37 protein-coding genes and 6 pseudogenes (1 of these 43 cut by a window edge) are annotated in these 41,454 nt (G+C 58.7%); 24 read left to right on the top strand and 19 right to left on the bottom strand.

Annotated features, from left to right (window positions below):
• Positions 1-207: 207 nt before the first annotated feature.
• The 9 genes and pseudogenes from AC1DNW_RS25605 to AC1DNW_RS25565 form a co-directional block, all read left to right on the top strand.
• Positions 208-399, top strand: a pseudogene (locus tag AC1DNW_RS25605) (LysR family transcriptional regulator); the annotation flags it as partial.
• A 195-nt stretch (positions 400-594) separates the two neighbouring features.
• Positions 595-1,824 carry a metallophosphoesterase family protein gene (locus AC1DNW_RS25600; protein ID WP_477854761.1) on the top strand — a complete coding sequence of 410 codons (1,230 nt, stop codon included), beginning with the start codon at positions 595-597 and terminating at the stop codon, positions 1,822-1,824.
• Between the two features lie 3 nt (positions 1,825-1,827).
• Positions 1,828-5,298, top strand: coding sequence for an ATP-binding protein (locus AC1DNW_RS25595; RefSeq protein WP_477854760.1), 3,471 nt, complete (start codon positions 1,828-1,830; stop codon positions 5,296-5,298).
• Between the two features lie 553 nt (positions 5,299-5,851).
• On the top strand, positions 5,852-6,919 hold the full coding sequence (locus AC1DNW_RS25590) for an ABC transporter substrate-binding protein (RefSeq protein ID WP_477854759.1): 1,068 nt from the start codon (positions 5,852-5,854) through the stop codon (positions 6,917-6,919).
• Positions 6,900-8,003, top strand: coding sequence for a FecCD family ABC transporter permease (locus AC1DNW_RS25585; RefSeq protein ID WP_477854758.1), 1,104 nt, complete (start codon positions 6,900-6,902; stop codon positions 8,001-8,003). Before AC1DNW_RS25590 ends, AC1DNW_RS25585 begins: the two co-directional genes overlap by 20 nt.
• Positions 7,996-8,754: an ABC transporter ATP-binding protein gene (locus AC1DNW_RS25580; RefSeq protein WP_477854757.1), complete on the top strand. Its 759-nt coding sequence runs from the start codon at positions 7,996-7,998 to the stop codon at positions 8,752-8,754. The genes AC1DNW_RS25585 and AC1DNW_RS25580 overlap by 8 nt, the downstream gene beginning before the upstream one ends.
• Positions 8,747-10,048 (top strand): hypothetical protein, encoded by a 1,302-nt coding sequence (locus AC1DNW_RS25575; protein WP_477854756.1) that lies wholly within the window; start codon positions 8,747-8,749, stop codon positions 10,046-10,048. The genes AC1DNW_RS25580 and AC1DNW_RS25575 overlap by 8 nt, the downstream gene beginning before the upstream one ends.
• A gap of 5 nt (positions 10,049-10,053) precedes the next feature.
• Positions 10,054-10,434: pseudogene (locus AC1DNW_RS25570) on the top strand (ABC transporter ATP-binding protein); the annotation flags it as partial.
• A 154-nt stretch (positions 10,435-10,588) separates the two neighbouring features.
• Entirely contained in the window at positions 10,589-13,300 is a 2,712-nt protein-coding gene (locus tag AC1DNW_RS25565) for an ATP-binding protein (protein ID WP_477854755.1), read from the top strand.
• 36 nt (positions 13,301-13,336) lie between these two features.
• Here the strand turns inward: AC1DNW_RS25565 and AC1DNW_RS25560 are convergent.
• From AC1DNW_RS25560 to AC1DNW_RS25535, 6 genes and pseudogenes are all read right to left on the bottom strand, one after another.
• Positions 13,337-13,953 (bottom strand): annotated as a pseudogene (locus AC1DNW_RS25560) (pyridoxamine 5'-phosphate oxidase family protein).
• A 53-nt stretch (positions 13,954-14,006) separates the two neighbouring features.
• Positions 14,007-14,684, bottom strand: a complete 678-nt coding sequence (locus AC1DNW_RS25555) for an isochorismatase family protein (RefSeq protein ID WP_477854754.1) — start codon at positions 14,682-14,684, stop codon at positions 14,007-14,009.
• 26 nt (positions 14,685-14,710) lie between these two features.
• A complete protein-coding gene (locus AC1DNW_RS25550) occupies positions 14,711-15,583 on the bottom strand; it encodes an alpha/beta fold hydrolase (RefSeq protein WP_477854753.1) in 873 nt (290 codons plus the stop codon).
• Positions 15,580-16,326 (bottom strand): alpha/beta hydrolase, encoded by a 747-nt coding sequence (locus AC1DNW_RS25545; RefSeq protein ID WP_477854752.1) that lies wholly within the window; start codon positions 16,324-16,326, stop codon positions 15,580-15,582. Before AC1DNW_RS25545 ends, AC1DNW_RS25550 begins: the two co-directional genes overlap by 4 nt.
• A 64-nt stretch (positions 16,327-16,390) precedes the next feature.
• On the bottom strand, positions 16,391-17,362 hold the full coding sequence (locus tag AC1DNW_RS25540) for an alpha/beta fold hydrolase (protein ID WP_477854751.1): 972 nt from the start codon (positions 17,360-17,362) through the stop codon (positions 16,391-16,393).
• 201 nt (positions 17,363-17,563) lie between these two features.
• Positions 17,564-18,493: a LysR family transcriptional regulator gene (locus AC1DNW_RS25535; protein ID WP_477854750.1), complete on the bottom strand. Its 930-nt coding sequence runs from the start codon at positions 18,491-18,493 to the stop codon at positions 17,564-17,566.
• Between the two features lie 79 nt (positions 18,494-18,572).
• Between AC1DNW_RS25535 and AC1DNW_RS25530 the strand changes: the two genes are divergently transcribed.
• Positions 18,573-19,466 (top strand): DMT family transporter, encoded by an 894-nt coding sequence (locus AC1DNW_RS25530; protein ID WP_477854749.1) that lies wholly within the window; start codon positions 18,573-18,575, stop codon positions 19,464-19,466.
• A 451-nt stretch (positions 19,467-19,917) separates the two neighbouring features.
• Here AC1DNW_RS25530 and AC1DNW_RS25525 read toward each other — a convergent pair whose 3' ends face one another.
• The 5 genes and pseudogenes from AC1DNW_RS25525 to AC1DNW_RS25505 all read right to left on the bottom strand — a co-directional run.
• Entirely contained in the window at positions 19,918-21,417 is a 1,500-nt protein-coding gene (locus tag AC1DNW_RS25525) for an ABC transporter permease (protein WP_477854748.1), read from the bottom strand.
• Positions 21,414-22,262, bottom strand: a complete 849-nt coding sequence (locus AC1DNW_RS25520) for an ATP-binding cassette domain-containing protein (protein WP_477854747.1) — start codon at positions 22,260-22,262, stop codon at positions 21,414-21,416. The genes AC1DNW_RS25525 and AC1DNW_RS25520 overlap by 4 nt, the downstream gene beginning before the upstream one ends.
• Before the next feature lie 3 nt (positions 22,263-22,265).
• Positions 22,266-23,234 carry an ABC transporter substrate-binding protein gene (locus AC1DNW_RS25515; protein WP_477854746.1) on the bottom strand — a complete coding sequence of 323 codons (969 nt, stop codon included), beginning with the start codon at positions 23,232-23,234 and terminating at the stop codon, positions 22,266-22,268.
• Positions 23,235-23,269: 35 nt separating this feature from the next.
• Complete coding sequence (locus AC1DNW_RS25510) at positions 23,270-24,619, bottom strand: NtaA/DmoA family FMN-dependent monooxygenase (protein ID WP_477854745.1); 1,350 nt, start codon at positions 24,617-24,619, stop codon at positions 23,270-23,272.
• Between the two features lie 231 nt (positions 24,620-24,850).
• A pseudogene (locus tag AC1DNW_RS25505) lies at positions 24,851-25,288 on the bottom strand (IS5 family transposase); the annotation flags it as partial.
• Positions 25,289-25,531: 243 nt separating this feature from the next.
• Here AC1DNW_RS25505 and AC1DNW_RS25500 point away from each other — a divergent pair.
• The 5 genes from AC1DNW_RS25500 (at position 25,532) to AC1DNW_RS25480 (ending at position 29,788) form a co-directional block, all read left to right on the top strand.
• Positions 25,532-26,089: a VOC family protein gene (locus AC1DNW_RS25500; protein WP_477854744.1), complete on the top strand. Its 558-nt coding sequence runs from the start codon at positions 25,532-25,534 to the stop codon at positions 26,087-26,089.
• A 318-nt stretch (positions 26,090-26,407) separates the two neighbouring features.
• Complete coding sequence (locus tag AC1DNW_RS25495; protein WP_477854743.1) at positions 26,408-27,373, top strand: LysR family transcriptional regulator; 966 nt, start codon at positions 26,408-26,410, stop codon at positions 27,371-27,373.
• Positions 27,374-27,478: 105 nt separating this feature from the next.
• Complete coding sequence (locus tag AC1DNW_RS25490; RefSeq protein WP_477854742.1) at positions 27,479-28,192, top strand: SDR family NAD(P)-dependent oxidoreductase; 714 nt, start codon at positions 27,479-27,481, stop codon at positions 28,190-28,192.
• Positions 28,193-28,262: 70 nt separating this feature from the next.
• On the top strand, positions 28,263-28,895 hold the full coding sequence (locus AC1DNW_RS25485; RefSeq protein ID WP_477854741.1) for a DsbA family protein: 633 nt from the start codon (positions 28,263-28,265) through the stop codon (positions 28,893-28,895).
• Positions 28,896-29,110: 215 nt separating this feature from the next.
• Positions 29,111-29,788, top strand: a complete 678-nt coding sequence (locus tag AC1DNW_RS25480; protein ID WP_477854740.1) for a type 1 glutamine amidotransferase domain-containing protein — start codon at positions 29,111-29,113, stop codon at positions 29,786-29,788.
• A 25-nt stretch (positions 29,789-29,813) separates the two neighbouring features.
• Here the strand turns inward: AC1DNW_RS25480 and AC1DNW_RS25475 are convergent.
• A pseudogene (locus AC1DNW_RS25475) lies at positions 29,814-30,296 on the bottom strand (isocitrate/isopropylmalate family dehydrogenase); the annotation flags it as partial.
• A 262-nt stretch (positions 30,297-30,558) separates the two neighbouring features.
• Here AC1DNW_RS25475 and AC1DNW_RS25470 point away from each other — a divergent pair.
• The gene (locus tag AC1DNW_RS25470) at positions 30,559-30,972 is read left to right on the top strand and encodes a response regulator (RefSeq protein ID WP_477854739.1); all 414 of its coding nucleotides are present in this window, start codon (positions 30,559-30,561) and stop codon (positions 30,970-30,972) included.
• A 23-nt stretch (positions 30,973-30,995) separates the two neighbouring features.
• Here AC1DNW_RS25470 and AC1DNW_RS25465 read toward each other — a convergent pair whose 3' ends face one another.
• The 6 genes from AC1DNW_RS25465 to AC1DNW_RS25440 form a co-directional block, all read right to left on the bottom strand.
• On the bottom strand, positions 30,996-31,526 hold the full coding sequence (locus AC1DNW_RS25465; RefSeq protein WP_477854738.1) for a sensor histidine kinase: 531 nt from the start codon (positions 31,524-31,526) through the stop codon (positions 30,996-30,998).
• Complete coding sequence (locus AC1DNW_RS25460; RefSeq protein WP_477854737.1) at positions 31,510-32,091, bottom strand: GAF domain-containing protein; 582 nt, start codon at positions 32,089-32,091, stop codon at positions 31,510-31,512. The genes AC1DNW_RS25465 and AC1DNW_RS25460 overlap by 17 nt, the downstream gene beginning before the upstream one ends.
• A gap of 212 nt (positions 32,092-32,303) precedes the next feature.
• Positions 32,304-32,657 (bottom strand): hypothetical protein, encoded by a 354-nt coding sequence (locus AC1DNW_RS25455; protein WP_477854736.1) that lies wholly within the window; start codon positions 32,655-32,657, stop codon positions 32,304-32,306.
• A gap of 83 nt (positions 32,658-32,740) precedes the next feature.
• The gene (locus AC1DNW_RS25450; protein WP_477854735.1) at positions 32,741-33,244 is read right to left on the bottom strand and encodes a YciE/YciF ferroxidase family protein; all 504 of its coding nucleotides are present in this window, start codon (positions 33,242-33,244) and stop codon (positions 32,741-32,743) included.
• A gap of 78 nt (positions 33,245-33,322) precedes the next feature.
• Positions 33,323-33,931 carry a general stress protein gene (locus tag AC1DNW_RS25445; RefSeq protein ID WP_477854734.1) on the bottom strand — a complete coding sequence of 203 codons (609 nt, stop codon included), beginning with the start codon at positions 33,929-33,931 and terminating at the stop codon, positions 33,323-33,325.
• A gap of 30 nt (positions 33,932-33,961) precedes the next feature.
• Complete coding sequence (locus tag AC1DNW_RS25440; protein ID WP_477854733.1) at positions 33,962-34,279, bottom strand: PepSY domain-containing protein; 318 nt, start codon at positions 34,277-34,279, stop codon at positions 33,962-33,964.
• A gap of 292 nt (positions 34,280-34,571) precedes the next feature.
• Here AC1DNW_RS25440 and AC1DNW_RS25435 point away from each other — a divergent pair, with 292 nt between their 5' ends.
• From AC1DNW_RS25435 to AC1DNW_RS25410, 6 genes are all read left to right on the top strand, one after another.
• On the top strand, positions 34,572-34,748 hold the full coding sequence (locus tag AC1DNW_RS25435) for a hypothetical protein (RefSeq protein ID WP_477854732.1): 177 nt from the start codon (positions 34,572-34,574) through the stop codon (positions 34,746-34,748).
• 390 nt (positions 34,749-35,138) lie between these two features.
• Positions 35,139-35,390 carry an HWE histidine kinase domain-containing protein gene (locus AC1DNW_RS25430; protein WP_477854731.1) on the top strand — a complete coding sequence of 84 codons (252 nt, stop codon included), beginning with the start codon at positions 35,139-35,141 and terminating at the stop codon, positions 35,388-35,390.
• 472 nt (positions 35,391-35,862) lie between these two features.
• Positions 35,863-36,138 (top strand): hypothetical protein, encoded by a 276-nt coding sequence (locus AC1DNW_RS25425; RefSeq protein WP_477854730.1) that lies wholly within the window; start codon positions 35,863-35,865, stop codon positions 36,136-36,138.
• Positions 36,135-36,452 carry an ATPase inhibitor subunit zeta gene (locus tag AC1DNW_RS25420; RefSeq protein WP_477854729.1) on the top strand — a complete coding sequence of 106 codons (318 nt, stop codon included), beginning with the start codon at positions 36,135-36,137 and terminating at the stop codon, positions 36,450-36,452. The genes AC1DNW_RS25425 and AC1DNW_RS25420 overlap by 4 nt, the downstream gene beginning before the upstream one ends.
• 324 nt (positions 36,453-36,776) lie before the next feature.
• Positions 36,777-37,109 carry a hypothetical protein gene (locus AC1DNW_RS25415; protein ID WP_477854728.1) on the top strand — a complete coding sequence of 111 codons (333 nt, stop codon included), beginning with the start codon at positions 36,777-36,779 and terminating at the stop codon, positions 37,107-37,109.
• Between the two features lie 1,135 nt (positions 37,110-38,244).
• Positions 38,245-38,397, top strand: coding sequence for a hypothetical protein (locus tag AC1DNW_RS25410; RefSeq protein WP_477854727.1), 153 nt, complete (start codon positions 38,245-38,247; stop codon positions 38,395-38,397).
• Positions 38,398-38,895: 498 nt separating this feature from the next.
• Here AC1DNW_RS25410 and AC1DNW_RS25405 read toward each other — a convergent pair.
• Positions 38,896-39,125, bottom strand: a pseudogene (locus AC1DNW_RS25405) (hypothetical protein); the annotation flags it as partial.
• 220 nt (positions 39,126-39,345) lie between these two features.
• Between AC1DNW_RS25405 and AC1DNW_RS25400 the strand changes: the two are divergent.
• Positions 39,346-40,419 (top strand): ROK family protein, encoded by a 1,074-nt coding sequence (locus AC1DNW_RS25400; RefSeq protein ID WP_477854726.1) that lies wholly within the window; start codon positions 39,346-39,348, stop codon positions 40,417-40,419.
• Between the two features lie 267 nt (positions 40,420-40,686).
• On the top strand, positions 40,687-41,454 hold the 5' portion of the coding sequence (lov, locus tag AC1DNW_RS25395; protein WP_477854763.1) for a blue-light-activated histidine kinase. It continues 282 nt past the right edge of the window; 768 of the gene's 1,050 nt are visible here — the first part of the coding sequence; the start codon lies at positions 40,687-40,689; its stop codon lies beyond the right edge, outside the window.

Genomic DNA, 41,454 nt, shown 5'->3' with positions numbered 1-41,454 from the left:
TTGCGGCTGACGTCTCGCTGGTGCGCGCACGACAGCTGAATGTGCTGGAACCGCTCGCGTCGATGCTTCAAAAAAGACAATCCGCTGGCCGCCGAGTTCTTACTCGTTCGCAGGCTCATCATGGCCAGGTCCAATAGTGTCGCAGGATAAATCTGGTTTCATTKAAACAGCATTAAKAAAATTAGAAATGTGAGCGCAATTGCGCGCAATAGAGCAGGAGCGGCCTTTCACGATCGCGCGGTCAGGATTTTGAGCGAAGTCAATCTCTCGGCCGAGATTGCCCGGTCGGTCGCCGGCAAGACKACACGCAGGATTGCGATCGGTACCGTTTATCCGGCGATGATCGGGGTGCTGCAGGCGTTCCTGTCGCGCATTGCCCGCAAATATCCCGATATCCGCAACTGGAGCCGTCGTGAAAGCCCGCTTCACCTGGGCAAAAGCTGTGAGCATGACGCTGGACCTGCGTCTAGGGGCGGTGGGGGTTTCCTCTGGTTCGCACCGACTCCGAAAGCAGTGGATAACATCTGCAACTCGCTGCCACTGAGAGGGCATCGGGATAGATTGTCGTCTGGATTCTCGACCTGATGAGATTTCGTGACATCATTCAAGTTCATTCACGCGGCTGATCTCCACTTGGGAAGTCCTTTTCGCGGGCTCTCCGTCAAGGATGAGCAGCTTGCTGCGATTTTCGCGAAGGCCACCAGAGAGGCATTCTCGGTTCTGGTCAGTCGCGCGATCGAACTTTCGATCGACTTCATGATCATCGCGGGAGACATCTACGACGGGGACTGGAAGGACAACAAGATCGGCCTGTTCTTCAATCGTGAAATGGGCAGGCTCCAGCGGGCAGGTATTCCTGTCTTTCTGCTCCGCGGCAACCACGATGCAGCAAGCGTGATCACGAAGACGATCACGCTCCCGGCCAATGTGCATGAATTTTCGACAAGCAAGCCCGGCACATTCCGGATCGAGGAGAAGAAGGTCGCCCTTCATGGCCAGGGTTTCACAGACCGGGCGGCTTTCGATAATCTGGCAATCACCTATCCATCTCCCGTTGGTGGCTGGTTCAACATCGGGGTCCTGCACACCTCGATGACCGGAAGAAACGGCCATGAATCCTATGCGCCATGTTCGGTCGATGACCTGCGGTCCAGAGCCTACGACTACTGGGCGCTCGGCCACGTCCACGAATTCGAAATCGTCTCTAACGACCCGCTGATCGTCTATCCGGGAAACCTTCAGGGCAGGAGCATCCGCGAACAGGGAGCCAAAGGCGCCGTGCTTGTGGCGGTGAATGACGGTATCGCTTCAATCGAAAGGCTGGTCGTCGACAGTGCTCGTTTTTCCGCCATTGCGGTTGAGATTGGCGAGGAGGATTTGCCGATCGATGTCTTGCGCAAGGTCGAAGAGACAGCGCGGCGCCTGTCCGATGAATTCGACGAACGACCGGTCGCAGCACGCGTTCGATTTACGGGCACCTGTGCCTTTTACCTCGACATCGCCGGCAAACGGCTTCAGTGGCAGGACGAGGTTCTTGCGGCGTGCCAGCGAGCCTATGAAGATCTCTGGATCGAAAAACTCGAGCTGAAGCTTTCATTGCCAACCTCCGTCGAGGCCGGCGCTCCAGCCGCGGTTGAATTTTCCGCGATCGCCGACGGCGATGATGCGCCGGTGTTTGCAGAGATCAATGCCGTTGTTGCTGAGATCGCCATGAAATTGCCTGGTGGCTTGGCAACCCAAGATCTGCCGCTCGGGATATCGAACGTCGATTTGCTCAAGGAGGCGCGCGAGCTTCTTTTGGCTCGAATGACGTCTGCAGGTTAAGACATGCGCTTCGATAGACTGGATCTGCTGCGATACGGTTCTTTGTCCAACCGTTCTCTGTCGTTTCGACCAGGCGCCAAGCTTCATATCATCTACGGCCCGAACGAGGCCGGCAAGTCCACGGTTCTGCGCGCCCTGTCCGATTTACTGTTTGGGTTTGCCAATGAAGTCGCAGGTCTGCACCTGTTTGAGCCGTCGCTCTTAAGGGTAGGAGCAACGCTCACGAGGCGGGATGGTGCGTCCCTCAGCTTCCGGCGTCGTAAAGGCCGCAAGGCGACATTGGTGTCGGCCTCGGACGACGAGAAGGCTCTCGACGACGACATCCTGGCCCCCTTCCTCGGCTCGGTCAGCCGTAGGGTCTTCGAGCAGGCGTTTGGCATGGATTCGGCGCGGCTGCGGCAAGGCGGACTCGAGATGACTGCGGGTGACGGCGAAATCGGTCGCATGTTGTTCTCCGCAGCCTCCGGATTTACGGGGCTGACCGAGTTGCGTACGAAAATCGAGTCAGAGGCCGATGCCATATTTGGTTCGAGGAAATCAAAGGATCGAAGCTTCTATCAAGCGCTCGACCGCCATGAGGCGGCACGCCACTCCGAAAAAGGCAACGAACTTAGAGCGCCCGATTGGAAACGTCTGACCGATGAGTTTCGGCTGGTCGAGGGTCAACTCCTTGCACTCGACGGCGAACGCTTAGAAACCAAGACACGCCTCGATCGGTTGCAGCATCTGCGCACAGTCGAGCCGCTCGTGGCGGAGGTTGACATCGAACTCATTGCTCTGAGTCAATTCGATGAGATCAGCACCGTTTCCGATGAGGTCGAACGCCGCTTGGCGGAGTTGCTCGCAACTCTTGATACCATTGCCGCGCAAGAGGCAACGGCCAGAGACGCGTTCGAGCGCATCGAGACCGAACTCAATTCACTCAGTCCCGAACCGCTCTTCCTTGCGCAAGGCGATAGGATTCTTGCCCTTTTTGCTCAGAAAGGGGCGTATGCCCAAGCGAGGAGCGACATTGCCCGGGTGAAAGCGGAGGTGGCTGACTTTGATCTCGATCTCGCCGGTCTCGGCCGCCGGGCCGGGCATATTGGATCGATCGAAGCACTTGTCGATACCCAGCCTACGGACGCTCAGATCGCGCAGCTGAACACCCTCGTTCGCGAGGGAAATGAATTGCGGCGAGCGGCAGCTGATCTTCGACAACGTCTGGAGCACCAGGCAGCCGATCTACGTCGACTGGAGCGCGACGACGGCGCTGCCGAATTTCGTGATGTCCGAGCGCTTCAGGAACGGTTTGCTGCCCTTCAACCAGATATCCGGATCCTGCAAGGAGAAGATCAGGCGGATGTCGCAGCGGCTCGCATCCGCCTTGGTATTGCGGAGGCAAAGGGCCGGCTGATTCCGCCGGTAGTTGATCTCGAGATTCTCTTGTCCAGTCCGTTGCCGGATGAGGTGGAGCTGGAAAAACACCGACCGGCTCTTGTCGCTGCAGCTGACAAAGTGGCTCGCTCGCAAGAGAGATTGGTCGAGCGATGCCTTGAGCGCGATGAGGTCACAAGGCAGCTCCAGGAACTCGAAAGCGACGGACAACTCATCACGCGGGGGATGATCGAGGAGGCAAGGGCGGTGCGCGACGGGGCCTTGGTCGAGTTCCGACAAGGCGGACCGTGGGACGACGTGCTTTCCGGCACCATCGTTGAAGCAGACAAGCTCGCGGACGGGGCACTGTCCCAGGCGGAGCGAACGGCCCGGCATGCACAGCTTGCTCTCAGGCTCTCCCGATTGGAGAGCTCTGTCGCCTCGGGACAAATCGACGTGGATGCAGCGCAAGCTCATGCGGAGGCCATGAATAGAAATTTTGGGCTGCTGTTTGGGCACACAGGCGTGCAAGTCCTTGATATCGACCAGATGGCGAAATGGCTGCGAGCCCTGACCACAATTGCGGACAAACGCCGGCGCCTTCAGGAATACGAAGACGAATGTCAGCTTCTTTTGAGGCGCAAGGCGCCCGTTCTCTCCGAGCTGACGGCGATTGCGACGGAATTGGGACTCACCGATAAATTCCAGGGTCCTTTGGAGGCCGCCGTCAGGGTCCTAGCCGGAAAGCTCGATGATTTGAGGAAGGCGTGGGACGATAGCCGCCTGGCTCATGCCAAGCAAGAAAACCTCAGAGCTGACATCGATGACGGGGAGCAGAAACTCAACGCGGCCGCCCTGCGCATCGAAACGTGGCGAGGCCAATTCTTGGACGCCTGCCGTACATTTGGCCTGCATCAGGAACCGACGTTGGAGATGGCCGAGGCGGCCATACAGGTTTGGAAAGATATTCCGAGATCGCACGCGGAAAGGCAAAACAGGCAGCGGCGCGTCGATGGGATGGCGCGCGATATCGAGGCGTTTGAACGGAACGTCATGGCTGTTTGCGAGATCGTCGACCCGGCGATCGCCAGGAGCGCTCCGGAGACCGCCGTCGACCTTCTGCACCAGCGTGCGGTCTCTGCGAAATCTGCTAGCGAGCGCAGGGATCTCCTGATGCAGTCCCGCGATCGGGCCTTGGCGGATCGCGGGCGGACAGCGCAGGCCCATGATGATGTCGCACGAGATGTCGAGGAGATTCTAGCCCGGCTGGAAGTTAAAGCTGATAGCAGAACGTTGCTTGACCTTCTTCATCAGCGGAGCGCTGTCATCGGCCGGCTTGATGAGTGCCGGCGCAGGCTTTCCTTGCAGTCGAGGGGTTTGGCGGAGCCGGAGATACGCAATCAGCTTGCTCACTTCGACCGGTTTGCTGCAGGCTTGGAAATCGAGTCGCTAACGGCATCAGATTCCGAGCAATATGAGCAGTTCGGTCGGCTCAAGGGACGCCTGGCCGAACTCGGAGCGATCAGGGACAATCTCGAGTCAGGTCCAAGTGCCGAAGAGGCTGCCTTCGAAAAGCTTGCCGCCGAGCAGGACGCACAGGACCTCGCGAGGCAATGGGCGATTTTGAAAGTTGCGTCGAAGTTGCTTTCCTCATCGCTTGAACGCCATCGCGAGAGCCAGAGCGACCCTCTGCTTTTGCGCGCCGGCGAGCATTTCTCCGCTCTGACGAAAGGTTCGTTTACGCGCCTGGTCCAGGAATTCGGGGATGACGACAAGGTCCAGATTAAAGCACAACGAGCGAGCGGCGAACGGATCGGACCAAAGGCGCTCAGTGAGGGGGCGGCCGACCAGCTTTATCTCGCGCTGCGGCTGGCTTACCTCGAAGACTACAGCAGTCGAAACGAGGCCATCCCATTTGTGACAGATGACGTGTTCCAGACGTTCGATGACGAGCGCAAGGCGTCCGGACTGACGACATTGGCTTCAAGCGGGCACATGTTTCAGCCAATCCTGTTCACCCATGAGGGCAAGATCGTCGAGATTGCGCGAGACCTGCTCGGAAACGATGTCGATATCATTCCATTTGATCGCGTCGCTGGCCTCGAATCCGTTGCGTGACCGGAATCGTTTTCTGGTGCAAGCCGCCTGCCTTCGCTGCGGAGAGCAAGTGGTGCGCGGGAACGAAGTCGCTCCAAACGATGTGCTCCAAAGGTCTTGAGCGCCACACCACCATGTGAAGCATGGGCGCCAGCAGTTCTATTCCGGTCAAGAGCAACATATTGGCCTCGCATTCGGTTGATGCGTGGCGACATCAAGGCTGCTAGTCTCTGGCTTACGAAGGGCAGGTCGGGCGGTTATCACGTAGGTTTACCCTGCGATAATTGAAGCGACTCGATGGCTTTACGTGAAGACGAAGCATATCGTCAGAGTTTCGCCGCATGCCGTCTCAGTCTTCGTGAACGCGGAAGCGCGTTGCGACTGGCGATCGTTAAATTCGGCAAGCGCACTCATAATCAGTTTCTCGACGAAATCAGCACAAAGTCACTCCCGTCGGCTCCAACTTGGACTGGACAGCCATCAATAACATGACTAGAAAACTCATGTTATTGACCCTGCCACCTGCTGCGCTCCGAGCGCCAAGGGGCCGGAGTGCCAGTCAAAGGAGTGATCCATGTCCAGCCGTCTCAAGGCTTTTTCCGCCTTGGCAATGCCCCTCGCGCTTTTCCTGCCGGCAACGTTGCATGCCGAAAGTTCGTTTGTCGATCACCGCGGAAAGACCATCACTTTCGAGAAGCCCCCGGAACGGGTGGTCACGATCGTCCGCTCCGCGCCGATCATCTATCGCGCAGTGGACGAGAAGGCGGACAATATCGCCGGCATGAACAGGGATTCGCTGGTGCGTTATTTCACCAAGGGCATCTATGCCGAGATACTGCCCGAAATGGCGAAGATCAATGCCAGTGCCGCCCAGGACGGTTTTGTGCCGAATGTCGAGGCGATCCTCGCTGAGAAGCCTGACGCCGTAATTCAGTGGAACCATGATGAAAAGCTCATCGAGCYGCTGGAACGTGTCGGCCTGACCGTCGTCGGTTGGCGGTGCTGCACCGAACAGGATCGCCTCGACTATATCTCGCTGACCGGCGCCATGACCGGCCGCAACGACCGGGCCCAGGCGATCCTGAAGGCGCAGGCCGACACGTTGAAGGCACTCGGTGACAAGGTCGGCAAGCTCGACACGTCGGCCTTTCCCTCCATCCTGCACATCGACAAGGTGGCCGACCAAATCCAGGTCATCGCCAATGGTTCGCAGGACCTCTCGCTCAGCGGCGTGACCAATCCGGCAGCAGATAAATCAGGCGAATGGTGGCGCACTGTCGATTTCGAACAATTGCTGGTCTGGAACCCCGACATCATCGTCATTCCGGCCTATGCAAGCGACCTCAATCCTAAGGATTTCTTCGACAACCCGGTTCTTGCCAATCTCAAGGCGGTCAAGGAGAAACGCGTCTACAAGCAGCCGGTCTTTGCCCGCACGCCCGATGCGCCGGAGATCTTCCTGACGTCGGAATGGCTGGCGGCAGTCGCGCATGGCGCCGACTTTGCCCCGGATTTCCGAAAGCAGATCCGCAATGTCTACAAGCTGATCTACGGTGCCGCGCTGACGGACGATCAACTGAAGGCGATTCTCGAATCCGAAAGCAACGCGCCGGCGGACAAGTATGTCGAACTCTTCGGCTAGCCCTCGCGCAGGCGGTACTGCGCGGCATGCGAACGCCGCCGCGCCGGGCCGGACGGGGCGGAAACTGGCTTCGGTTTCCGTCCTTCCCGTTCTGATCGGCCTGCTGGTCGCAGCCATCCTCTATTCGGTAACGATTGGCCGCTACAACCTGTCGGTCCGGGATGTCGCCTATATCCTGATCGACAACGTCCACCCATTGGTCACGCCCTATTGGGATCCGGTGCAGGAAGTCGTGGTCGAGCAGGTCCGCCTGCCGCGCATCATGGCGGCTGTTATTGTCGGCTTCGGCCTGTCCATTTCGGGCGCGGCGCTGCAGGGGCTGTTTCGCAATCCGCTGGTCGATCCCGGTATTATCGGCGTGACGTCAGGGGCCGGTTTCGGCGGAACGCTGGCGATCCTCGTCGGCTTGCAGGGCTATTTTCTGCTGACCTTGGCCTTCCTCTTCGGCATCGGCAGCATCCTGCTCGTCAAGCTGCTGTCGACGGTGCGGGGGCGCACCAGCATGTTGACGCTGGTCCTGGCGGGCGTGGTCATATCGGCCTTCTTTTCGGCGGCGATATCCATTGCCAAGCTGCTGGCCGATCCCTTCCAGAAACTACCCGCCATCACCTACTGGCTGATGGGCAGCATCGCCTCCAGCAGCTATGCCGATGTGCTGTTGGTCGCCGTCGCGGTAGTGCCATCAAGTATTGCGATCTATCTCCTGCGCTTCCAGATCAACATCATGTCGCTCGGCGAGGAGAAAGCGAGGGCGCTCGGCACGAAGGTCGTGCTGGTGCAATGGATCATTCTGCTGGCGTCGGCGCTGGTTTCGGCGGGCGTGGTTGCGACATCGGGCATTATCGGCTGGGTCGGCCTCGTCATTCCGCATGTCGCCCGCGCGCTCGTCGGCGCCGACCATCAGCGGCTGCTGCCGGTCTCCGGCGTCATCGGCGCGATCTATCTGCTGATGGTCGACAATCTCGCGCGAACCGTGAGCACCGCGGAGATCCCGCTCGGCATCATCACCGCGCTGATCGGCGTTCCCGTTTTTGCGGTCATCCTGCGCCGTCTGCATGCGAGGGGAGGCTGGGCCGGTGATTGAGGCAAGCGATCTCACCGTCGAGCGGGGCGGCAAAACCATCCTCAGCAATTACAGCCTCCGCCTGGAGCGCGGGCGGATTCTCGCCGTGCTCGGCGCCAACGGCGTCGGCAAGACGACGCTGATCAATACGCTGATCGGTGTCATCAAGCCGAAGTCCGGTCGGCTTGCGGTCGCCGGCCAGGTCGGCTTCGTGCCGCAGCTGTTCGAAGTGCCCTTCGCCTATTCCGCGCTGGATATCGCCCTGATGGGAAGAGCGCGCCATCTCGGTCTGTTCGGTGCGCCGCGCAGGAAAGATTATGAGATCGCGCGGCACTATTTCCATATGCTCGATATCGAACATCTCGAACCGCAGGCCTTCAATTCGCTGAGCGGCGGCCAGCGCCAGCTTGTGATGATCGCCCAGGCGCTGGCATCGGAATGCGAGCTGCTGGTGCTCGACGAACCCTGCGCCGCCCTCGACTACAAGAACCAGGACAAGGTTCTCGGCCTGCTCGCGTATCTCCGCGAGGAGCACGGCATGACGATCGTCTTTTCCACGCACATGCCGCAGCACGCGGTGGAGATTGCAAGCGACGTGCTGCTGATGACCAGCGCCAGCCAATATGCCTGCGGGCCGACGGAGGAAGCGCTCAGCGCCGAAAACCTGACCGACCTCTACGACCTGCCGATCGCGCGCGCCGATTTCGACGGGCTTGCCAAGCACACCTATGCGCCCGTCTTCCGCCATGAAGGAGCCCGTCTCGATGACTGAATCCACCCGGTCAGGCAAAGGCATCGCCTATATCCATTGGGGCAATAGCTGGCAGCTGCGCAGCTTCCAGGATTTCCGCCACTATGTCGACGACCTCATCTACATCAACGACTTGCCCAAGGTCGATCTCAGCTCCTACGCCGCCGTGGTCATGCCGGATGCGATGGATGCGGCGGCACCGCTCCCGCATGCGCAGCAGCTGAACGCCTATCTCGCGGGCGGCGGCTTCCTCGTCGTCTGCCTGCAGGGCCATGCCGACTGGATCGACATTCCGGGGCTCGAATGGACGCCCGGAAATTGCCGCGACTGGCTGTGGTGGACGAAGGGCGAAAAGCTGGAGGTCCGGCTCACCGAGCCGCACCACCCGATCACCGAAAGCATGCCGCTCTCGCATATGAGCTGGCACTGGGGCGGCTCCTACAACGTGCCCGAAGGCGCGCGCTCGATCCTCGAAATCGACGACGGCAGCGGCAGCCTGTTTCTCGATTTTCCCGCTTTGCCCGCCGGCGGCGGCCGGCTGCTGCTGGYAACGCTCGACCCGCACTCGCACAACGGCCAGCGCTTCATGCCGGCCACCACCCTCTTCCTGCGCTCCTTCTATCCCTGGCTGAACCGCGAACTCGGCATCGTGCGGCCGGCGAGAAATCGCTTCACCTATCTGCAATGCTCGCATTTCCCCTCGGAATGGCATCCCGAATGGATTGAGGAGAGCCTGAAGCAAGCAGGCTTCGAACCGCTCTTCGCTCCGCTCTACGACCTCGGCCCCGAAATGCTCGCCGAGACAGATACGCTCTACATTCCAAGCAGCCATGACGAGTTCTTCCTGAAGAGTCGGGCGAACGATCTCCTCGCCTTTCTCGAACGCGGCGGAAACCTGATCATCGCGGCCGAACCCTGCCAACCCTGGCTGCCCTTCATGGCGCCGTTCCACGCCGTGCCGCCGCGTCCCTTCACCAACATCAAGGTCCGCATCCGCGACGACCGCTTCGCCATCTTCTCCGATCTCGGCGACGGCTTCGATGGGTGGAAGGGAATTTTCGGCCAGTATGCGCGCGGCTGGACCGATCCGCCGCCCGGAGCGATCTGGCTCACCGATGTCGGGTCTGAACATGATCCGAAACCGGCGGACTGGATATGGCAATATCCGACCCAGACCAGACGGGGCGGATATGTCTTCATGCACAATGGCGACAACATGACCCGCTATCCAGACCGTGGCCCGAAAAAGGAAGCGCTGCTTGCCAATATCGCCGTCGCGCTCCGCAAGCTCTCAATAGGCGAGTTGTTGTTCTAACGGGATACCCGCAGCAATTCTCCGGCGGCCAGAGGCAGCGTATCTGTGTCGCCCGTGCCCTCGCGTTGGAACCGAAAGTCATCGCTGCGGACGAGTCAGTCTCCGGACTGGACGTTTCCATCAAGGCTCAGGTGATCAACCTCCTCCTTGACCTCCAGGAGTCGCTTGGTCTCTTCTACCTGTTCATTTCGCACGACATGGCGGTTGTCGAACGCATGAGCCACAAAGTAGCAGTCATGTATCTCGGTGAGATCGTGGAGATGGGACCAGCGAGTTCGGTATTTTCCAACCCACAGCACCCATATACCAAACGCTTGATGGCTGCGGTGCCGATTACTGACCCGTCGCGACGGAACATGGTTTGGGGCACTGCCAGTATCGAACTAACGGTTCATATCTGTGCAGGATCCCTGTGTGAGAGCTGAACAAACTGGCCATTAGCTCGCCCTAGATATGTCTTGCAAATGGGCAAGTGCGGTGTGATGTCTGGATTTTGGGATGTGTGAGGGCTAAGTGTCGAACGACGGTCGGTCGCGTACCTTGTCGAAACAAACCGCCTACCAGTTTGGCGATTTCCGGCTGATGCCAGAGGCCCAAGCCCTCCTGTATAAGGGGCAGGCCGTCGGGCTCGGCGGGCGAGGTTTCGATATTCTCACCCTCCTCGTAGCGCGGGCTGGCGAGGTAGTCAGCAAAGCAGATCTGTTCGCGCACGTATGGCCAGACTATATCGTCCACGACCATAACTTGAAGGTCAATGTCGGCAACCTTAGACGCTCGCTGGCCGAACTCGATCCTGCCACGGAGTATATCGCAACCATCGCAGGCCGGGGCTACAAATTCGTCGTCGAGTTGGAAAGCGATCGCCCGGCGCCAGCACGACAGATTGCTTCAATCACAAGTCATCATACCGCTCCACCCCAGGTGAGGCAGCTCCTCGGCCGCGATGACGCGATCCGGCAAATCCGCGGCCAGCTCGACCAACCGGGTTATGTCACCATCGTCGGGCCAGGGGGGGCCGGAAAAACGTCTCTTGCGGTCACGGTTGCTCAGCAATCCTGCGGGGCAGGCGAGGCCATCGCCTTTGCTGATCTCTCGACGCTCAGCGATCCGCGATTTGTGGTGCCAGCGATCGCGTCCGCTCTCGGCGTCTCCCTCGGATTTGACGATCCGATCACAGGCGTGATCGATGTCCTTCGTAGCAACAAGCTGCTTCTGATCATCGACAATTGTGAGCACGTCATCGCGATGGCCGCGACGGTGGTCGAGCGGATATCATCAGAGGTTCCTGCTGCCCGTATCCTCGCGACCAGCCGCGAGCCGCTGAGGACGCGGCAAGAGCAGATCCATTTTCTCTCCGGGCTCGCTTATCCAGACCCGACAACGGCGCTCTCCACGAGCGATGCGGTGCAGTTTCCGGCCGTCCAGCTCTTCATCACCAAGGCGCGCGGCTCTGGCGTTGGGAAACCGACGGACGAATATGTTCGGAATGTCGTCTCGATCTGCACCCGGTTGGAAGGCCTGGCACTCGCTATCGAATTGGCCGCCGGCACGGCCAGTGTTCTTCCACCCTCGGCGCTCGATGACCTCTTCAAGGATGGCTTTGATTCGATGAGTCGGGGCGCAAGGGATACGCCCTTGCGCCACCAGACGCTGGAGGCCACGCTCGACTGGAGCTATCGGCTTCTTCCCGATCGCGAGGCTGTATTGCTCGGTCTGCTTTCGGTGTTTTCGGGACGTTTCAACACTGACGACGTGGAGGCTATGTATTCCGCTGGCGCTCTCGAGCCAATGATCGGACGCGACGCCCTATCGCAGCTTGTGGCAAAATCGCTCGTCGCCGCAGAATACGACGGTGGGACTGTGAACTACAGGCTGGCCGAGAGCACCGGCACCTATGCTGCACGGCGTCTTTTTGGTTCACGCTACAGGGAGAAAGCACGGCAACATTTTGCCATCCGGATAAGGGATAAGCTGCAGATCGCCGAACGGGAATGGTCATCACAGACGTCTCGCGAATGGCTCGGGAAATATCGGAGGCAGATCGACGATGTCCGCGCCGCGATCGCCTGGGCGTTCGATCCTGCAGGCGACGCTGMTTTGGGTGTCGAACTGGTGGTCGCTGCATTGCCGCTGTGGCAAGAGCTTTCAGCGTTCAGGGAAATGCTGGAGGCGATCGACCTTGCAAGCTCAAACAGCGCTGCATTGGTAGGGCTTGCGCCTATGGGACGAGCAAAGCTCTCCACCGCGCGGGCCTGGGCCATGACGCTGGCACGAAACATGCACCCGCAAACTGAAGATGCCTGGCGCGAAAGTATCTATCATGCGAACGGGTCTCGCGATGCCGAGTTTCAAGTGCGCTCGGCATGCGGACAAGCCGTTTTCCTTGCTTATTCCGGCCGGCCGCGCACGGCGTTACGCAGCATGAACGATTTTGCGGCAGCAAAGGGTTTGGACTGGGCATCAGCGCCCGACGGCAAGCGGCTGTTGGCGCATATCGAGATTTACGCTGGTGAGCTAAACTCAGCATCAGCGCATCTTGAGGCGCTGATGGGTGAATGGGGTCACCTTGAAGAGGGGCATGGACTGTCCCGGTTCCAGGTCGACTTACCCGTTGGCATTCGTCTGTCTCAGGCATTTTTGTTCTGGTTACAGGGTGACCCTGATCGCGCTTCCAGTCTGGCCAGTCGCGCCATTGATCGTGCCGCCGATATCGATCACATGATATCTTTGGGCAATGCCATCTCGCTGGCTGCTCTACCCATCGCTTTCGTTGAGGGTGATCTGGAAACCGCTTCGCAGCTTCAGCGGCAGTTGGCCGACGTCAGCAGGCGTGAAAGCGTCGGCATTTACGAGGGGGCAGCCACATTTTTCGACGGTGCTATCCAGTCGGCTCGAGGWGACGAAGCTGGTTTTACCTTGATGCAAGACAGCATTGCCAGATTGCTCCGGGGAAGCTGGCGTGCTCGCGTCCCTTTCTACCGCAGCCTATTGGCGGAGGCCTATATTGCTGTAGGCGAGATGCAACTTGCCGAGAATAGCCTGCGCGCCGTGCTTGGCGAAATCGGGATTCGTGAGGAACGTTGGTGGCATCCGGATCTTTGGCGCGTCGCGGGCATGATTGAGGCTGGAAGAGCCCGTCCACACCAAGCAATGCGCTATTTCCAGAAGTCGTTGAACAGCGCGCTTGCCATGGGTGCGGGCGCAGCGACCAAGCGGACCCAGCTTGCCATGGCTACAACAGACTTGCGCTGACCTGGCGCTTCAATTTGAGGTTCGATGATTGCCCCCTCAATCTTTTCGTCGCGAGCCGATGCGCTCCATGAGCGATGCATTTTCTCGCTCCAGCTGGGTAATCTTGTCCAGAAGGTGCGGTGAGGTCGCCAGAAATTCGGCTTCGGTCAACCGCGGCACGATATGTTGCGGACAATTCCAGTCGAGCGCCTCAAGCTTCAGCTCGAAAAGGCGTTCAGCCTTGGCTCCATATTCACGGCCTGTGATGCTCTCCGTGAGCACCGCGTCCGCGTTGAGTTCCAGCTTCTCATCTTCAGCCGGGTACGGGCTGGATRGTCCATCAGAAACAGGCATGTACGGTCGTTCTGCCAGATTTCCGGTGCTGATAATATAGGCGATTACCACGGTGATCGATGAAGGCGAGCGTTCTATCATCGAGGACCTTGAGAAAGCCCTGAGGCCCGCCGCGATGCTGGACATAGGGCCAGCCCGTTTCTGAAACCGACGCCGTATAGAAGCTGTCGCGCTGTGYGATGAACGCGATTTCTCTCATCGAGAACCGGTCGAATTTGCGGTGCCCCTTGAAGTCGGACCCAGAGACGATCCGCTCCCATTTCTGCTTGCGCCCTGCAAACTGCAGGCGTGATCGCGATATCCACGATACCATAAGTCATATCGTATCTCCCTAAGGTGTGGTCAGTTCGCAGGGCGGGGGATGCATACAGTGCTAGATTGCCTCTCTAGCGGCCTGCTGCGCTCGCGCATAGCTCTCGGCCACCGCAGCATAGTTGGGCGCGACCAGTCCGTAGAGCTTGCCGAGTTCGGCAGCCTCAGGCCGCGCCCAAGTGCGGTGAAGCTCGGACAGCAATGCGTTGGTCGATGTCGGCTTGACGCCGCCCTGCACGAACCGGGCAAGCGAAATCCGAGAGGCCATTTCGCTCGGATCCCCCGACGCATCGAGGACCGCATAGACGTCGTAACCGGCGGCGCGGGCGTCGAGCGCTGGAAACATCACGCAGACGCTGGTCCAGACGCCTGCCATGATGAGAGTATTGCGGCCGGCCGAGCGAACCTTTGCGACAAAATCATCATTGTCCCATGCGTTCACTTCCCCCTTACGCKGCACATAGACGGCGTGCGGAGCCAGTTCATGGATCTCGGGCATCAGCGGACCATTGGTGCCGGCAGGTTCCGAGGCGGTCGTAATCACCGGGATATCCAAAAGAGTGGCAAGCCTGGCGATCATCTCCACATTCCGGCGCAGATCAGACACCGAAATGTCCTTAACGGTCTGGAACAGCCCCGACTGGTGATCGAGAAGCAGGATCAGGGCGTCGGAGGGATCGATGAGGGCCGCGCCGCCACCGGTYGGAAGCACGCTCGGCTTGGATTTGCTATTGTACATGGTCATTGTCCCTTTTTAGGTTTCAGTTAGTGGGTCAGGTTTCGGGCGAGGAAGTCGCGCATTACTGGGATCATCTCGTCMGCCTTGTCTTCGAGGGCGAAATGTCCGGTATCGAAAAAATGAAGTTCGGCGTTGGGCAGGTCGTGGAGATAGGCTCGCGCTCCCTCGGGCCGAAAGATGGGATCATGCTCGCCCCATAGGACCAGCGTAGGCGGCTGGTGTTCGCGCAGATAAGCGTGAAACGCGGGGTAGAGCGCGACGTTGGTCCGATAGTCGTAGATAATATCCAGCTGGATTTCCGCGCTGCCCGGGCGGTCGAGCAAGAGCTGATCGTACAGCCACGCCGCGGGATCGATCCGCGCCTCGTCCTTCGTGCCGGCGAGATATTGGAAACGTGTGCCGTCGAGCGACAGGAAAGGCCGCATCGCGTCGCGGTTTACCGGGCCGTTGTCGGCCCAATAGGCGCGCGTCGGCGCCCAGAAATCTCCCATGCCATCCTCGTAGGCATTGCCGTTCTGGACGATCAGGGCGGTCACCCGGTCCGGATGCGCGAGCGCCACGCGAAACCCGGTTGGCGCGCCATAATCCATGACATAGAGAGCGTAGCGTTCAACACCCAGTTGCTTGAGAAGGCTAGCGATGACATTCGAGAAGGCGGCAAAGCCATATTCGAAGTCGCTCGAAGAAGGCATTCCCGACAGACCGAACCCCGGAAGGTCGGGCGCGATCACATGATAGCGGTCGGCGAGCGCTGGAATGAGGTTGCGGTACATGTGCGAAGAGCTCGGAAAACCGTGCAGCAACACCACGACAGGTGCGCCCTTCTCTCCGGCCTCGCGGTAGAAGACTTCCACTCCGGCAACGCTCGTGGTTCGGTGATAGGTGACGGGCCGGTTCATTGTCTGGTTCCCTGGGTCGGCGTTGAGGCCGAGGCGGCGACCGCAATGAATGCGGCGACTTCCTGCGGGTGCGACATCATCACGGCGTGACTGCAGTCTATTTCGGTGATCGCTGCCCCGGCACGGGCAGCCATCCGGCGTTGCGCACTTGGAGGCACCATCCTGTCGGCGGACGCAACGAGATAGAAGCTGGGTTTGGTCTTCCATGCTGCATGGGTGAGGGGCGCAATGACCGCCGCAAGGCCCCAGGGCAGCTGCGCCGCCGCCATGAACCGCGTGGTGGCATGGGCGACATCGGCTGCGAAGGCTTCCGGAAAGCGGGCCGGGTCGACAACAAGGTAGCCGTCCTGCGGGGGGAGCAGCGGCGCCTTTGCCTCGCCAGGCTCTTCAGGAGCTTCGTTCAGCGCCGCGACCGACTCTCCGACATCCGGTACGAATGCCGCGATATAGGCCAGCGACCGGACCTTGGGGTTGGCGCCGGCTTCAGTGATGACGGCTCCACCGTAGCTGTGGCCCACCAGAAGAACCGGGTGTCGGGCCGCAGCGATCAGACGCTCGGTGGTGGCAACGTCGCCTTCAAGCGAGATCGTCGGGTGTTGGGCGACAAGCACTTCAAATCCGCGGTCGACAAGTTCGCCATAAACCTGTCGCCAGCCTGAGCCGTCGACAAAAGCACCGTGCACGAGGACGATCGAAAGGGATGGCGCCCCAGTTGCCTGGGTACCCAAAACGGGATTGGTCATGATCTTTTCCTTTGAGGGGGCTGGCGGCGGGGCCGCTGGCCCCGCGAAATGGATTAGTTATCGATTAGTCGCAAACCTTGCGGTCGAGGAAATCGCGGATGAGCGGCGCCATCACGTCGAGTTTGTCCTCAAGGGCGAAATGACCACTGTCCAGAATGTGCATCTCGGCGTTCGGAAGATCGCGAAGATAGGGATGTGCGCCGGGTTCGGGGAAGATCTTGTCGTTMTTGCCCCAGACGATCAGCGTCGGCGGCTGGTGATCGCGGAAGAAGGCCTGGAACTGCGGGTAAAGCGGAACGTTGCTACCGTAGTCACCCAGCAGATCAAGTTGAATGTCTTTGTTACCAGGGCGATCAAGCAGGGCCTGATCGACAACCCAGTTGTCGGGGCTGATATGTGCGACATCACCCATGCCGTCGGTGTACTGGAACTTCGTCGTTTCGAGCGTCACCAGGCCGGCGAGTGCTTCCCTGCGCTCTGGCGTCTTCTCGGCCCAATAGGCCTTGATCGGATCCCAGAATGCGGCGAGGCCTTCGGTATAGGCATTGCCGTTCTGCACAATCAGGGTTTCGACCCGTTCTGGATGTTTCAGCGCCAGGCGGTATCCGATCGGCGCGCCGTAATCCATGACGTACATACTGTAGCGATCGGCTCCAACCTTTTCGGTCAGCTTGTCGACGATATTGGTGAGATTCGCAAATGTGTAGTCGAACTTGCTGTGATCGGGTGCGTCACTCTGGCCGTAGCCGGGATAGTCAGGTGCAATCACGCGGTAGCGATCCGCGAGCAGCGGAATGAGGTTGCGGAACATATGTGACGAGGTCGGAAATCCGTGCAGGAGCAGCAGGACCGGCGCGTCCTTTGGGCCGGCTTCGCGGTAGAAAACCTTGACACCGTCGATCGTCGTGTTTTTGTATTGAATTACGGGAACAGCCTTCGCGGCAATGACCGCACTATTCGGCAGGCAGCGGGCTTCGGCCGCAACGGGCGTAATCGCCATAAGAAGTGCGACAGTGGTAATAAGATGTTTTTTCATGATGCGTTCCTTTTCAAAAGTGGGTGCTGATCGAGCATCAGCGCCTCTGGAAAAAGGACTAGCACCAGCGGTCTTCGGGCCTGGGATAAATAAGGGTAAAAAGTTGAACAGTCAGTGGTGGTTGATCGCACAACCAGCAGCGTGAATCGCTCCATCCAAACAAAAGGCAATCTATTGCCGTTGATAGAGGGGCATTAATTATCACTGTCGCGATGTGCCTGGCGCTGTAAAAGCCGCAATCGTCGCCTCTGTCTGCCCCGCTTCGCTGAGCAGTCGTCGGGCAAGTTCTATCGCTGGCCCGCTCAGTCCACCTTCTGGACGAATCAAATGAAAGGAAACGTGATACTTGAGGGTCCGCTCGGAGACGGATACAAGGCTACCACCGGCGAGAGCCTCGTCCGAGAGCGGGGGTCGAGCTAATGCTATACCCACACCTTGAACGCAAGCGTCGATGACAAGATTGTAGTCTTCGAACCGGCGATCCTGGCCGCGAGGAAGATACTCAACACCTTCTGCCGCGAGCCACCGGCGCCATCCTTCAATCGTCGAATCATGAAGAAGAGGCATTGCCAGCAGCGACCGCGCATCCCGGTGTTCCCCAAGCTTTGAGAGAAGTGCAGGCGACATGATGGGAAAAGAGCTTTCGGCCCAGAGGGGAACAGCCCGTACGCCGGCCCAAGGCCCCTTGCCACAACGAATGGCAAGGTCCGTCCCTTCACTGAAATCCGCCAGACGATGCTCCAGCAGCAAATCAAGATGAAGGTCGTCACGTTCAAGATTTGGCAAGCGGGAAAACAGCCAAAGCGACGCGACCGACGGTGTCAGCGAAAGTCGGACGGTTGTCTTGTGGCGGCGGGGAACCCACCGCTCATCGCTGCCGGTCAGAAGTGTCAATGCCTCCTGGGCTCGGGCAAAGAAGCGCATACCTTCCGGGGTCAGGCTGACCCCTCGAGCCTGTCGGGCGAACAGCTGCACGCCCAACCAGCGCTCCAATCGCGATATCTGCCGCGAGACGGCACCATGGGTGATACCGGCTTCCTGCGCGGCGGCGGAAAAAGAGCCCAGCCGGGCGGCACGAGAGAAAGTCTCGAGCGTATCGAGCGGCGGAAGCGTTTGTGAGCTGTGAACCATAGGCACATGAGAGCATCGATTGCGATGCTTTTCAAGCCGAGACTCGGTGCCTAATTTAGGCAAAAGTTCAGGAGCGCCAATGACCGTCCTCGCAGACAATCCAACGAAAAACACCTTTGACGCGCCGGCTCTTGCCGCGATCGTCATAACGATCCTCTTTTGGGCATCATCTTTTGTTGTCATCCGAATCTGTCTTGGCCCCCTGACGCCCGTCCAGCTCGCGACTGCACGTTACGTCGCCGCCGGAGTGATCGCTCTCGGCTATCTCATGTTCCGTTGGACAAGGCCAAAAGGGCTTGACCTATTGCGCCTCTCGGTCGCTGCCTTTCTTTTTATCGCGGCGTACGCCGTCCTGCTAAATACCGGAGAACAAAGCGTTGCGGCGGGACCTGCCAGCTTCATTGTCAACACGATGCCTGTATTCACGGCCCTCATAGCGACATTTACTCTAGGAGAGCGTTTCGGCTTATGGGGATGGGTCGGTACGGCCGTGTCATTTTGTGGCGTGGCGCTCATTGCGGCCAGTGCCGACGGGGCTTTCGATTTCGATCCTAACGCCGGATTGATCCTCGCGGCGGCTTTGTGCGCGGCAGTCGCCAGTGTCTTGCAAAAGCCCATACTCAACCGGATGCCGGCACTGGCAGTTACAGCCTGGGTTTTGCTAATTGGTTGCTTACCGCTATTACCAGCTGTTCCGGCAACGATTGAAGCGGTTATYGCTGCCCCGGCCGCCGTCAACCTTGGCGTGGCTTACCTGGTAATTTTTCCGACGGCGATCGGTTATGTGACGTGGGCAATCGCCTTGAAGCGGCTGACGGCTGCGCGCGCCTCGAACTTCTTATATGGAGTACCGCCTACCGCAACGTTTATCGGCTTCATCTGGCTCGGAGAGATTCCCTCCCTTCTTGGGACGATCGGAGCGTTAACGGCAATATTTGGGGTGGTAATTGTTAACTTCATGCGTCAGAGATGACGCTTGTTCCCGAAAGTCGTTGAAAATCCAGGTTGAGCTTGGGTTTACACAATGCGCGCCTGTGCGGCCCTTTGCATCACGACCCCTCCAATCATTGTGCCCTTCTCGACGAGATATGCCTCCTGCGCGCTTGCACCTGGTACCACCGCACAGCCATGGTGGAACACGATCGGCGCGCGTCTTTCGGACCCCAGTGCTGCCGGAGAGGGAACAAATTTCACTTTGGCGATAAGGCAGCGCGCAACATCCATCCATCAGGCGCAGGGTCCTGCGCTGCGCTGGCCGCCGTTCGCAGCGAACCAATGAACGATGCCAGTCCCCTGCGGGTGCGCGCCGCCTCATCTCATGAGGTGAGGCCGGGTGCGTTCCTCGAATGGAAGTCGTGCCACATTCCTGAAGATGGGGAACGATCTTTTCGACGAATTCGTCGAAACCGCTGGCCGTCTGATTGTCAGTCACGAGGGGTCCGACGGCCTTGCACCACGCGGTCCAGCACGATCGCGCAGAGCAGGATCGCGACGCCGGCCAGCAGACCTTGTCCCTGGGCAGCATATTGCAGGGCATGCAAGACATCTTCTCCAAGGCCCTTGGCACCGATAAGAGCCGCAATCACTACCATGGACAGGCACATCAGGATGGTCTGGCTGACGCCCGCCATTATTGAGGGTGCAGCCGTCGGCAGGTCGATCTTGAAGAGAACGAATGAACGGGACGCACCGAAAGCGATGGCGGCCTCCCGGACCGATCCAGGCACCGAGGCGATGCCGAGCGCGGTCAATCGGACTACCGGCGGTATGCCGAAGATAATCGTGGCGATGATGCCCGACGGTTTACCGATCCCGAACAGGGCGATGACCGGTATCAGATAGACGAATGCCGGCATGGTCTGCATGAGGTCGAGCAGCGGGCGCAGCACCGCAGCCACTTTCTTGTTGTAGCCGCACAGAACTCCAAGGGGGATGCCGACCACGATCGAGAGCAGTGCGGCGGCGCCGAGGAGCGCAACCGTCTGCATACTCTTCTCCCAATATCCAAGGATCGCCAGATAGCTCACCGCCACCAGGGTCAGGAGAAAGATCCGAAATCCGGCAAGTTGCCAGGCGATTGCGAGGATCAGGCTCATGACGACCGGCCACGGCGTCTTGGTGAGGATCGCCTCCATGAGTCCTAGCATCGTTTCGATGCACGCCGTGAACGCTGATGCGACGGGAGCAATCGAATTGCTGAAGGAGGCAACGGCCGTGTCGAGCCAGGCTGCGACGCCGGAATTCCACGACGGGTCGCTCGGAAAGGCGCTGAACAATGTGCGCTCGTGGAAATGCAGAAATATGATTGGAACGAGGACGGCTAGCAGCACCGTGGCGCCAAATGCGTGCAAGAGACTAAATCCGCCTTTTGCTTCACCATGTTCGAGGCGCCACTGGCGGAACCGGCGTTCTGCGAGATGGTTGGCCAATCCTCCCAGCAGGATGCGCGAAAATACAAGAAGGCCCATGCCGGTCAGAACGATGAGAAAGGCGCCCGACTTTGCGTCATCTGCATGCCTGCGCGCATCCTTCGCGGCCTGGTCTAGGGCGCTGGCCGAACTTGTTAACGATTTTGCGATGGAGGATGTGGGATCTTTTTCGTTTGCTGTCTTCATTTCGGCGAGGCGCGTGACGAGGAGAGCTTCGAGGCGATCGGCGCGCGCKCCTTGATCAAGGCTCGCACCGCCGGCCAGCCCGAAGGCGATCAGGACGATCGCAAGCAGTTCAGCAATCAGAAAAGGCCAGAAGGCCGACCATAGATGGCGCCCGGCGAGCCAGATCGGGCCGAGGACAAGCGAAGCGATGTTGAGTGAGGGAACGTAGCCGCGCCGCTCGCCAATGCGTTGAAACGCATCGACGTAATAGGCTTTATTCGCGACGACGAACCGGCCGATAGCCTCATCTCGTGCCACGTGATTGCTCATGCGCTTGCCCGGTCTCTGTGGGAAGACAGATCGTCGGACGACGACAGCCGCGCATTGCGAACGAAACGCCGGACGTAGTCGTCGGCCGGGGTCCTCATCAGGTCGTTTGGAGTTCCCGACTGCACTATGCGGCCCGCCCGCATCAGCACGACGCGGTCAGCGATCCGGAACGCCTCATCGACGTCGTGCGTGACGAAGACCGTTGTCTTTCCGAGTTCGCGTGAGAGGCTCATGAACTGGGTCTGTAGGTCGTGTCGGATAAGCGGGTCGAGCGCGCTGAACGGCTCGTCCATGAGGAGGATATCCGGATCCGCCGCCAATGCCCGCGCAAGGCCAACACGCTGTTGCATCCCTCCGGAAAGTGCGCTTACGCGTCCATCTCCCAGACCTTCCAGACCGACGCGGATCAGGAGTTCGTCGGCTCGATCCTCTCGTCTGGTACGGGCTACACCTTGGATTTCGAGGGGCAGGCCGACATTGTCGCGGATCGACAGGTGGGCAACAAGAGCGTGGGACTGAAAAACCATGCCGATCCTGCGTGAGCGCAGTTCCCGAAGAGCCTTGTGCCCCAGCGAGCAAACATCCGTGCCATCGACACGCACCGTTCCGGCGCTCGGTTCGACGAGCCGGTTGATAAGGCGCAGCAACGTCGACTTGCCACTGCCTGAAAGCCCCATCAGGCAGACGAGTTCACCTTTCTCGACCAGAAGACTGGCGCCGCCGACGGCGATGGTGCCCTTATGGCGCTTGAGGACGGTCTCGTCCGGGGATGGACGACGCGCTTCGGCCAGAACCGAGCCTTCGTCCCTCCCGAAAACCTTCCACACATCCTCAAGCACAATCATGGATCAGTTCCCGATCCAACCGGCGACGAGATCGGGATTGGCGGCAAGCCATTCCTTTGCCGCTGCATCGGGCGTCTTTCCTTCAACCGCGATCGCGTATGYGASCTTGCTGACGGCCTCGGTGCTGAAGGTCACTTTTTCGAGTACGGCCGCGACGTCCGGAGCGCTTTCTGCCAGCGAGTTGGAATAGGCGATGTGGATCTCAGCGTCCTTGTAGGCCGACTTGATCGAAGACTTTTCCAGCCAGTTCGGATCGGACGGCTCTACGAACGTCCAGTTTGCTTCGTCGTGTGCCGGTTCTTCAAGCACTTCCAGCTCATAACGTGCGAAGTTCTGGTGCGGCCCATAGCAATAGCCGATCCAGCCGGTGCCGCCTTTTACAGCCGCATCGAGATCTGCCGTCGCGACCGCTTCGTCGGTCGTCTGCAAGTCGAAGAAATCGGCGAAACCGTAATCACGCGCACGAACGGTTTCGATATTGGTCGACAACCATCCGGCAGCGCCGATCCAGATCTTGCCTTTGCCCTTGCCGTCAGCGGAAAACGCCGCCGCCTTGGCGGGATCGGAGAGATCGAAGACAGAGTGAACGTTATACTTCTCAGCGGCCGCCTTGGTCGTGCAGTAGCCTTGCGTGCCGGCGTAAGAGTTGGCGGCGAGCTTCACCTTGCCGTCTTCGCTTGCATATTGATTGACAAGCGCCCTCTGGTTCGGAAGCCACACATCGGTCCAGATATCAATCTCGCCGCTATTGCGGTTCAGGGCTTCCCAGATAACCGGGACCGACGCAGCCTTGACGGCCTGAACTTCCTTCCCGAGTTGCTCTTCGAGAAGGGCTTTCACCACATAGGCCGTTCCTTGCGCGGTAGCATAACCGGGATCAGCGACGGTAATCGGATTGGCGAGCGCGAGCGCAGGCGTAAGTATTGCGGCTGCGAAGGAGACTGCGGTTATAGGCTTGGCGATCAGGGTCATAAGGGGTGTCCACATGGGTTTGAAGTGATCGGAGTTCAGCCGAGCTTGCGCGCCGGCTGAGCTTGTTCTTTCTGGATATCCGGTAGCCCGAGCCTCTGGCGCAGCGATCCCGTATGCGGGCCAGCGTTGAGAAGGCCGCGCTTTCTGAGCAGGGGGACGACGCCGGAGATGAAATCGTCCTGCCCCTGCGGAAATGTTGGCGGCATCAGCATGAAGCCGTCTGCGGCGCCGCCGGCATGCCAGTCCTCGATGTGCCCGGCAACGTCTTCTGCCGTACCAATGACCTCGACATGGCCACGCGCGCCGGCAATCCGTCGGGCGAGTGCGCCGACTGACAGTCCTTCCTTCCTGGCGAGTTCGGTAAGCAGTGCCTGGCGGCTGCGGATGGAGTTCGAGACGGGCAGGTCGGGCAGGGGGGCGTCAATATCGACATCAGAAAGATCGACATCACCGAGGTAGGTCTCGAGAAGCGACAGGGCGACGTCCGGTTGGATGAGATCCTGGAGTTCGGCGTACTTGTCTTCCGCTTCGGACTTGGTCTTGCCGATGACCGGAAAGATGCCCGGCAGGATGAGAACGTCGTCGGGATCGCTGCCGGCCAGTTCGCGCCGTTTCCTGATGTCGTCGCGGAAACCTCGCGCGGAGATGATATCGGTCTGCGCGGTGAAGACGACGTCTGCGGTTTTCGCGGCGAGCGCCTTCCCGGCATCGGAGGAGCCCGCCTGCACGAGCAGAGGTCGCCCCTGGCGCGATGGCAGGACGTTCAACGGACCCTTGCTGCGGAAGTAACGTCCCTGATGTCCTGCAGGCCCGACGGCATCATCCTGAAAGAAAACACCACTCTTCTTGTCGCGGACAAACCGTTCCGGGTTCCAGCTTCTCCAGAGAGAAATCACTGCCTCAACGAATTCGTCGGCACGTTCGTAACGTGCGCTATGATCGAAGTTCGGTCCTGGGTTGAAGTTGTCGCTTTCCTGTTCGAGCGAGGATGTGACGATGTTCCAGCCGATGCGACCGTTGCTGATGAGGTCGAGCGACGCGAGTTGGCGGGCGAGATTGTAAGGCTCGTTGAACGTCGTCGATGCCGTAGCTACCACACCGATCGTCTGTGTGGCCGTCGCCACTGCCGCCGCAAGCGTCAGCGCCTCGAACTGATGAGACCATTCATCGACACGCCGCAGCGCTTCCGGGCGCGCCTTCGGAACGCCTAGGCGATCCGATATGAAGGCGATGTCGAAACCGGCGGCCTCTGCCGATCTTGCAGCGGCGATGTAATGATTGACGTCGATATTCGCATCGACCTGCGTCGATGGGTGACGCCAGGCAGCGACATGGTGGCCGCTGGGGTAGAGCATTGTGGCGAGGACAATCTTGCTTAAAGGCATCGGAATGCTTTTTCGAATGAGGAATATTCCCTCAAAATACCGAAGACGCGCCCACCGAATAGGAATGCCTATTCAATTTATGGAAAAAGTGGAGAAAGTTTTGGCCGTCGTTTCCCTAACTCAGGATTGGTCGCGGCTTCTCTGCTTTGTCGTGGTCGTCAATGTCTTGCCGTCCAGATGCATTCCGCCGTACGCCTTTTTCGCTAGATCGGAAAGAGATGCTCTGGCGAGGAGTTCTTGGCGGAACCAGGTGCTGTCGTAGCCCTTATCGGCGATGAGGCAATCAGCTTTGGGCAACGCGTTGAGCACGATCCGAGCGCCCTTGTGGTCGCTCATCGGCCTTCAGATAGCAGCATGATGATCGGCCGGCCGTGATCATCGCAGACGGCATCGAGCGTCGAGTTCAGCCCGCCCTTGGTTCGCCCGATACGACGGGGAACATAGAAGGCTTGCGGCGGTGCGGTGGGCCTTCAGATGTGTCGCGTCGATCATGATGTGCTCAGGCAGGGGGCCTTCGCCGGCCAAGGCAGCGAAAACCCTGTCGCACACACCGAGCCGGCTCCAGCGAATGAAGCGGTTGTAGAGCGTCTCATGTGGCCCATACTGCGAAGGTGCATTCTTCCACTGCAGACCATTGCGGATCACATAGACGATGCCACTGACCACACGAGCCGTCCTCACGAGACCTYGAGCTTATTTCGGGCTTATAGTCGAACGATCAAGGCAAGCCAGGTTATGGCTTCGCTGTCTCGGCCGCCTAATCGACCTTTCGTCCGCAGCGGCTTCCAAACCGATCAGGTCGGATACTAAGGTATCGACAATACCTTGGTTCAATGGAGGGCCTGCATTCACCTAAGGTAACGTCCTTCCTATCGCGAAGCTGCCGCGGTGGTTGCAAACAAGGAACCGGATATGACCGCTACTGATACGAAAACCAGGATCGCTGAAACGTCCGATGCCAAGCCCGTCGCGATGAACCTTGAACTAATCGTCATTCCGGTGTCCGACGCCGAGAAATCGAAGCTGTTCTACACGAACCTGGGATGGCACCTCGACATCGACCATTCTACGGGCGACGACTACCGCATCGTCCAGTTCAGTCCACCAGGATCAGGCTGCGCCATTATGTTCGGACAAAACATAACAACTGCGGCGCCTGGATCGGTGAAAGGAATGCATCTTGTCGTCTCCGATATAATGGTAGCGCGCGCCGACTTGGTCCGCCGCGGGATCGCGGTCAGCGAGCCATTTCACGACGCCGGTGGCATCTTTCACCATTCCAACGGCAAGGGCATTATGCAGGGACCGAACCCTGATCGAAAGAGTTACGCGTCCTACGTCCGCTTCGAAGATCCGGATGGAAACGTTTGGACGTTGCAGGAGATTACGGCACGCCTGCCTGGCCAACCTGGAGACAAGACTTTCACAGGCCAGCTTTACGAAGCTGTTTGGGGCGTCTCTGTAAAGTGAGCTTCGGCTTCCGAAAGGCCGTTATAAAAAGAGGGTGCCGCAACACTCTCTCGCTCCAGCAATGGGTAGCCATTGCGCATCGATCGAGATCATCGAACTGGGCATCGGTGGCCAGGAATTGATGGACGATCTCTCCACCGTCGGCTGCAGAAAAACAGTTGACGTGGGGAGAAGGCGCACAGCTCATTGGGCAATTTGCTGGCGAGGATTTCGGTTTGCGAGGCCCCCATCCGTTTCTCCTCTTGGAGCGGCTGCCGGCCATTTACTGATGGTCCGGATCCCGCGATAAATTGATGCTTTAAATTCGCGGAGCACGAAATGGATCGCATCGACGCAATGAAGGTGTTCATCACCGCCGTGGACGAGGGTAGCCTGGCTCGCGCAGCCCGAAAGCTAAAGCGGTCGCCTACGGCAATCAGCCGCGCCCTGAACTCCTTGGAAGCGCACGTCGGCGTCGAACTTCTTCACCGGACGACAAGAAGGCTCAAGCTCAGCGACGCGGGCCAGCGGTATGCGGCCGCGTGCCGCCGCATCCTCACCGATCTCGAAGAGGCCGACATCATCGCGGGTGCGGAGCGGGCCGCGCCTATGGGCGTTCTTACGATCTCCGCCCCGCCTATCCTTGGTGAAGAAATTCTCCGACCGATCCTCGATGAATTTCTTCGCGCCCATCCGAGCGTCTCTGCAAGGTTCTTAATGCTCGATCGCTTCGTGGACCTCGTCGATGAGGGCGTCGACATCGCCCTGCGGATCGGAAATCTCCCGGACTCGTCGCATATCTCCACTCGGATCGGTGGAGAGGTCAGGCGCGTGGTCGTTGCTTCGCCCCGATACCTCGCTGAGAATTCGCCGATCGACGAGCCCTCCGATCTCGCGAAGCACCAGATCGTAGCGTTTACGAACTTCGGACTAGAATCTTGGAGTTTCGGCCCGGCAAAGGGATCATCGGTGCCGCGAACCGTGCACTTCACCCCTCGCTACGAGGTCAATAGCGTACGCGCGGCGTCCGCCTCTGCTGCCGCCGGCATCGGCCTTACAAGGCTTTACTCCTATCACGTTGCGGAGTTCATTCGAAATGGGCGCCTGAAGATCGTCCTTCCGGAGGCCGAGCCGCCGGCTCTTCCCGTGCATCTCTTGGCACCGCAGGGTCGGACCGCCGTTGCGAAGGTGCGCTCCTTCATCGATTACGCGGCTCCACGACTGAGGGCGGAGTTGAGTCGGATCGCGTCCGAAGCTGGCTTGTTAGAGAATTCTGCCGAAAAACGGTTGAGTGTCTCCCGGTAGGCAGCAATTCTCGCGGACAATGTGTGCATCTAAATCAATAGCACCGACGCCAAGGGCGGCGGGCGGCCCTGGTGAGGACCGCTGCAATGGAAAAGGATGCACATCATGAGCAATCAGCAAAAGGTCGCCATCATCACCGGCGCCTCGCAGGGTATTGGCGAAGGTCTTGTCCGCGCATATCGCGAGCGGAACTATCGCGTCGTCGCTACTTCTCGTTCGATAAAACAGGGTTCGGACGACGGAATCCACGCCGTCGCAGGCGACATCTCCAACTCCGAGACCGCAGACCGAGTTATTCGTCAAGCGCTCGAACGTTTCGGCCGCGTCGATACACTAGTGAACAACGCCGGCGTGTTTACCGCGAAGCCATTCGTGGATTTCACACAAGACGACTATGATTTGAACTTCGGCGTGAATGTTTCGGGCTTCTTCCACATCACCCAGCACGCGGCCCGGGAAATGCTCAAGCAGGGCTCCGGCCACATCGTCAGTATCACGACGAGTATCGTCAATCAGCCGATGGCCGGCGTTCCCGCCGCACTTGCCTCACTCACTAAGGGCGGACTGAACGCCGTGACGAKGGAATTGGCGATCGAATTTGCCAAAACGGGAGTTCGTGTGAACGCCGTATCTCCAGGCATCATCAAAACGCCAATGCACGCTCCTGAGACCCATGAGTTCCTGTCCGCCCTCCACCCCGTAGGCCACATGGGCGAGATCCGCGACATCGTTGACGCGGTCATTTACCTCGAAGGGGCAAGCTTCGTCACCGGAGAGATTCTCCACGTCGACGGTGGCCAAAACGCCGGTCGTTGGTAGGCGTCAGCGAGGGAGCAGGTGCATGGTGCAAAATGTGCCATGCACCGAATAGCAAGTGAAAGGAAAAGCAATGGAACTCATACTCGCCGCCGATCCGATGTGCTCATGGTGTTATGGATTCAGCAAGCAGATGGAGCTTCTACTCCAACGGCGTCCTGACGCCTCATTGAAAATTGTTCTAGGTGGACTGCGCGCGGGAGCGACGGACGTTCTCGACGACGCGGGAAAGCAGTTTAGACTGCATCATTGGGCAAAGGTCGAGGAAGCTAGCGGCGTTGAGTTCAACCGCGACGGTCTGCTCGCAAGGACTGGATTCGTCTACGACACCGAGCCCGTATGTCGCGCGGTCGTTACCGCCCGTATCCTCCGCCCCCAGGCCGACCTTCTGAAGGTCTTCCGGGCATTCCAGCACGCGTTCTATGTCGATGCCCTAGACACCACCAACGGGTTCGTGTTGGCGGAAGTCGGATCCCGCGCACTTGAGGAACTTGGTCATCCTGTCACTACCGAGGAGTTCTTCGATACCTTCAAGAAACGGAGCACCATCGAGGAAGCAGCGACGGACTTCGCGAMGTCTCGTGCCCTGGGCGTTTCGAGCTTCCCAACGCTGTTTATTAAGAAGGGCGGATCTCTTCGTCGGGTCGGCGCGGGTTATGCGCATGTCGACGAACTTGAGAAGCACCTTGCGGCAATGGCCGCCTAGCAGTCGATCCAGATACTGCTCCGGGGATTACGCAATGCCCGTTGGCGCCGTGCAGGTAACTTGCGAAGGCACGGCGCCTGATCACGCCTCGGCCAGAGGACTTCGAAACCAATACCAAGGTCTCCCCGATACCAATGTGCAAATGCGCATCTCGAAGTCGTGGCTCACAATCTCGGCGGCAGCACTCGCTGCTTAACCGAAGAGAGGAGCGAAAGATGAAGATCCTGATGGTGTTCACCTCGCACGACACACTTGGCAGTACGGGACGCAAGACCGGGTTCTGGCTCGAAGAGGGCGCCGCGCCGTATTACGTCTTTCACGACGCCGGGGTGGAACTGACACTGATTTCTCCGAAGGGAGGTCAGCCCCCAGTCGACCCAAAAAGCGACCTTCCCGAGAACCAAACACCAGCGATGACGCGATTCAAGGCTGATCAAGCAGCGCAGCAGGTGTTTGCGACGACCGGAAGGCTAAGCGACGCCCGCTCCGAAGATTTCGACGCGGTCTTCTACCCTGGCGGCCACGGTCCTATGTGGGATCTCGTCGATAATCCGGAGTCAATCAAACTTATTGAATCKTTCTACAGTTCCGGAAAACCTGTAGCCGCGGTTTGCCATGCGCCGGCCGTCTTGCACCGCGCTACTTACCAGGGCGTGCCGATCGTAGAGGGCAAGCGTGTGACTGGTTTCGCAAATAGCGAGGAGGAAGAAGTGAAACTCACAAAGGTTGTCCCATTCCTCGTCGAGGACGAACTCAAGCGTTTGGGTGGCTTATACGAAAAGAAGCCGAACTGGGAGAGCTTCGCGATTACCGATGGCAGGCTGATCACTGGACAAAATCCGGCGTCGTCCACCGCCGGTGCGCAGTCCCTTGTCAGGTTGCTCAAAGCTTAGTTCGACCGCCGACCCCCGAGCATGATCAACCCGAGTAGGGCCCTCCCTGCCGGGCGCGCGGTCCGAAATCAATGCGCGTCTGCCACCGCGTCCCACAAGTTATAGTATCGGCGCCACCCCCAAGGTCACGAGTTCGCAATAACTCATCCGCTAGCACTCTTTCGATTGCCTTCACGACCGCTGCCGCTGCTTCGGGACGGCCGAGATGCTCCAACATCATGGCGCCGGCCCATATCTGGCCGATCGGATTGGCGATACCCTGGCCCGCGATGTCCGGGGCTGACCCGTGCACGGGCTCAAACAGCGAAGGGAAGCGTCGTTCCGGGTTGATATTGCCGGATGGCGCGATGCCGATTGTGCCGGTGCAGGCGGGGCCAAGGTCGGAGAGGATGTCGCCGAAGAGGTTGGAGGCGACGACCACGTCGAAACGATCCGGGTTTAGCACGAAATGTGCGGTCAGAATGTCGATATGGTATCTGTCGCGGCGTATATCAGGAAAGTCGCCGGCGGCGCGGAAATCGAAAATAGCCGGGCGTTTCGGCCAGGAGCGAGGGGATGACGGCATCTTCGTTGTGACGCCTAAGGGTCGATCCGTCCTACCACCCATGGGTCGCGATAAACCTGGTCCTTTGAACGGGGTTTGGCCCCTTTCACCGACAGAAAGCGGCTCACTGCGTGGCCCTATTTTCCAAATTCTCACCGCTCTCGCGGGTATTTTCGGAATCATATCAAAAGCTTGGAACAAGCCTTCACGGATGGTGTTACCGAACATGGATAGTGAGCAACTCGACATGGTCCCGGAACCCATTGCACTCGTCGTGGATGACGAACCGTCGATACGCATGGATACCGCCGACCTCATGTCAGATGCCGGGTATCACGTCGTAGAGGCGGCCACGGCCGACGAAGCTTTCGCGTTCCTCGAAAAATACAGCTCGTTGGAGCTACTCTTTACGGATGTGCAGACAGGTGGGGACCTTGACGGTTTCATGCTGGCCAAGAAGGTCGCCGAGCGGTGGCCGAACATAGAGGTGGTCGTCACATCCGGAGCGAGAATGCCGAAAGAGGGGGACCTCCCGGGCAACGCGAGTTTTATTCAGAAGCCATTTTCTGCTGAAACCGTTCTTGAAGCATTGAAAGCTCACTTTCCGAACGGACCAAGCAAGCCCCGAGATATCAGCTGATATGCGGCACGGGCGCCCGCCGTTCATGGCATCCGCGCCGGCTGGACTAGGGGCATCGTCAACGTGAACCGGGTATCGGATTCGTCCGGTTGCACAGAGAGTTTTCCGCCGTGCACTCTGGCGATCTCGCTCTCTATATAGAGCCCCAAGACCCAGACCCTGCTGGCTGCTTCTGACTTCGCCTCCGAAGAAGGACCGAAACACGGCCGGCTTGACCTTTTCTGATATCGGCTCGCCACTGTTGGCAACCAGAGTTCCAGGTGGCCTCCAGTCGTCGTTGCCCCGATTTCGATCGGCTTTGTGCGGTCGCCATGTGTCACGGTATTGCCGATTAGGTTCGAAAGAAGCTGAGAAATGCGGGGATGGTCGCAACGGACGTCGCGATCGAATTCGAAATTGGAGACGATAGCCAGATTTGGATGCACCAACCGGATCTCTTCAACGACATTTTCCAGAACCGGGCGCAGGAAGGATTCTGCCAAAACGTCCAACTTCAATCCGTCGCCGAGGCGCGCATTTTCGAAATCGAGAACGTTGTCAACGAGATCGCGCATGCGGACGGCTCGACTGCATGAGACCAAGAACGTCACGATTGTCCGCGTCCATACACTCCGCGCGATTTAAGCGTCTCATGCCCGCCAATATGGAAGCGATTGGATTTCGCAAATCATGACCAAGCACCGCGACGAACTGCTCTCGAACGACCGCGAGCTCGCGCTCCTCGGCAAGGTCGATCTGCGCCTGAACGAGATCGGCATTGCCATCCAGATTCTTGGCAATCAGCTTGGAGAAGAGCTGGAACATGCCTATCGTCTCGGGATTGTCGACCTTGTGAGGTGTTGGGTCGATGGCACAGAGCGTTCCGAAAAAGCTGCCGTCGCGACGCGTGATCGAGACGGAGATATAGCTTCTCAAGCCATAGATCGCAGGTGTGTGATGGTCGCGGTACTGGAGGTTGTCATCGACATCGTAGATGACAACAAGATCGTGGTTTTGCCGGATCTCGTGGCAAATCGTCGACCCGACTTTGAGTTCTCCGCCCGCCCTTAGCCCGAAATCGACGTTGTCGAGAACGGCGCAGCAACCCAGCGGCGTCAGTGACTCGAGCGACAGCGGCAAACCCCATGCCGGCCGTCTTGCAGATCACTTCGAGGATTGTGGGAACCTCGGACATCCGGCCGATCGCCTGGATGTCATCGATGGTATCGCTTCTTCTGTACCTGTGATCTTACAGCTTCGAAGCGGGGAAGTCATTTCAATAAGACATGGGGCGGCATGACGCTGAGGTGAGGACGACAAACGAGAAATGTCTCCGTCGAGCGCCTCTGTCCTTAGTCGTATTTCAGGGTAGCCTTCAAATGCTTGAGATCGGCATCCTGCCGGGCTGCCGCCTGCTCGACACCATCTCGATAGGAAGAATTGGTCTCGGCGATAATCTTGTTGAGTTCCGTGATCTGGCTCTGCAGCTCATAGGGCATGCAGGCCGAGGTGATCGTGTTCCCGGAAGCCGTTGCGGCCCGTCTCATCACGGGTGCGCGGCCTTTCCATCTCTCGTTGAAGGCGTTTGACCAGGCCTCGGGCGTAACGTCCGAAAGCTGCAGGACCATTGTCGTGAGCGGCCCTACGGAGGCCCCGGATGCGCCCTCGTTCAACTCGACGATGCTGATATCCTGAAATTCGGTCATTGAAGCGTTCCTTCTTTTGGCTGTCCGAATTGCGTTGGCCGGTCACCGCGGCGGTAAGCGGTGACCGGAGGGCTGCGTCAGTGTCAGGCAGCCTTCTCGGCATTCTGATTGACGACCTTCGTCGCAATGGACGTCAGGGCGATGTCGGTTGCCTGCTCCTCGTCGAGCGTCGTCTGAAGGAGCTTGGCGGCATCCTTCATGCCCAACTCCAGCGCCCATGTGCGCAGGGTGCCATAGCGCGACATCTCGTAGTGTTCGACCGCCTGGGCTGCGGCAAGAAGGCCGGCGTCAAGGGCTGGTGCGCCGGCATACTCTTCCATGATCTCAGCACCTTCCTTGACGATGCCCATCATAGCGTCGCAGGTCTTCTGCTCGGGTTTCTTGCCGATGATCTTGAAGACATCTTCGAGACGGGTGACGTGCACCTTGGTCTCGGCGAGATGCTTCATGAAGGCGTCCTTGAGCTGCTTGCTCGTGGCCGCTTCATGCATCTTCGGGAGCGTCGCAACGATCTTGTGCTCGGCGAAATAGACATCCTTCAAGGTATCGTGGAACAGGACGTCGAGTGTTTTAATTTGCTTGGCCATGATTGGCTCCTTTGTTTTGGAATAATTTATGTATGGGATCGGATTTCCGCTCACGTTCACGGCTGCCGTGTATTGTGATCAGGCCGCCGGAGGGCGACGGTAGCGGTCACGTTCCTGTTCGATCTCCTCTGGCCCGTACGGGTCGAGTGTGTCGTCGAAACGTGTCCAGCCCTGCTCGTTGTAAACGGCCTTGCGTTCTGTAGGATCGACCCAGTTCGAACGCTTCAGGATTGCTTCGGCTTCGGGCGCGAGAGCATCGTCTACCTTGGCAGTGACCAGGGTGCCGCCGCGACGGACGCCTTCCGCGTAAAAATTGGCGTCGTCTTCCGAGACACCAGAGCCCGTTAACGCCCCGATCAATCCGCCGGCCGCCCCGCCCGCTACCGCACCTGTAACGGCGCCAACTGCGGTCGCCGCAAGCCAGCCGGCAGCAACCACGGGACCGACGCCTGGAATCGCCATGATACCGAGACCCGTCAAAAGACCGCCCGCGCCGCCGACAACGGCCCCGAGGCCCGCGCCGGATTCTGCTCCGGTCGCAGCTCCCGACTGCTTGTCGGAATGGCGCTCGTCCGAGTTGTTGGAAACGATGCTGATGTCATTCGATGGAACGCCGGTTGCCTCAAGCGCGCTGACGGCGGAGCTTGCATCGGTGTAGTCGTCGAAAAGTCCAGTAATGGTTTTCATGAAAGTATCCTTCGGATTTGAGGAGGGGCGTTACTTCGCGACGACGTTGCCCTGATAGTCGAGGGCGACCATGACGGCCTTGCCGTCCTTCATGCCGGCCGCCATCCAGATGCCGCTGTCATCCTTCTTGAGGTCCTTGACTTCGGTAAAGCCGGCCTCCTCGATGCGGTCCTTGGCCTGAGCCTCGGTGAAGCTGTTCGCGCCTGCGACGGGTGCAGCCGGGTTCTTCGTCTCTGGCGTCGCGACCGCCGGCGTCCCGGCATCGCTGGAGGGGGCGGGGGCCGTCTGTGCGGCAGCCGCCAGTGCCGACGCTCCAAGGAGCGCCGCGGCCAGGATTATATTCTTCATTGAGGTTCTTCTCTTTCTCAGACCGGGTTCACACGGCCGTGACCAGACAACCGGTTCAACCGGTTTAAGTTCCTTGGTGGACCTGGGTATCTCTCGCGTCAGGTGAGGGCCAGTCCCCGCCTTTCACGGCGTTTGCTGTCAACGAGCAGATATCGCGCGATGAACGTCGGTGTTCTCTCTCAACCGTTAGCGCGTGATGCGGAGCGTTTCGCCTGTAAAGCGAGAAACAAAATAAAGCTCTTGCTAATGCTGCCGGAAGGGCAGCTTGTGCATATTCATTGAGGAGATTGACATGATCGAATTCAAACAGGTCAACGGTAGCAAAGAGCGATCAGCGGAAATCGGTGAGCAGCTCAAGAAGCTCGATGCTGAGATGGCATCGCCCAATATTAAGGAAACGAAGCACGCCGAACTCAATGCGCTTCATCGCAAGTTGAGCGCCGAACGTGAGGCCTTATCCTCACAATAGTCACGGCAAGGTGCGGATATGGAGCTGAGAAGCCTCCGCAAGAACGATGACGGGAGCGGGCAGGTTAGGCTTTCTCACAAATCGATCGGCGAGAGGCTGTGGTTTAGTCCCCTGTGGGAAATGTTCACGGGTCAGCCCGTCGAAGACAGCGTGGGAATAGGATGGCGGGCGCTTGTCCGACGACCGGGACTCGGTAATAGACGGCATTGGAGGTCGCCGCGGCGAACGGCGGCCTCCAATGCGAGTACAGGATTCGTCGAGCTTCGGACGGCGAGTACGTCCGGCATCATAGCCGCTCTCTACCCCGAAACGGCGACGAGATGGAGTGGCTCGGGACCTGCACCGACGTGCAAGAGTTTAAGGAGTTGCGGAGCCGCCAGGACGTGATGCTTGCCGAGTTGCAGCACCGGACGAAACCTCATCGCCGTTATTCGCTCGGTCTCCGCCAAGACCCGGGATGCCAGCTCTTCACTCGACGAGTTCGCGGAGTCCTTCGGCAATCGGCTCGCGGCCACCGCTCGTGTCCAGGGGCTGCTGTCGCGGTTGGTAGAGACTGAGAGGGTATCTTTCGACGAACTTCTCAACGCCGAGCTCGCCGCGCATGTCGGGGATCGCTCGAAGGTTGTTGTACTTGTGTGGTGATCTTCTGCACACAATGCGACCTCAGTGCTGGACGCGAATGGTGCGAACAGGGGCCGATGAACGAGTCGCGGCACGGAATGCTGAAACTAATGTGAGCTGGCAGACCAACCGCGGGACTCTGCAGGCTCTGATCGGCCGGTCGCTGATGCGCAATTTTACGATCAACGAACATCGCGAGCGGTGAGCGTGAAATTATCTCCGCGTCGATTTGCATAGACTCTGGAGGCGGCTTCCCTGAATTGTAGAGCGTGCGGCGCAATGGCCTGGTGCTTTGACCGACCTAAACGCGACGCAATTCGGGAGTAATGATAATCGGTCGTCGTTTGGCCGCTATGGCTTTCCGCGGTGTCAGAGACCCTTGACCCGCCATCCTCCCGAATTCCGATAGCAACGCCCGGTGATACTGGCCGGATGAAGCGATCAACCCGCTTTCCGTCAGCCAGTAGTCAGATCGTTTTTGGAGATTATCGCCATGTCAACGCGCACAACGAATACCATCGTTCACTTTTCTCAACCGTTTGAACTGCCGGATATCGATGGAATCAATCCGGCAGGTGATTACAAGATTGTACAGGATGAGGAATTGATCGAAGGGCTTTCACAACTGGCCTATCAGCGTGTCGCAACATTCATTCATCTGCCGTCGATTTCTGCCGATAACCGGAGGCGGCAATTCGTCAAAATAGATCCTACTCTTCTCGAACATTTATTGAGTGCGGCGCCTTCCCATGGCGAGTCCGCACCATGAACGTACTGGAAAATCGGAAAAGAGCGTTGGAGGAAAAATACTTCCTGGACGCCGAGGTGGCGTTCACGGTGAACTCTCATCGAGACCGGCTTCTCGCCAAATGGGTGTCGGAAATGATCGGCATTACCGATATCGAAGCCTACGTCGCCGAAATCATCGACGTTCGCTTCACAGCAGCGGGAGACGAGGGCGTGGTGGCAAAAATCCTCGCGGATGCTCGATCTGCAGGTAAGGTTATGGACGAGAACGAGCTTCGAGACAGTATGGACAAGCTGATGGCGAGTGCAGAGGAGGCGATCGCCGTTCGCCCTTGAGATGCCTTGGTTCTTAAGGCCGGCTCATGCGCGCGTTCAAGCTGCGCGGCTTGCAATGGTGCGCGTTCCTCCTCCGCGCGGGCAACTTTGTGTCCCTGGGTGTGGCACGCCCTGCTTAAAATCCAATCGGCGCGCATTCTGAGTAATCGGCAGCATTTGAAGCGGGCGCTGCCGTAAAAGGCTGTGCCCTTCGCCCCAAACAAAGGAGGACGTGATGTCTTCCATAATCGACCATCATCGCGACTACGGCTACGACACGGCGATCAGACCTTTACTCGTTCTAAGCTTCGCCGTCGTTCTGTATGTGATCCTGKAGGGCTGGCTGTGGTGACGATTTCCTCCCTCGGAGAGCGCACCATAAACAGCGAACGCTCGACACTCCGGCGAGTTCTCAAGCGCGCCGACTACGCCACATCCGACATGCAAGCCGCAGAAGGGCCGGATCACCACGATCAAGTGGTGGTCATTCGCCGCATCGAAGCGAGTTCCATATCGTTGAAGGGCTACCCGGCCTCGATATCGCGCCAGAAGCGGGCAGATCCGGATGCCCTTGCATCCTGGAGAATGAAGGAGGAGCAACCGGTGCGGCTTGGGAAATTCCAAAAGGTAACGGAGATCCACAATGATTTGGCGCAGGGATCTTGTCCACAGGGATGAATTTCATAAAATCATCCAGTCCGGACCAAACGATGCGTCAAGCCTTGCCGAGTCTGCCATGAGAACAACAGCAACCGAGATTAAATTCGCGCGACCGTTCGTCCAGGGATCTCTGCTTGCGCCCCGTGCGGCCGGGACGTACCGGCTCAAGGTGAATGAAGAACCTGATCGATAGGATAAGTCTTGTCACCTAAAGAAAGGTCGCCGCTTATTTCGAACTACCATCAATCGAAACGCCTGTCCCTAGATGACAACAGTTGCAGGTCTCTCACGCAGCGTTTGACGCGGCGCTGCTGAATGACAAGAAGATCGCCTGATCGCTGAACTGCCCCAAAGTTCATGCCTGAGCACTTCTTGAAACTATATGGGTTCAGCAGAAGATGCGCGCACATTCCGTCACCGCACCCCTAGCTGCGTATTAGCATCTGCAGAAGATACAGTTTGCTTTGTCACCGACGAAGGCGCATGGTCCCGCCTCCAGCAGTAATCACTACGAGCGCTGCTGTTGAGGGCCTCCAGACCATAGCCCGACCAAGAGGAGGACCTCATTTCCTTAGGAATTTCGTTAGATATCTGACGAGACAAGACCTTACAATGGTGCCGCGGGTGCGGGAGTGATGTCGGCGACACCGGCGATACTCTTCTCGAACGGCGCCAAGCTACTAGCCTTGCGATCAAGTGATGGTCCGCCTCTTTCAAGAGGGAATGACGGATCCTGCCGACCTAACCGTCCAATTCGAGGGACATTTCGGCAAACCCAAGAGAGCCTGCAGCTTCACGCCTCAACCCGAGGTCTTCCAACAAGACTGCCGGGCTACAGTTCGCTGAGAATGYAGGCAAAGGCGCTAGATAAAGATGAAGCCACCAATTTATGATGTCGACGATAATCAACGCATCGGCGAGTGTCGACGCATTTTCGATAATTTGACCAAAGAAATCATACTTCGGGCGGTGGAGGCTGGCTGGCGCGAAAGCGAGGCCTCGATAGCTCTCGCAGATGCAGCGGAACGGTACGTCATCTACGTCGCTACCGCTCCGCGCGCAGTCCGTCAGGCTGCGAATGGCAACTTGATATCCGATGCCTGACGGTGGATTGATGTGATGGACGAAGTGATTGCGGGGGCGGCCAGGGCGCGTGGAGCAGTTGGAACTCGTGGCGGCGCTCAAGCGGCCGGAAAACATGACGGCCTACAAGTATTACCTCAGGGGTCTGGAGCACCGGCTTGTCGGCGTTTCCGACGATCATAGGCGTGGGCGCATGTGGAAACAGCAAGTCTCTTCCACCTAAACCAGCGGCATCTGATCCGGAAAAGGGACCGGTAGGTCGGGTAGGTTCAGCCTGATGCGTTGACCGGACGCCCAAGCGAGAGCTTGCGTTTCGGACGAAAACTCGCGCTCGATCATGACGCCGTGCTCAACAACGCGAACGCTCCATCGTTCAGGAGATACTAGGATAGAGACGAAGTTGTGAAAGGTCATGATATCCATGTCTTGCTCGGCGAAGGTGGGGGAAGCGACAGTCACAACCGCCGGATTCAACGTCTATCTTCCGGCATTTCTGAGGAGGTCTCTTTCATTGGCGATGGGGCCAAGTCGTTTCCGCAGTCGGTTCTCCTCGACCTGATCTAGCCGGAACCTTTTTGCGAATTCGCCGAAAAGCACGGTTTCGCCGCGGCTGATTGGACCGGCGGATCTGATTTGGTCGGATGATGCACGGTCGTATCCTTTCAGGGATGACGGTATCATCAACGAAAATGCCCAAGATCCAGCGTGATGGCGCTGCTTTTAGTACCTCTGTCTCCGGGCGATCACCCCTGCTGGCGTGTTCAGTTTGCCACTACCATCGGAAAGCTGATAGGAGATCTCGGCGTCATGGCCCTCGACATGCTGCCGTTGAGCAGCGGACTTTGCCGCAGCAAGAGCGGTAACATGGTCGGAGAAGGTCTCCGACCAGACATCGCCAAGGCGATACCCGTAGCCTCCGTTGTGCTTCCCGACATGATAGGTGATCGTCATCGTCAGGGTTTCCTTCCTTACATTTGTGTTCATACAGGGCGCGATGGCGATCTTCGACAGAAGGGCAGATGTTCGCTGGCTCTCGAGCGTTGCCCGCAACTGCCGGCGGAATGGGAGGCTTGGAGGCTAAAGGGCCCTTACCATCTCGAAACGCCTTGGAACACCGAAAGACAGTCGCGCGTTTCTGCGTTCCCGACACTCAGCAATCCCGCGAGCCTTCATGACAAAACCGAACCATAAGCCTACCGATGATACGACACCACTCGTTCACGGCGCGGCCACATTACCCTCGGTCGTCATCGACGACTACAACAACGAGGCACGAGACAGAAAAGGATTCATTGGCGACGGCGCCAACAAGTCATCTTTCCGTCACAAGCTAGATCATCAGAGGAAGCTGTTGCGAGAGCTCGGACGTGATCCTTTTGGCAAGATCCCGACGAAAGAGCTGAAGAAGAAGGATATAGACACGCTGCTTTCCGGAGAAGATGCCGAGGCAACAGCTATGGTGCTGGGCGCCATCGAGGAATTTTCCCGGAACTTTGCCGCAGTCATCAGGAAGTTTCTGAACGAAAAACCCTGGAAGAACACTGAACGGATTGCCGTCGGCGGCGGGTTCCGGCAGCGCAAAATCGGCGCGCTTGTCATTGCACGCACCATGATGCTTCTTCGAGATGACGGCGTCGAAATCGAGCTCGTCCCCATTTCGCATCATCCGGACGATGCCGGCCTGATCGGCTCGGTGCACCTGATGCCGGAATGGATGCTGAAAGGGCATGACGCGATCCTCGCCGTCGACATCGGCGGAACCAACGTCAGGGTAGGCATCGTCCGGTTCGGGAGAGACAATAAAAGCAAAATCGAAGATGCCTCTGTCGTGTCATCACTCATCTGGCGGCACGCGAGTGAAACTCCAAGCCGGACCGCGACCGTCGCGAGAGTTTCAGAAATGCTTGAGGAACTGATGGTGAAAGCGGCGGAAGCGAAGCTTCGCCTTGCGCCACTGATCGGGATCGGCTGTCCGGGTGTGATCGAGGCCGACGGTGCTATCGTTCGAGGTGGGCAGAACCTTCCAGGCGGGAACTGGGAGAGCGATCATTTCAATCTGCCGGCGGCTCTCGTGAAAAGCATTCCTCAAATCGACGACGCGGAAACGTTTGTGATCATGCACAATGACGGTGTCGTTCAGGGCCTTTCGCAGATCCCGCTGATGACCGATGTATCGAGTTGGGCGATCCTGACGATCGGCACTGGTCTCGGGAATGCCCATTTCACAAATCGCGTTCACGGGTAGGCGGAACATAAAGGCCAACCTTTGCGCTTCGCAAGGCTTGACAGTGGTAGTTTGAGTTCAGCTTTCGAGCGCGCCGCGCCTGCCCGTCTTAAGCACCCGGTTGAGGACCGACGCCGCAACGACGTGGTCATTGTCCGCGTGTTTCAATGCTGAGACCGCACGACCCGCGTCACCGGCCCGCAAATGACGGTGTCGAACTGGCACCAAATCATTGAAACCATTGCCTCAGATCGGCGTTTCACTGAGCGACCATTGATAAGGTGCCCCGTGTCTGAAGCCGCCAAGTCCGACATCCACGGCGACCGCCCCGCCGCCGCATCGAAGAAGGGCATGGCCGATCACAAGGAGCTGGCCACGTTCGCGTTTCAAAGAACGCGCATGCCCATCGTCGTTGCCGACGCCCGACAGCCGGACTACCCGATCGTTCTCGCCAACGTGGCGTTCCTCGACCTGACGGGCTACGACGCTGAAGAGCTGCTCGGCCKGAATTGCCGCATGCTCCAGGGCGAGGCGACCTCCAGAGCGGCGGTGGCCGAGATCCGGGCCATCATTGCGCAGGAGCGTGAGGGCACGGTCGAGGTCCTTAACTATCGGAAGGACGGCAGCACGTTCTGGAACCAGCTTCACCTCAGCCCCATTCAGGACGATGACGGACAACTCGCCTACTATTTCGCCTCACAGATCGACGTCACAGAATATCGGAAGGTCCAGATGCTGGAAGAGGCGGAACACCGTCTGCTTCTCGAAGTCGACCACAGGACGAAGAACGTCCTGGCGATTGTTGACAGTATCGTGCGCCTCAGCCGGTCCGACGATGCGGCACTCTATGCGGCCTCGGTGCAACAGCGCGTCCAGGCGCTGTCGAGGACACATATGCTTCTTGCCGAGAACGGATGGCAGGAGGCTTCTCTTCGCGACATCGTCTCCCTTCAGGTTGGCATTTATGGAGATCAGAACGTCAGAATCGGCGGTCCGGATGTGATGGTGCCGGCACCGTCAGTCCAGCCGATAGGCCTCGCTATCCACGAGCTCGCA

This window comes from Rhizobium sp. 05L429 (genome assembly GCF_056397645.1).
The sequence above is the reverse complement of the archived record's forward strand: the minus strand, read 5'-3'. Positions and strand labels throughout refer to the sequence as shown.

Bases quoted from the DNA above. Each gene is read 5' to 3' on its own strand.
- AC1DNW_RS25595 (WP_477854760.1), top strand. From the start codon at position 1,828: ATGCGCTTCGATAGACTGGATCTGCTGCGATACGGTTCTTTGTCCAAC.
- AC1DNW_RS25585 (WP_477854758.1), top strand. From the start codon at position 6,900: ATGTCGAACTCTTCGGCTAGCCCTCGCGCAGGCGGTACTGCGCGGCAT.
- AC1DNW_RS25545 (WP_477854752.1), bottom strand. From the start codon at position 16,326: ATGACCAATCCCGTTTTGGGTACCCAGGCAACTGGGGCGCCATCCCTT.
- AC1DNW_RS25535 (WP_477854750.1), bottom strand. From the start codon at position 18,493: ATGGTTCACAGCTCACAAACGCTTCCGCCGCTCGATACGCTCGAGACT.
- AC1DNW_RS25520 (WP_477854747.1), bottom strand. From the start codon at position 22,262: ATGATTGTGCTTGAGGATGTGTGGAAGGTTTTCGGGAGGGACGAAGGC.
- AC1DNW_RS25510 (WP_477854745.1), bottom strand. From the start codon at position 24,619: ATGCCTTTAAGCAAGATTGTCCTCGCCACAATGCTCTACCCCAGCGGC.
- AC1DNW_RS25500 (WP_477854744.1), top strand. From the start codon at position 25,532: ATGACCGCTACTGATACGAAAACCAGGATCGCTGAAACGTCCGATGCC.
- AC1DNW_RS25495 (WP_477854743.1), top strand. From the start codon at position 26,408: ATGGATCGCATCGACGCAATGAAGGTGTTCATCACCGCCGTGGACGAG.
- AC1DNW_RS25470 (WP_477854739.1), top strand. From the start codon at position 30,559: ATGGATAGTGAGCAACTCGACATGGTCCCGGAACCCATTGCACTCGTC.
- AC1DNW_RS25465 (WP_477854738.1), bottom strand. From the start codon at position 31,526: ATGCGCGATCTCGTTGACAACGTTCTCGATTTCGAAAATGCGCGCCTC.
- AC1DNW_RS25455 (WP_477854736.1), bottom strand. From the start codon at position 32,657: ATGACCGAATTTCAGGATATCAGCATCGTCGAGTTGAACGAGGGCGCA.
- AC1DNW_RS25450 (WP_477854735.1), bottom strand. From the start codon at position 33,244: ATGGCCAAGCAAATTAAAACACTCGACGTCCTGTTCCACGATACCTTG.
- AC1DNW_RS25445 (WP_477854734.1), bottom strand. From the start codon at position 33,931: ATGAAAACCATTACTGGACTTTTCGACGACTACACCGATGCAAGCTCC.
- AC1DNW_RS25440 (WP_477854733.1), bottom strand. From the start codon at position 34,279: ATGAAGAATATAATCCTGGCCGCGGCGCTCCTTGGAGCGTCGGCACTG.
- AC1DNW_RS25435 (WP_477854732.1), top strand. From the start codon at position 34,572: ATGATCGAATTCAAACAGGTCAACGGTAGCAAAGAGCGATCAGCGGAA.
- AC1DNW_RS25425 (WP_477854730.1), top strand. From the start codon at position 35,863: ATGTCAACGCGCACAACGAATACCATCGTTCACTTTTCTCAACCGTTT.
- AC1DNW_RS25420 (WP_477854729.1), top strand. From the start codon at position 36,135: ATGAACGTACTGGAAAATCGGAAAAGAGCGTTGGAGGAAAAATACTTC.
- AC1DNW_RS25400 (WP_477854726.1), top strand. From the start codon at position 39,346: ATGACAAAACCGAACCATAAGCCTACCGATGATACGACACCACTCGTT.